This window comes from Inquilinus sp. NPDC058860, from assembly GCF_042743185.1.
In the GTDB taxonomy this organism is placed as follows: Bacteria; Pseudomonadota; Alphaproteobacteria; order DSM-16000; family Inquilinaceae; genus Inquilinus.
This window is the reverse complement of record NZ_JBHYMS010000004.1, coordinates 1-55,089: the sequence shown is the minus strand read 5'-3', so window position 1 is coordinate 55,089 and position 55,089 is coordinate 1. Positions and strand designations below refer to the sequence as shown.

Here is a 55,089-nt window from a genome sequence, read left to right as displayed (position 1 = left end):
TCCAGCTGGCTCTCCAGCTCGGCCAGGCCGGGCTTGAGATGCGCCACGTCCTGGCTGATGTCCAGGCCGCGGCCCTGCTGGCGCAGGATCCAGGCGACGCTGCGCTCGATCAGCCGCCGCGTCGCCAGCATGGCGCGGATCTGCGCCTGGGCCTGGGCCTTGTTGTCCAGCGCCTCGACCGCCGCCCAGATGTCGCGCAGGCTGAAGCCGTCGCGGACGATCAGATAGGCGCGGGCGATGTCGGCCACGCCCATGCCGGTCTTGTCCGCCAGCTCGGAGACGAAGGTGGCGCCGACCCGGTTCACCATGCTGTTGGTGACGTGGGTGGCCACGATCTCGCGCCGCAGCCGGTGCTGCGCGATGGCGTCCCTGAAGCGCTCGCGCAGCGCCGTCGGGAAGTACAGCGCCAAGTCGTCGACCAGGGCCGGGTCGTCCGGCAGGTCGCTGGCCAGGAGGGCGTCGTAGATGTTGATCTTGGCATAGGCCAGGATCACCGCCTGTTCCGGCCGGGTCAGCCCTTCGCGGTTGCCGGAGCGCTGGGTCAGCTCCTCGTCGGTCGGCAGCATCTCGATCACGCGGTCGAGCCTGCCGGCCTTCTCCAGCCCGCGCATGAAGCGGGCCTGCTGGTCCAGCACCTCGAAGCCCTCGCCGACCGCGAGCGACAGCGCCTGGCTCTGCAGGTAGTTGTCGCGCAGGACCAGCTGGCCGACCTCCTCGGTCATGCTCTCCAGCACCGTGTTGCGCTGCTTCAGCGTCAGGTCGCCGGCCTGGACCACGGCGCCCAGCAGGATCTTGATGTTGACCTCGTGGTCCGAGGTGTCGACGCCGGCCGAGTTGTCGATGAAGTCGGTGTTCAGCTTGCCGCCCGAACCGCCGGCGCCGATGCGGGCATATTCGATGCGGCCGAACTGGGTGACACCGAGATTGGCGCCCTCGCCGATCACCCGGGCTCGGACGTCGCGCCCGTTGATGCGCAGCGCGTCGTTCGCCTTGTCGCCGACATCGGCGTGGCTCTCGCGGCTGCTCTTCACATAGGTGCCGATGCCGCCGAACCACAGCAGGTCGACCTGGGCCTTCAGCATCGCCTGGATCAGCTCGTTCGGCGTCACCGTCTCGCGCTCGATGCCGAAGCGGGCCCGGACCTCCGGCGACAGCTTCACCGACTTGGCGCGGCGCTCGTAGACCGCGCCGCCGGGCGACAGCTTCGCCTGGTCGTACTGGTCCCAGGAGCCGCGGGCGAGGTCGAACAGCCGCTTGCGCTCGGCGAAGCTGCCGGCCGCGTCCGGGTCCGGATCGACGAAGATGTGCAGGTGGTTGAAGGCGCCGAAGAGGCGGGTGTGCTCGGACAGGATCATGCCGTTGCCGAACACGTCGCCCGACATGTCGCCGACGCCGACGCAGGTGAAGTCCTGGGACTGGATGTCGGTGCCCAGCTCGCGGAAATGCCGCTTCACCGATTCCCAGGCGCCGCGGGCGGTGATGCCCATCTTCTTGTGGTCGTAGCCGGCCGAGCCGCCGGAGGCGAAGGCGTCGTCCAGCCAGAAGCCGTAATCCTGGCTGACCCCGTTGGCGATGTCGGAGAAGGTGGCCGTGCCCTTGTCGGCGGCGACCACGAGGTAGGGATCGTCCTCGTCATGCCGGACGACGCGCTCCGGATGCGTGGTCTCGCCGCCGACGATGGTGTCGGTGATGTCGAGCATCCCGCGCATCAGGATCTTGTAGCATTCGACGCCTTCGGCCTGGAACGCCTCGCGCCCGGCCGATGGGGCCGGCGGCCGCTTCAGGACGAAGCCGCCCTTCGAGCCGACCGGCACGATGACGGTGTTCTTCACCATCTGCGCCTTCATCAGCCCGAGGATCTCGGTGCGGAAATCCTCGCGCCGGTCGGACCAGCGAATGCCGCCGCGGGCGACCTTGCCGCCGCGCAGGTGCACGCCCTCCATGCGCGGGCTGTAGACGAAGATCTCGCGCCAGGGCCGCGGCAGCGGCATCTCCTCGACCGACAGGCTGTCCAGCTTCAGCGACAGGTAGGATTTCGGCCGGCCCTCGTCATCGGTCTGGAAGTAGTTGGTGCGCAGGGTCGACCGCACCAGGTTCAGGAAGCGGCGGAGGATGCGGTCCTCGTCCAGGTTGGTCACGGCGTCGAGCATGTGCTCGATCTCGACCAGCATGCCGCGGATCGCCACCTCGCGGTCGCCGGTCAGGTCCGGGTCGAAGCGGGTGGCGAACATGCGGACGATGGCGCGCGTCGTCTCGGGATGCGCCACCAGCGTGTCCTCGATCGTCTCCTGGCTGAAGGCGAAGCGGGCCTGGCGCAGGAACCTGGCGTAGGCGCGCAGGAGCGTGATCGAGCGCCAGTCGAGCCCGCCGGCCAGCACCAGCCGGTTCAGCCGGTCGTCCTCCATGTCACCGGTCCAGATCCGCTCGAAGGCGGTCTGGAACACGGCCTTGAGGCGGTTCAGGTCGATCGCGTCGCCGCTGCGGCTGCGCATCTCGAAATCATGGATCCAGACCGGTCCCTGGGCCTGGCCGATCGCCTGGATGTTGACCTCGGTCGGGAGCTCCGACACCACCTTGAAGCCGAGATGCTCCAGCATCGGCAGCACGTCGGACAGCGGCACCGGCGTGCCGCGGTGGTACAGCTTGAAGCGCAGCTCGTTCGGCGCCGCCTCGATCGGGCGGAACAGGTGCAGCCCGATCTCGCCGGCCTCGTCGATCTCCTCGATCCGCTCGATGTCGACGATCGCCGCCGCCGGCGTGGTCTCCTCGCGGTAGCCGGCCGGGAAGGCGTCGGCATAGCGGCGCAGCAGGATCAGCCCCTGCTCCTCGCCCTTGGTCTCGACCAGCGCCGACTGCAGCAGGTCGGACCAGCTGCGCCCGGCCTCGACCAGCCGCTCCTCGATCACGTCGACCGGCTCGCCAGGATCGCTTCCAGGGGTGCCGGCGCCGGGCTCGGTCTTGATCAGGAAATGGACGCGGGCATGCGCCCCTTCGGTCATCTGCGTGGTGAAGGCCGTGACCGGGCCGCCATACGCCTTCTGCAGGATCTTCTGGATGCGGTGGCGCAGGTCGGTGTTGTAGCGGTCGCGCGGCACGTAGACGAGGCAGGAGACGAAGCGCCCGAACGGGTCGCGGCGCACGAACAGCGCCGTCCGCTGCCGCTCCTGCAGGTGCAGGACGCCCATGCCGATGTCGAGCAGCTGCTCCTCGGAGATCTGGAACAGCTCGTCGCGCGGATAGGTGTCGAGGATGTGGCCCAGCGCCTTGCCGTCATGGCTGCGCGGGTCCATCCCGGCGCGCGCCAGGGTGCGGCTGACCTTGGTCCGCAGATAGGGGATGTCGCGGGCGCTGCGGCTGTAGGCGACCGAGGTGAACAGGCCGACGAACATGTGGTCGCCCACCACCTCGCCGGCCTCGTCGAAGATCTTGACGGTGAAGACGTCGAGATGCACCGGCCGGTGCACCGTCGCCTTCAGGCTGGCCTTGGTGACGGTCAGCGGCGCGGTGCTGCGCAGCATCGACTGCGCCTCTTCCGACATCCGGTCGTAGCGGCGGGCGCCGTCGAACACCGAGACCTCGGCCTGGCGCAGGATGCCCAGGCCGCTGTCCGGCACGATCGCGATCTCCAGCCCGTCCTCGGTGCGGGCGAAGTCGTAGCGGCGATAGCCCAGGAACGTGAAATGGTCGTCCTCGAGCCATTCCAGGAAGGCGATGATCTCGCGCGTCTCGCCGGGGTCGACCGGCAGCGCCTCGTGGTCCAGCTCCTCGAGCACGGCGCGGATCCGCTGCCGCATCGCGCTCCAGTCCTCGACCGCGGCGCGGACATCGGCCAGCACGGCCCGCAGCGTCGCCGCGATCCGGTCGAGCGTCGCCTGGTCGGTGCGCTCGTCGATCTGGACATGCATGAAGCTTTCCGCAGGCGTGCCTTCCGGCGCCGCGGCCGGGTCCTGCACGTCGCTCAGACGGCCCTGGGCGTCGCGGCTGACGGCGACGATCGGATGCACCACCAGATGCACGGTCAGGCCGAGCTCGGACATGGCCGCGGTCACCGAATCGACCAGGAACGGCATGTCGTCGTTGATGATCTCGACCACGGTGTGCGGGCTGCGCCAGCCATAGTCGTCATAGACCGGGTTGAAGATCCGGATCTTGACCTCGCCCTTGCGGCGCTCGCCGCCGAACTGCAGCAGTCCGAGGGCGACGCTGTAGAGGGTGTCCGTGCCCTCGCGCAGCACGTCGTGCGGCGGCACGTTGCGGAAGTACAGGCGGGTGAACCGCTCGGCCATTCCTCCCTTCGCCGGGTCGAGCCGCTGCTTGGCCAGGGCGACGACGCCATCGACGATTTCGGCCTTGTGCTGGTCGGCCTTCGACATCCTGCAGACTCCAGAGAGCGTGCGGCCCGGCCCCTCTCGAAACCGTGTTGGGCCGCATCAGGGCCCCAAGGGCATACAATCAACCCGGGTAAAAGGAAACCGCCGAACCGTGACGGTTCGACGGCATTCTCGGGCGATTTCATCAGACAATTCCGGGGCTTAGGACATCCCGGATCACAAAGTCTCCGCAATCCGGTCTGAAATAACCCGACTTTGGTCCGGAACGTTCGCTTGTAACGCCGGCTGGACGGCGGCCCCGCTTCACCTGTATGGAAGAAACTGTATTGGAAGAAATGATTCCGCCGCCAGAACGAGAAAGAGAGCGCGTGTTGTCGACCCGTCATCGCCCCTCGCCGGCCCTCTTCATCGCATTCGCCGCGGCGACCCTGCTGGGCGCCTGCCAGACCTCCCAGCAGCAGGTGCAGATCCCGCCCTACGATTTCCCGCAAGTGTCGACCCAGTGGCATGACGGCATCAGCGTCGTCTACACCGGCACGCTCCAGGTCGGCCGGCCCTGCACCGTGCTGCGCCGCGACGACGGCAGCGAGGTGTCGATCCAGGGCAAGCCCGTCCCGGTCCGGATCGGCGATCGCGTCACCGTCTCCGGCCCGACCGCGAAATGGTCGCTGTGCCAGACGCTGGAGACGATCCGCGCCGACAAGGTCGACGTCATGACCAGCGCCTATCTGCCGGCGGCCGGCGGCACGGCCGTGACCGTGGCCCCCGGCGCCGTGGTGGTGCAGCCGACGCCCTGAGCACGGCCGGGCTGGCGGCGTAGAGATTTCCGGGCATACTCCCGCCCGGACACGGGAAGGGAGGCCCGGATGCTCTACGCCATTCTCTGCTACAACTCGGAAGAAGCCGTCGGCGCCTGGACCCAGGCGGAGGACGACGCCGTCATGGCCCGGCTCGACGTCGTCCACAAGCGCCTCGCCGCGGAAGGCAAGCTCGGCCCCGCCGCGCGGCTGGCCTTCACCGCCGACGCGACCACGCTGATGAAGGGCCAGCAGCAGCCCCTGGTGATCGACGGCCCCTATGCCGAGACCAAGGAGCAGATGCTCGGCTTCTACCTGGTCGACTGCGAATCGCGGGACGAGGCGGTGGCCATCGCCCGGGACCTGGCCCAGGCCAATCCGGGCGCCGGCGGCTACGAGATCCGGCCGATCCGGCTGTTCCTGCCTGGGATCCGCGGGGGCTGACCGGCCTCGGGGCCGGCAGCGCAGATCACCGCCATGTCCGAATCGGCGATCGCTTCCAGATCAAGCCGATGCGCGTCCGCGATGGCCGCGTCGTCGAGCCCTGGCCACGCGAAGGGAGTGTGAGGGAGGCCCGGACTCGCGCGGCTTGACTCTCCGGCGGCGTGGTGGATTCATATTAGAACAAATATGGAACATCGTGCCTTGCCATGTCCGCCCTCGCCGCCCTGCGCGAGCGCCTGAACCGATACGGATCCGCCGTCGAGGATCCGGGAGTCCTGCCGCTCGCTTTGCCTCCGATCGACGGCCGCCTGCCGCGCGGCGGGCTGCCGCTCGGCCGGCTGCACCGGGTCGCCGGCGCCGGCGGTGACCCCGCCGGGGCGCCGGCCACCGGCTTCGCCGCGCGCATCCTGGCCCGGCTGCAGCGGCGCGGGCCGGTGCTGTGGTGCGCCGTGGCCGACGATTTGTACCCGCCGGCCCTGGCCGCGCTGGGGCTGGATCCCGACCGGCTGGTCCTGGTCCGGCCGCGCGACGAGACAGGGGTGCTGGCGGTGGCGGAGGAGGCTTTGCGCACCCGCGGATTCGGCGCCGTGCTGGCCGAGGCGACGCGGGCCGAGCTGCTGGCCGAGCGCCGGCTGCAGCTGGCCTGTGAGGCGCACGGCACCACCGCCTTCCTGCTGCAGCGCCGCCCGGTCGCGCCGCGGGCCGGGCGGGACGGCATCGTCCGGGCGAGCGCTAGCGCCGCGGTGACGCGCTGGGCCGTGGCCCCGGCGCCGAGCGGCGGCACCGCCGCCTGGGTCGGGCCGGCGCGCTGGGAGCTGGCCCTGACCCACAGCCGCGGCGGCCGGCCCGGCCGCTGGATCGTGGAGACCGAGGATGGGACGGATCGTCTCGCTGTGGTTGCCGAACTGGCCGATCACGCGGCTGCGGCTGACCACGCCCCCCGACGCCTGGCCGGCTGAGCCGGTCGCGATCGTCGAGACCGTCGAGCAGCGGCGCCAGGTGGTGGCGGTGGACGACCGCGGCTGGGCCGCCGGCATCAGGCCCGGGCAGAAGGCGACCGATGCCCGCGCCGTGCTGCCGGCGCTGGCCCTGGTCCCGGCCGACCATGCCGCCGATGCCCGGGCGCTGGCCCGGCTGGTGCGCTGGGCCGGCCGCTACAGCCCCGCCGCGGCCCCCTGCCCGCCCGACGGGCTGTGGCTCGACATCACCGGCTGCGCCCATCTCTGGGGCGGCGAGGATGGGCTGGTGGCCGACCTCGCCGGGCGGCTGCAGCACCGGGGCCTGCCGGCACGCATCGCCGTCGCCGGCAGCTTCGGCGCCGCCTGGGCGCTGGCGCATCACGACAAGGCCGAGCGGCGGATCCTGCCGGACGGGGCCGAGCGCGAGGCCCTGGCCCCGCTGCCCATGGCGGCACTGCGGCTGGACGAGGACGAGGTCGCGGCGCTGCGGCGGATCGGCCTGACCCGGATCGGCGAGCTCTTGGCGGCGCCGCGCGCCGGCCTGGCCCGCCGCTTCGGCGCCGGGCCGCTGCTGCGGCTGGACCAGGCGCTGGCCCGGGCGGAGGAGACGGTCGGCTTCCGCCGGCCGCCGACACCCTGGTTCGCCCGCCTGGCCTTCGCCGAGCCGATCGGCACGCCGGAGGACCTGCAGCGCGCCCTGGCCGCCCTGGCCGCCGATCTCTGCGCCCGGCTGGAGGCGCGGATGATGGGCGCGGCGCAGTTCACGGCCGCCTTCCACCGGGTCGACGGCCGCTGCCAGACCGTCGCCATCCGCACCGCGCTGCCGGTGCGCGACCCGGCCCGGGTCGGGCGCCTTCTGGCCGACCGGCTGGACCGGGTCGATCCCGGCTTCGGTGTCGAGGTGGCGACCTTGCGCGCCGACCGCGTCGCGCCGGTGGCCGGCCGCCAGTCGGGCTTGAGCACGCTGGAAGGCGAAAGCGCCGGGATCGACGATCTGGCCGGCTTCGTCGACATCGTCGGCAACCGCATCGGCTTCGACCGGATCTGGCGCCCGGCCGCGGTCGAGAGCCACCTGCCCGAGCGCTGCGTCGCCCCCCGCCCGCCGCTGGCGCCGGACCAGGGCAGGCCGGGGCGGCCCGCCGGGCCCTGGCCGCCCGGCTGGGTGCGGCCCTTGCGCCTGCTGCGCCGGCCGGAGCCGATCGAGGCCATCGCCCAGGTGCCGGACGACCCGCCGAGCAGCTTCCGCTGGGCCGGCGCCACGCACCGCGTGCGCCGCGCCGACGGGCCGGAGCGCATCGCCTATGAATGGTGGCGCCAGGCCCGGCCGCAGGACCGGACCGAGCCGGACATGATCCGTGATTACTACCGGGTGGAGGACGAGACCGGCCGCCGCTTCTGGGTCTACCGCGCCGGCCCCTACCTGCCGGGCCGCCCGCCGCGCTGGTTCCTGCACGGGATGTTCGACTGATGGCGACGGTTTCGTCCCGTTCCTTTGTTGTCATGCCCGGGCTTGACCCGGGCATCCAGGGCGGCAGGAGCCGCTCTGGGTGGCCCCTGGATCGCCGGGTCAAGCCCGGCGATGACAGAAGAGAGCGGTGGGTTGCGCTGCCGGCGGCCCCATGACCGCCTATGCCGAGCTGCAGGTCACCACCAACTTCTCCTTCCTGCGCGGCGGGTCGCATCCGGAGGAGCTGGTGGAGACGGCGATCCTGCTGGGCCTGTCCGCCATCGCCGTGACCGACCGCAACACCCTGGCCGGGATCGTCCGCGGCCATGTCATCGCCAACCGCGACGAGGACCGGCAGAAGGCCTGCCGCATCCCCTACATCGTCGGCTGCCGGCTGGACCTGGCCGACGCGCCGAGCCTGTTGTGCTATCCGACCGACCGTGCGGCCTACGGCCGGCTGTGCCGGCTGCTGACCATCGGCAACCGGCGGGCGAAGAAGGGGCAGTGCGACCTTGCCTCCGCCGACCTGCCGCCCTGGCTGGACGGGCAGATCCTGGTGGCATTGCCGCCGGACCGGATCGACGACGCCTTCGCCGACCATCTGGCCCGGCTGCGGGCCGAGACACCGAAGCGCCTGTTCCTCGCCGCCAGCCACCGCTACCGCGGCGACGATGCCCGCCGCCTGGCCGATCTGGCCGAGCTGGCGCGGCGGGTGCGGGTGCCGCTGGTCGCCACCAACGACGTGCTGTACCACGTGCCGGAGCGGCGGCGGCTGCAGGACGTGGTCACCTGCATCCGCGAGCACTGCACCATCGACGACGCCGGCTGGCGGCTGGAGGCCAATGCCGAGCGGCACCTGAAGTCGCCCGGCGAGATGGCGCGGCTGTTCCGCGACCACCCCGAGGCGCTGGAGCGGACGGTCGAGATCGCCGAACGCTGCCGCTTCAGCCTGGACGAGCTGGGCTACGAGTATCCCGAGGAGATCGCCCCGGACGGCGTCTCGGCGCAGGAGCGGCTGGAGCAGCTGACCCGGGAGGGCGCGGCGCGGCGCTATCCCGGCGGCGTGCCCGAGAAGGTCCAGGCCCAGATCGACCGCGAGCTCGACCTGATCGGCCGGCGCGACTATGCCCCCTTCTTCCTGACCGTGGCCGACATCGTCGCCTTCGCCAGCCAGGAGAAGATCGGCATCCTGAACCAGGGCCGCGGCTCGGCGGCCAACAGCGTCGTCTGCTACTGCCTCGGCATCACCGCCATCGACCCGGTGCGGATGGACCTGCTGTTCGAACGCTTCGTCAGCGAGGAACGCCACGAGCCGCCCGACATCGACGTCGATTTCGAGCACGAGCGGCGCGAGGAGGTGATCCAGCACATCTACGAGAAGTTCGGCCGCCACCGCACCGCCCTGACCGCGACCGTGATCTGCTACCGCACCCGCGGCGCGGTGCGCGACGTCGGCAAGGCGATGGGCCTGTCGGAGGACATGATCGGCGCTCTGTCCGGCTCCGTCTGGGGCTGGAGCATGACCGGGCTGGACGAGGGCCAGGTGCGCGAGGCCGGGCTGGACCCGGCCGATCCCCGGCTGCGCCTGGCGCTGGAGCTCGCGGTCGAGCTGATGGGCTTTCCCCGCCATCTCAGCCAGCACACCGGCGGCTTCGTCTTCGCCCGACGGCGGCTGGACGAGATGGTGCCGATCGAGAACGCGGCGATGGACGACCGCACCGTCATCTGCTGGGACAAGGACGACCTCGACGCCGTCGGCATGCTGAAGGTCGATGTGCTGGCGCTGGGCATGCTCACCGCCCTGAAGCGCGGCTTCGACCTGATGAACAAGCATTATCCGGAGCGGTACCCGGAGCCGCTGACCCTCGGCATGACGCCGCGCGAGGATCCCGAGGTCTACGAGATGCTGAGCCGCGCCGATTCGATCGGCGTGTTCCAGGTCGAATCCCGGGCCCAGCAGTCGATGCTGCCGCGGCTGAAGCCGAAGACATTCTACGATCTGGTGATCGAGGTCGCGATCGTCCGGCCGGGGCCGATCCAGGGCGACATGGTGCACCCTTATCTGCGGCGCCGCGACGGGATCGAGCCGGTGACCTACCCCAAGCCGGAGATCCGCGGCGTCCTGGAGAAGACGCTGGGCGTGCCGCTGTTCCAGGAGCAGGGCATGAAGCTGGCCAGCGTCGCGGCGGGGTTCACGCCCGGCGAATCCGACCGGCTGCGCCGGGCCATGGCCACCTTCCGCAACGAGGGCACGATCCACCAGTACGAGCGGCGCTTCATCGACGGCATGATCGCCAACGGCTACGAGCGCGACTTCGCCGAGCGCTGCTTCAACCAGATCAAGGGCTTCGGCAGCTACGGCTTCCCCGAGGCGCATGCCGCCTCCTTCGCGCTGCTGGTCTATGAGAGCGCCTGGGTGAAGCACCACCACCCCGAGGTGTTCTGCTGCGCCCTGATCAACTCGCAGCCCATGGGCTTCTACGCCCCGGCCCAGCTGGTGCGCGACGCGCGCGAGCACGGCGTCGAGATCCGTCCGGTCGACGTCAACCGCAGCGACTGGGACTGCACCCTGGAACCCACCGGCGGCCGCGACCATGCCGTACGCCTGGGCCTGCGCCTGGTGAAGGGGCTGAACGAGGAGGAGGGCAAGAGGGTCATGGAACGGCGCGGCGCCGGCTACGCCTCGCCGGCCGACCTCGCCCGCCGCGCCGGCGTCTCCGCCCGCGCCCTGAACCGGCTGGCCGAGGCCGCCGCCTTCGGCTCGATGGGCCTCGACCGGCAGCAGGGGCTGTGGGCGGTCTCCGGGGTGGCGGGCGAGGCCCTGCCGCTGTTCGCCGCCCGGCCGGCCCAGCTGGCGCTGTTCGAGGAGCCGGAGGCCGAGCTGCCGCCCCTGCCGCCGGGGCTGGAGGTGCTGGAGGACTACGCCACCACCGGCCTGTCGCTGACCCGCCATCCCCTGGCGCTGCTGCGCCCGGCGCTCCAGCGGCTCGGCATCGTCCCGGCCCGCTTCCTGCGCGACGACGAGACCCGCGACGGCGCCCGCATCCGCATCGCCGGCATCGTGCTGTTCCGGCAGCGGCCGCAGACCGCCAAGGACACCATCTTCGTCACCATCGAGGACGAGAGCGGCGCCGCCAACATCGTGGTCTGGTCGCATGTGTCGGAGCAGTACCGCCGCGCCGTCTATGCCGGGCGCCTGCTGGCCTGCGAGGGCCGGGTGCAGAAGGTGGGCGAGGGCGAGCACATGGTGATCCATGTGGTCGCCGAGCGCTTCGTCGACTGGACCGACCAGCTGCCGGTCCTGGCCCGCGGCACCGACCAGGTGGTGCTCGACCCCGGCCACCAGTCCCGCCCCCGCGCCGACCCTGCCCGCGGCCACCGGGTGACGCTGAAGAGCCGGGATTTCAAATGAGGCGGGACGAGGCGCGACGCGCCTTCACCGCATATCATCGTAGGTTGGGTTCGCGGCAGCGAACCCAACAGGTTCATCGAATGGCGGGATGTTGGGTTCGCTCACGCGAACCCAATCTACGATGCCTGCCGGTAGAGCCCTACTTCCTGGGCCGCAGGGTCGGGAACAGGATGACGTCGCGGATCGAGGCGGAGTTGGTGACCAGCATCACCAGCCGGTCGATGCCGATGCCCATGCCGCCGGTCGGCGGCAGGCCGTATTCCAGCGCCGTGACGTAGTCGCGGTCCATCATCTGGGCCTCGTCGTCGCCGGCGTCGCGGGCCGCGACCTGGGCGGCGAAGCGCTCATACTGGTCCTGCGGGTCGCTGAGCTCGGAGAAGGCGTTGGCCAGCTCCCAGCCATTGGCATAGGTCTCGAACCGCTCGGTCAGGCGCGGGTCGCTGCGATGCGCCTTGGCCAGCGGCGAGATCTCCTTCGGCATGTCGGTGACATGGGTCGGCTGGATCAGCGTGTGCTCGACCGTCTCACCGAACACCAGCTCCACCACCTGGCCCCAGTTCTCCTTGCCCGAGACCTTGAGCTGCAGGCCCCGCGCGGCGGCCCTGGCCGCCTCGGCGTCCTCGATCTGCAGGAAGTCGACGCCGGTCGCCTCGCGCACCAGCTCGGTCATCGGGGCGCGGCGGAACTGGCCGCCGAACTCGATCCGGTGCTCGCCGAAGGTCACCGCGGTGCCGCCGGTCGCCGCCCTGGCCGCGGCGGCGAAGATGTCCTCGGCCAGCGCCATCATGTCGGTGTAGTCGGCATAGGCCTGGTACAGCTCGAGCATCGTGAACTCCGGATTGTGCCGGGTCGAGATGCCCTCGTTGCGGAAGTTGCGGTTGATCTCGAACACCCGCTCCGACACGCCGCCGACGATCAGGCGCTTCAGGTACAGCTCCGGCGCGATGCGCAGGTACAGGTCCATGTCGAGCGTGTTGTGATGCGTCACGAACGGCCGGGCCGAGGCCCCGCCCAGGATCGGGTGCAGCATCGGCGTCTCGACCTCGAGGAAGCCGCGCTCCTGCATCAGCCGGCGGATGTCGGCGACGATCCGGCTGCGGGCGCGGAAGGTCTCGCGGCTCTCCTCGCTCATGATCAGGTCGAGATAGCGCTGGCGGTAGCGCGCCTCGACATCGGTCAGGCCGTGGTACTTCTCCGGCAGCGGCAGCAGCGTCTTGGCCAAGAGGTCGACATGCTGGGCGTTGATGGTCAGCTCGCCGCGCTTGGTGCGGCGGATGAAGCCCTCGACCCCGATCAGGTCGCCGATGTCGAGCAGCCCGACCAGTTCCTGCGTCGCCGGGTCGGCATAGTCCTTGTGGCAGAACACCTGGATCTTGCCGCCGGCATCGTGCAGGTCGATGAACATGCCGCTGTTGCGGTAGGCGCGGATGCGGCCGGCGATGCGGACCACGTCTTCCGGCTTCTCCGCCTCGGCCGGCAGTTCGGCGTAGCGCGCCTGCAGCCCGGCGGCGTCGGCCGTCTTCTCGTAATGGTAGGGGTAGGGGTCGATCCCCTTCGCCCGCAGCGCCCGCAGTTTCTCCAGCCGCGGCGTCTTCAGCGGGTTGTCGGCATCGTCGTGCGGGGCGCGGACGCTCTCGACGCTGTCGGACATGATCGGGACTCCAGGGGCAGGGAACGACAAGGCGGACGAACGGGGATCGCGTCCTCTACCCGCCGCACCCCGGGGGTGCAAGCCGGTTCCGCGCATGGCCCCCTTCTTCTTCCCGGAACGGCAAGCATTTTCGATATCCGAATGTTTCACGACTGTTTATGAGAAACGGAGCATACTTGCGTATTGAAGCCGGCGTCGTACCGACCGGCGGTCGCGAGCAGTGAGGGCGTTGGCGATGAGAGACCGTATTTCCCGAATGGCCGTGGCGGTCACCCTGGCCGCGACCGGCCTGACCGCCTGCTCCGATCTCACCGACATCACGCCCTGGGCCTATCCGACCGAACCCGAGACCGCGCAGCAGGCCGCGCAGGTCGAGCCGCAGCCGGCGGCCGTGCCGCCGGCCTACACCGCGCCGCGGGTGATCGCGGCCGCGCCGGCCCCGGTGTCGCCCCCGCCGCCCACCGTGACCTATGCGCCGCCGCGCACCGCCCCGGCCGCCGTGGTCGCGGCCCCGCCGCGCGTGGTTGCCGCCGCGCCGCCGGTGGCGGTCGCCGCCGCTGCCCCGCGAGTGGTCCGGCCGGCGCCGCCGGCGCGGGTGACGCCGCCACCGTCGCCGCCCGTCGTGATCTCGGCACCCGCCGCGACCACCGTCTATGTCCCGGCCCAGCCGATGCTGACCGAGAAGAGCGGCCTGATCGACTTCGTGCTGTCCGACGCCTCTGGCCGGCCCGACGGCGTGATCCTGAAGGACAAGACCGTGATCCGCTTCTCTCCGGCCTTTGCCCTGGCCATGGACCCCGACCGCAGCCGCCTGGCCCCCGGCCGGCCGCTCGTGGTGCGCGGCACCGTCTCCGGCGGCCGCAGGGCCCCGGTGCTGAACGCGGTCGAGATGGGCAGCGACATCTACTCGATGGTGACGCTCGGCTATTAGCCTTGGAGCGGGCGTTGCACCTGGTGCAGGAATAGGCCTCCCGAGGCCCAGTCCGGAGCGCCGTGACCCTGTCCCTGCCCCCTCTCCCGATCGATGCGTCACTGCCGCAGTTGCGCACGGCGCTGGCCGAGCGCGGCCGCGCCGTGCTGCAGGCGCCGCCCGGCGCCGGCAAGACCACGCGGGTGCCGCTGGCGCTGCTGGGCGAGCCCTGGCTGGACGGCAAGATCGTGATGCTGGAACCCCGGCGGATCGCGGCCCGCGCCGCCGCCGGCCACATGGCGACGCTGCTGGGCGAGAAGCCCGGCGATACCGTCGGCTACCGCATCCGCATGGACCGCAGGGTCGGGCCGGACACCCGGATCGAGGTGGTGACCGAGGGCATCCTGACCCGGATGCTGCAGGACGACCCGGCACTGGAGGGCGTCGGCGCCGTGATCTTCGACGAGTTCCACGAGCGCAGCCTGAACGCCGATCTCGGCCTGGCCCTGGCGCTGGAGACGGCCGAGCTGCGCGACGACCTGCGCCTGCTGGTGATGTCGGCGACGCTGGACGGCGGGCCGGTGGCGCGCCTGCTGGGCGACGCGCCGGTCGTCACCTCCGAGGGCCGGGCTTTCCCGGTGGAGACGCAGCATCGCCCGCCCCGCGCCGGCGAGGCGATCGAGGACGCGGTCGCCCGGGCCGTGCGCGACGCGCTGGCGGAGGAGACGGGCAGCCTGCTGGTGTTCCTGCCCGGCGCCCGCGAGATCCGGCGGGTGCAGGCGAAGCTGGCCGGGCTGGGCGACGGCGTGGCCGTGGCGCCGCTCTACGGCGACCTGCCGGCGGCGGCACAGGACCAGGCGATCCGCCCGGCGCCGGCCGGGACACGCAAGGTGGTGCTGGCGACCAACATCGCCGAGACCAGCCTGACCATCGAAGGCGTGCGGGTGGTGATCGACAGCGGCCTGGCCCGGGCACCGCGCTTCGACCCGCGCACCGGCATGAGCCGGCTGGAGACGGTGACCATCGCCCGCGCCGCCGCCGACCAGCGCCGCGGCCGCGCCGGGCGGACGGAACCGGGCGTGTGCTGGCGCCTGTGGGCCAAGGCCGGCGAGGGCGCCATGGCGCCGTTCGATCCGCCCGAGATCCTGGTCGCCGACCTGGCGCCGCTGGCGCTGGAGCTGGCCCTATGGGGTGTGGGCGGGGGCGGCGGCGACCTGGCCTGGCTGGACCCGCCGCCGGCCGCGGCCCTGGCCCAGGCCCGGGCGCTGCTGGCCGATCTCGGCGCCATCGACGCGGCCGAGGGCCCCCAGATTCGGCCGACCGCGCATGGCAAGGCGATGGCGAGGCTGCCGCTGCATCCGCGTCTCGCTCACATGGTGCTGCGGGCCAAGGCCGATGGAATCGGCGGCACGGCGGCGGAGCTGGCGGCGATCCTGGAAGGCCGCCGCCCGTCATCGGAGACCGATCTGCGGGCCTCGCTCGAGGTCCTGCATCGCGATCGCGGCGACCCGGCCGTCGCCCGGCTGCGCGAGGCGGCGCGCGACATCGCCCGCCGCTTCGACCTGAAGGGCGGCGGCAGGCCCGAGGACGCGGGAGCCCTGCTGGCGCTGGCCTATCCCGACCGCGTGGCCAAGCGCCGGCCGGGCGGTCGCGGCAGCGTCCTCCTGGCCAATGGCCGGGGCGCGACGCTGCGGGAGGGCGATCCGCTGGCCGGCGCCGACTATCTCGCGGTCGCCGAGACCGACGATGCCGGGCGCGAGGCCCGCATCCTGGCGGCGGCACCGCTGGACGAGGCGACGCTGGAGGCGGTGCTGGGCGACCGCATCGCCTGGGTCGAGACAGTCGCCTGGGATGCCGCCGAGCAGGTCGTGGCCGCCCGCCGCCAGCGCCGGCTGGGCGCGCTGGTGCTGGCCGATGCGGCTCTGCCGAACCCGGATCCCGCTTCCGTCGCCGCGGCGCTGCTGGAGGGGGTGCGGCGGCTCGGCCTCGACGCCCTGCCCTGGCGCGACGGCGCGGTGGCGCTGCGCCGGCGCGTCGGCTTCGCCCGGGCGCTGGAGGGCGAGGCCTGGCCCGACTGGTCGGATGCGGCGCTGACCGAGACGCTGGAGGAGTGGCTGGGGCCGCATCTCGGCGGGATGCGGCGGCGCAGCGATCTCGACCGGCTGGACTTGGCGCAGATCCTCGCGACGTCGCTGGGCTGGGAACGGCAGCGCGCGCTCGACGCCCTGGCGCCGGGCACGATCCCGATTCCCAGCGGTCGCCGCGCTGCGCTGGACTATGCCGATCCGGCCCAGCCGGTGCTGGCGGTGAAGCTGCAGGAGATGTTCGGCCAGGCCGAGACACCGCGCGTCGGGGGCGGCCGGGTGCCGGTCGCGATCCATCTGCTGTCCCCGGCCGGGCGGCCGCTGCAGGTGACCCGCGACCTCGCCGGCTTCTGGGCCGGCAGCTATGCCGAGGTGCGCAAGGACATGCGCGGCCGCTATCCCCGGCACCCCTGGCCCGACGACCCGCTGGCCGCCCCGGCCACGGCCCGGGCCAAGCCGCGGGGAACCTGAAGCCATGGCCGCCGCGGACCCGTCGCTCGATGCCGCCGTCGCCGCCAGCCCTGCCGCCGGCATCTCGGGTCGCGACCGGCGGACCATCGCCCGGATCCTGCGCGTCAACCATGCCGGAGAATACGGCGCGATCCGGATCTACGGCGCGCAGATCGCCGTCGCCCGCCGGCTGTGGCCGGATCTAGTGACGCGCCTGGAGGCGATGCGGGCCGACGAGATCCGGCATTGCCGCCTGTTCCGCGGCGCCATGCCGACCCGCGGCTCCCGCCCCTGCCGGGTGATGCGGCTGTGGAGCCTGGGCGGCATCGTCCTGGGCTTCGCCACCGCGCTGGCCGGGCGGCGGACGATCTGGATCTGCACCGCCGCGGTCGAGGCCGCGGTGCACCGCCATCTCGGCGACCAGCTGCACTTCCTGGCGGGCAAGGATGACGGCGTCGGCGCCATCATCCGCGACATCAATGTCGAGGAGATCGCTCATCTGCGCACGGCCGAGGCGCAGCTGGGGCCCGGCCATGCCCGGGGGCGGCTCTATGCGCTGATCGCCGTGATCACCGACCTGCTGATCTGGCTGTCGACCTGGGGTGATTCCGCCCGCATGGCCCGGGCTATATTCGCCCCATCAGCACCAGGATCAGCAGGACGATGACGATCACCCCGAGGATCCCGCTCGGCCCGTAGCCCCAGCCGCTGCTGTACGGCCAGGACGGGAAGGCGCCGATCAGGAGGATGATCAGGATGACCAGCAGAATGGTTCCGATGCCCATGACGGCACCTCGCGTTGTTCGCGCTGATTCTCTCAATAGGAGCTGGGAAATGTGAGTTCCTGCCGGCCGGGCCGATCAGTCGCGCTTGGACCGCATCGCCACCGCGCCGATCGCCGCCGCCAGGACCAGCCCGGCGACGAAGCCGATGCCCATGCCCCAGAGACCGATGCTGCCGCTGCCGAGGAGGTGCCCGGCCACGGCGCCGGCCAGCGCCAGGATGAAGGGCAGGAAGCAGCCGATCAGGACCATCGCGTCACCTTCGTCTTTCGCCCCCGATCCGGTTAGAGCGGAGTTGCGACCATTCGTCGAGCCCTCGTCCCCTTGCGCCGCCCGCCGGGGTCGGCCACAAGGGCTGAACCTCCCGACACGGCGGCGACCATGGCCACGCCCCAGGCCGAAGACGCGACAATCTCCCCGCCCCAGCGCCCTTTCCTGCGCCGGCAGCTGCTGCGCCTGCATCTGTGGACCCGGCTGCGCAGCGCCGTGCGCGCCAACGACATCGCCCTGCCGCTGCTGGCGGTGGCGATCGGCGTGGTCGTCGGCCTCGCCGTGGTCGCCCTGCGCTGGGGGCTGCAGCTCGTGCACGAGCTGCTGTTCGGCCTGCCGAGCGGCCAGCGCCTGAGCGCCAGCATCGACACCAGCCCGATGCTGACCGTGCTGGTGCCGGTGCTGGGCGGCCTGGCCTTCGGCGCCGCGATGTGGGCGATCAGCCGCTGGCGCCCCCGCCCGCCGGTCGACCCGATCGAGGCCAATGCCCTCTATGGCGGCCGGATGTCGCTGCGCGACGGCTTCGTCGTCGCCGGCGCCACGCTGATGTCCAGCGGCGTTGGCGCCTCGGTCGGCATGGAGGCCGGCTACACCCAGATCGGCGGCGGCTTCGCCTCGCGCATCGGCCAGATCTTCCGGCTGCGCCGGGCCGATCTGCGCACCATCGTCGGCTGCGGCACCGCCGCCGCCATCGCGGCTGCTTTCGACGCGCCGCTGGCCGGCACCTTCTACGCCTTCGAGCTGATCATGGGCGCCTACACCGCGGCGACGCTGGCGCCGGTGGTTGCGGCGGCGCTGGCGGCCACGGCGGTGGAGCGGGTGCTGCTGGACGAGGGCCCGTTCCTGACGGTGACCTGGACCACCGGCCTGCACGCCGGCGACTACGCGATCTTCGTCCTGATCGGCCTGGCCTGCGCCGGCCTGGGCATCCTGATGATGCAGGGCGTCACCTGGACCGAGCGGGCGATGCGCCGGCTGGCCCTGCCGCAGATCCTGCGCCCCGCCGTGGGCGGGCTGATCGTCGGGCTGATGGCGCTGCGCTTCCCGGAGGTGCTGAGCTCCGGCCACGGCGCGCTCTATGCCGACCTGACCCTGGCGCCGCCCCTGACCGCCCTGGCCCTGCTGCTGGTCGCCAAGACGGCGGCGGCGGCGATCTCGCTCGGCGCCGGCTTCCGCGGCGGCCTGTTCTTCACCTCTCTCCTGACTGGCGCGCTGTTCGGCGGCATCCTGGCCCAGCTGACGGCGCTGGCCCTGCCCGGCCATCCGGTCGAGCACCTGGCCTATTCCCTGGTCGGCATGGCCTCGATGGCGGCCGCGGTGATCGGCGGGCCCCTGACCATGACCTTCCTGGCGCTGGAGCTGAGCGGCGATTTCTCCGTCACCATCGGCGTGATGGTCGGGGTGGTGGTCGCGGCCGCGGTGGTGCGGCACCTGTTCGGCTATTCCTTCGCCACCTGGCGCTTCCACCTGCGCGGCGAGGCGATCCGCGGCGCCCAGGATGTGGGCTGGATCCGCGACCTGACCGTCGCCCGGCTGATGCGCCGCGACGCCCGCAGCGTGCCGGAGACGACGACGGTGGCCGATTTCCGCAAGCAGTTCCCGGTCGGGTCGACCCAGCGCGTCTTCGTCACCGATGCCGCCGGCCGCGCCGCCGGCGTGGTGCAGGTGTCGGATGCGCACAATTCCGACCACGACGCCGAGGCGGAGACCGCCGAGATCGGCACGCTGCGCCACGCCGCCGCCTATATCCTGCTGCCCGGCCAGACCATCCGCACGGCGCTGGAGCTGTTCCAGGCGGCGGAGACCGAGACCCTGCCGGTGGTCAGCGACGCGCAGGAGCGGCGGATCATCGGCTATGTCAGCGAGGCCTACGCCCTGCGCCGCTACAGCGAGGAGCTGGAGCGCCGCCGGGCCGAGGATGTCGGCGAGCGCTGGTTCCGGTCGACGGAATGAAGGCTCACGGCAGTTCCTTCACCGAATGCGGATCGATCGAATAGGGGAAGGTCTCGGCCAGGAAGCGCGGCTGCGACCGGACCCGGTCGATCCAGGCCGTCACATGCGGGAAGTCGGCCAGCGGCAACTCTGCCTCTTCCGCCCGATGGACATAGGCGAAGACGGCGATGTCGGCGACGCAGTAGGCCGGCCCGGCCAGCCAGGCGCGCTGCGCCAGCTCGCGGTCCAGGATCGCCAGCGTCTTCAGCGAGCCGTCGCGCTTGGCCTCGACCAGCGCGGCCGGGCGGCGCGCGATCTTGCCGGTCATGGTCCAGTGCCGCAGCGTCGCGATGGTGGACTGCACGTAATCGCCCTCGAAAGACAGCCATTGCAGCACCTTGGCCCGGGCGAAGCGGTCGTCCGACAGGTAGGCCGTGCCCTCGGCCAGGAAGACCAGGATGGCGGCGGATTCGGCGATCACCCGTCCGTCGTCCAGCTTGATCGCCGGCACCGCGCCGGTCGGATTGACCGCCAGGTATTCCGGCTGCTGGCCTTCGCCCTCGAAGATGCCGATGATCTCGGTGCGCCAGGGCCGCTGCAGATGCGACAGCAGCAGCCGGACCTTGTAGGCGTTCTGCGACGGCAGGTAGTCGTAGAGGGTGATCATGGGCATCCTCGGGCGGGTGAGGCCTGGAGGATCGCACCACGCCGCGGCCGCGCCACCCCGCTTCTTGCGCCGAATTCGGCCGCAAGGGACGGATCGGCCGCCGCGGCAGGACGAGAGAGGATGGCGCCATCGCATGACGGGAGCCGGAGCATGACGGCGGATCTGTTCGACAGCCTTCCCGGATCGGGGCCGGAGGAGGAGCCGTTGGCCGAAGGCGCGGTGCTGCTGCGCGGCTTCGCCCGCGACCGGGCCGAGGCGCTGGTCGCGGCGGTGCGGGCGGTGGAGGCTGTGGCTCCGTTCCGCCACCTGGTCACGCCCGGCGGCTACCGCATGTCGGTGGCGATGACCAATTGCGGCCGGGTCGGCTGGGTCAGCGACCGCAGCGGCTATCGCTACGACCCCGACGACCCGATCGCCGGCCGCCCCTGGCCGGAGATGCCACCGGTCTTCGCCGAGCTGGCCGACGCCGCCTCGGTCAAGGCCGGCTTCGGCCCCTTCGCGCCCGACGCCTGCCTGATCAACAGGTACGAGCCCGGATCGCGCCTGTCGCTGCACCAGGATCGGGACGAGCGCGACACCGGCGCGCCGATCGTCTCGGTCTCGCTGGGCCTGCCCGCGACCTTCCTGTTCGGCGGGCTGCAGCGCAGCGACCCGACGCGCCGGGTGCGGGTGGAGCATGGCGACGTGGCGGTCTGGGGCGGGCCGGCGCGGCTGGCCTTCCACGGTGTCGCCCCGCTGCCGGACGGCAGCCATGCGATTCTGGGCCGCCAGCGGATCAACCTGACCTTTCGGAAGGCCCTCTGATGCCGGTATGAAAGCCGGGTCGATCGGGACGGGAGCACGCTGCAGGATGCTTCAGGGCAAGGTCATTCTGGTCACCGGATCGTCTTCCGGCATCGGCCTGGCGATCGCCCGCGCGGCGCGGGACGAGGGCGCCACCGTGGTGGTGCACGGCATCGAGGCGGAGGCGCTGGCCCAGGCCGCGGCGGAGCTCGGTGCCGCCTCGGTGCTGGCCGACCTGACCGCGCCGGACGTGGCGGCGACCGTCATCGAGACGGTCCTGCGCGCCCATGGCCGGATCGACGGGCTGGTGAACAACGCCGCGTCCCTGGCCCGCACGACGCTGGAGCAGGCCGACGACGACGCCTTCGACGCCATCTTCGCGGTCAACGCCCGCGCGCCCCTGCTGCTGTGCCGCGAGGCGGTGCGCGCCTTCCGCGCCCAGGGCAGCGGCGGCGCCATCGTCAACATCGGCTCGGTCAACGCCCTGTGCGGCCAGGACAACCTGCTGGTCTATTCCATGTCCAAGGCGGCGCTGATGACCATGACGCGCAACCTGGGCGACGGGCTGTCGGCCGAGCGCATCCGGGTGAACCAGCTGAATGTCGGCTGGACCCTGACCGAGACCGAGCGCGCGATCCAGCGCCGCGAGGGCCGGCCCGACGACTGGGCCGAGCACATCCCGCCGGCCTTGGCCCCCACGGGGCGCATCCTGCGGCCGGAGGAGGTGGCGCAGCATGCGGTGTTCTGGCTGTCCGACCGGTCGGCGCCGGTCACCGGCCAGGTGTACGAGGTCGAGCAGTACCCGCTGATCGGCCGCAACAAGATCAACACGCGATGAGGGGCTGGAGACGATGAAGGAGACCTGGCGCTGGTTCGGCCCGAACGACCCGGTGACGCTGGACCATGTCAAGCAGGCGGGGGCCAGCGGCATCGTCACCGCCCTGCACCACCGGCAGGACGGCAGCGTCTGGCCGGCCGGGGAGATCGCCGAGCGCAAGACGGTGATCGAGGCCGCGGGCCTGGCGTGGTCGGTGGTCGAGAGCATCCCGCTGCCCGACGCGGTCAAGACCGGCGGCGCCGGCGCGGCCGAGGCGATCGCCGTCTTCGCCCAGTCGCTGCGCAACGTCGCCGCGGCCGGGGTGACGACCGTCTGCTACAACTTCATGCCGGTGGTCGACTGGACCCGCACCAACCTGATGTGGCGGCTGCCGACCACAGGCTACGCCCTGCGCTTCGACGCGGTCGACATGGCCGCCTATGACGCCTTCATCCTGAAGCGCCGCGGCGCCGAGGCCGACCACCGGCCCGAGGTGCTGGCCCGCGCCCGCGACCGCGTGGCGGCGATGAGCGAGAGCGAGCAGGCGGAGCTGGAGAAGACCATCATCGCCGGCCTGCCGGGCGTGGCCGGCGCGGTCAACGACCGGGCCGGGTTCGAGCGCCGTTTGGCCGCCTATGCCGGGATCACCGCCGACGACTTCCGGGCGAACTACAAGGCCTTCCTGGCCGCCGTCGTGCCGGTGGCGGAGGAGGTGGGCGCCCGCCTGGCGGTGCATCCGGACGACCCGCCCTTCCCGCTGTTCGGCCTGCCGCGCATCGTCTCCACCCCCGCCGACGCCCGCGCCATCCTGGCCATGGTCGACCGGCCGGCGAACGGGCTGACGCTGTGCGTCGGCTCCTACGGCTCGCGGCCGGACAACGACCTGGCGGCGATGGCGCGGGAGTTCGCGCCGCGCATCCACTTCGCCCATCTGCGCAACGTCACGGTCGAGCCCGACGGCTCCTTCTTCGAGGACGAGCACCTGGAAGGCGGCGCCGACATGGTGGCGGTGATCGACGCGCTGATGGCGGAGGAGCGGGCGCGCCAGGCGGTCGGCCGGGCGGATTGGGAGATCCCGATGCGGCCCGACCACGGCCATCTCCTGGCCGACGACGTGCACAAGAAGACCAATCCCGGCTATTCGCTGATCGGCCGGCTGAAGGGGCTGGCCGAGCTGCGCGGCGTCGCGCGGGCCATCGGCCAGCTGCGCGGCGCGGCATGACCGACACGGTCGATGCGGTGGTGGTCGGCGCCGGGGTGGTCGGCCTGGCCGTCGCCCGGGCGCTGGCCCGGGCCGGGCAGGAGGTGATCATCCTGGAGGCGGCGGACGCCTTCGGCACCGAGACCTCGGCCCGCAACAGCGAGGTGATCCATGCCGGCATCTACTACCCGCAGGGCAGCCTGAAGGCCCGGCACTGCGTCGCCGGCCGCCGGGCGCTGTACCGCTATTGCGAGGAGCACGGCGTCACCGCCAGGCGCTGCGGCAAGCTGATCGTCGCCACCGACGAGCAGGAGGCCGCGACGCTGGTCCGGATCGAGGCGGCCGCCCGGGCCAACGGCCTGACCGGCGAGGACGACGCGCTGCGGCCGCTGACCGCGGACGAGGCGCATGCGCTGGAGCCGGAGATCGCCTGCACCGCGGCGCTGTTCTCGCCCTCCACCGGCATCGTCGACAGCCACGGGCTGATGCTGGCGCTGCTGGGCGACGCCGAGGCGCGGGGGGCGATGATCGCCTATCACAGCCGGCTGGAATCGGCGGCCGTCACGCCCGGGGGGCTGCATCTGGAGATCGCGACCGAGGATGGCGGCATGGCGCTGCTGGCCCGCCGCGTGGTGAACTCGGCCGGCCTGTCGGCCCCGGCCGTCGCCCGCCGCATCGCCGGGGTGCCCGAGGCATCGGTGCCGCAGCCCTATCTGGCCAAGGGCAACTATTTCGGCCTGTCCGGCCGGCCGCCCTTCCGCCACCTGATCTACCCGGTGCCGGTGCCCGGTGGGCTCGGCACCCATGCCACGATCGACCTGGGCGGCCGGGTGCGCTTCGGCCCCGACGTCGAATGGGTCGACACGCTGGACTACCGGGTCGATCCGGCGCGGGCGGAGAGCTTCTACGCCGCGATCCGCCGCTACTGGCCGGCGCTGCCGGACGGGGCGTTGCTGCCGGACTATTCCGGCATCCGCCCGAAGATCACCCCGCCCGGCGCCGCCGCGGCGGATTTCGTGATCCAGGGGCCGGAGGGGCATGGCGTGCCCGGCCTGGTCAACCTGTTCGGCATCGAGAGCCCGGGCCTGACCTCGAGCCTGTCGATCGCCGACGAGGTGGTGCAGCGGCTGGGGCTATCGGCGTAGGTTGGGCTCGCCGCAGGCGAACCCGACAGCATCCAAGCCATCGGCCGGATGTTGGGTTCGCGCCGCGAACCCAACCTACGAGCGGGTCAGGCCGCCCGCGCTGCCTTCTGGAACCGCGCCGGGGTGACGCCGTACGCGCCCTTGAAACGGCGCGTCAGATGGGCCTGGTCGGTGAAGCCGGTGGCCGCCGCCACCTGGGCCGGGGCCTCGCCCGCCGCCAGCATCCGCTTCGCCCGCTCCAGCCGGATCCAGCGCAGATAGGTCGCCGGCGCCGCGCCGTAGCGCCGGGTGAAGGCGCGGGACATGTGGAAGCGGCTGAGCCCCGCCACGGCGGCGAGATCGTCGGCGGTGATGTCGTCGCCCAAATGGGCGTGCAGATGGTCGCGCACCCGCGCCAGCGCCGCATCGGCGGGGCGGGACAGGCCGGGCGCCGGCGCCCCGGCCTGGCGATGGGCCAGCCCCACCACCATCGCCGCCAGCGCCTCGGACCGCGCCAGCGTCGCCCCCGGCTCGGCGAAAGCGTCGACGGCGCGGGCGATCAGCGCCGCGAGAACGGGGTCCTCGGACAGGATGTTGGGGAAGGCCAGGGCCCAGGGCGGGCGGATGCCGGCATCGTCGAGCACCGCCGCCACCGTCTCCGGCGCGATGTAGAGCATCCGGTACAGGAAGCCCTCGGCGTTGGTCGCGTGGCCGTCATGGATCTCGGCCGGGTTGAAGGTGATCACCGATCCCGGCCGGGTGCGGTGCGTGCCGCCGCGGCAGAAGAAGCTCTGCGACCCCGCCTCGGTCAGGCCGATGGCATAGGTCTCGTGCGCGTGCCGCTCGTAGCAATGGGCGGTGAAATGGGCGCGGAACCGCTCGACGCCGAAGCGCCGGTCCAGCCCGACCGTGACCCATTCGCCGCTGTCCATGGCCGCATGTTAGGCCGCTCGGAGCACCACCGCCACAGCACGATCGTACAAGCCGGGCGGCGGCCCCGCCCGTAGGGTCCTGCCAATCACCAGGAGGACATATGCGGTTCGACACCAAGATCGCCGTCGCCCTGCGCGAGGACCTGCCGGTGTGGCAGAAGCTGAACGTCACCGCCTTCACCGTCAGCGGCCTCGCCGCCACCCGGCCGGAGCTGGTCGGCGCACCCTATGAGGACGGGTCGGGCAACCTGTACCTGCCGATGTTCCGCCAGCCGGTGCTGGTCTTCGCCGGCACGGCCGAGGCGCTGAAGGCGGCGCATGCCAGGGCGCTGGCCCGCAACCTGCGGATCGCGATCTACACCGCCGAGCTGTTCGCCACCGGCTATGACGAGGCCAACCGCGCCGCGGTGAAGACGGTGCCGGGCGAGGCGCTGGACCTGGTCGGCTTCGCCATGCATGAGGACCGCAAGGATGTCGACCGCGTGCTGAAAGGCCTGTCGCTGCACCCGTGACGGGCGTCAGTCCTCCCCGGCCGCGTCCGGCGGGGTGCCGAGGCTGGAGACGCGGGCGTCGAGCCTGCGCAGCAGGCGCCGCAGCACCTCGCGCTCGCCCGGCTCGAAGGCGGCCATCAGCTCGGCCTCGATCTCCTGCGCCAGCGGCACGATGGCGTCGTAGACCCGGCGGCCGGCGGCGGTGAAGTCGAGCTGGATCAGCCGCTGGTCGGCCGGATGGGTGCCGCGGCTGAGATGGCCCGCCGCGATCAGCCGGCTGACCGCCCGGCTGACCTTGGCCTTGTCCATCGCCGTGCGCTCGCAGATCTGGTTCGAGGACAGGGGCGCATAACGGCCGACCATCGCCATCACCCGCCATTCCGGGATGCTGAGCCCGAAGGCGTCGGCATAGCGCCGGGCGAAGGTGCGGCTGACCCGGTTGCTGACCACCGACAGCTCATAAGGCAGGAATGCCTCGAGATCGAACTCCGCCCGCATCGCCTGGTCCCGCATCGCCGGCCTCCCCGCCCGCTTGACATTCGTTTCATATGAAACGAGATTGGCTTCCATTCAAGGCAGCCCGCTCACCGCGTGGAAGCGCGCGGCCGGCGGAATGTCCGACCATACGCGAGGGCGCGGCCGCGGCAAGCCCGGCGCTCCGCGGATGGCCGGACCAAGCGACCAAAAGGACGAGGGGAGGATCCATGACGACCTCGATCGCGGAGCGGGTGCGCCTGCTGTTCGCCAGCGCCGTCGGCACCATCATCGAATGGTACGACTTCTTCATCTTCGCCTTCTGCGCCGTGCTGGTGTTCGACAAGGCGTTCTTCCCGGGCGAGGACCGGCTGGCGGGAACGATGGCGGTGCTGGGCACCTTCGCCATCGGCTTCCTGGCCCGGCCGCTGGGCGGCATCCTGTTCGGCGCGCTGGGCGACCGGATCGGCCGCAAGAACGCGCTGGTGGTCAGCCTGCTGATGATGGGCGCCGCCACCTTCGCCATGGGCCTGCTGCCGACCTATGCCACGGCCGGGGCGCTGGCGCCGATCCTGCTGGTCACTTTGCGCGTGCTGCAGGGCATCGCCGTCGGCGGCGAGGCCACCGGGGCGCTGCTGATCGTCGCCGAATCCATGCCGGGCAAGCGGCGCGGCTTCTGGACCAGCTTCCCGATGATCGGCGGCCCGGCCGCCAATGTCCTGGCCGCCGCCACCATCGGCGCCCTGACCGCGCATTACGGCGAGGCCGGCTTCGCCGAATGGGCCTGGCGCCTGCCCTTCCTGTTCTCGATCGTGCTGGTGCTGCTGGGCCTCTGGGTGCGGCGGCGGGTCGAGGAATCGCCGGTCTTCGCTGAGCTGGCGGCAAAGCGCCGCGAGCTGCCGGCGGCGCCGCTGGCCGAGGCCCTGCGCAGCCACTGGCGGCCGATGGGCCAGGTGTTCCTGGTGAAGGCGGCGGAGAACACGCTGTTCTACCTGTTCACCACCTTCTTCCTGGTGCTGGTGGTGCAGTTTCTGGGTCTCGCTCGCGGCGTCGGGTCGGACGCGCTGTTCTGGGGCTCGATCCTGGAGGTCGCGGTGATCATGGCCGCCGCCTGGGTCTCCGACGTGATCGGCCGGCGGCCGGTGATGCTGCTGGGCCTGATCGCCGGCATCGGCGCCGGCGCCCTCCTGTTCACCCTGCCGCCGGGGACGCCGCCGGAGACGGTGCTGCAGGTGACGCTGCTGACCCTGACCTGCCACGGCATCATCGTCGGCAGCATGTCGGCCTGGTTCACCGAGCTGTTCCCGACCCGGGTGCGCTACACCGCCATGTCGGTCAGCTACCAGGTCGCCTCGGTGGTCGGCGGGTCGGTGGCGCCCTTGATCGGCACGGCGCTGCTGGGCTGGACCGGCACGCCGCAATCCGTCGCGATCTACGCCGCGCTGATGGCGGTGCCGGGCATCCTGTGCGTGCTGCTGTCGCGCGAGACCCGCGGCGCCGACCTGGCGGCGGTGGAGGCCGATGGCGACAGAGCCACGGCAGCCACCAGCCGCGCCAGCCCGTAGGTTGGGTTCGCGAACGCGAACCCAACAATCTGCCGCCGTCCAGGTGTTGGGTTCGCCGAGGGGCGAACCCAACCTACGCAGCAGGGAATCCGCCCATCACAGCCCCCGCGCCCGGTCGCGCAGCACGAATTTCTGGATCTTGCCGGTCGAGGTCTTGGGCAGATCGCCGAACACCACCGTCTTCGGGCATTTGAACCCCGCCAGGTGCTGGCGGCTGAAGGCGATGATCTCCTCCGCCGTCGCCTCGGCGCCCGGCCGCAGGGTGACGAAGGCGCAGGGGGTCTCGCCCCATTTCTCGTCCGGCCGCGCCACCACCGCCGCCTCCAGCACCGCCGGGTGGCGGTACAGCACGCCCTCGACCTCGATGGTCGAGATGTTCTCGCCGCCGGAGATGATGATGTCCTTCGACCGGTCCTTCAGCTCGATATAGCCGTCGGGGTGCATGACGCCAAGGTCGCCGGTGTGGAACCAGCCGCCGGCGAAGGCCTTCGCCGTGGCCGACGGGTTCTTGAGGTATCCCTTCATGGTGATGTTGCCGCGCATGAACACCTCGCCCAGCGTCTCGCCGTCGGCCGGCACCGGGGCCAGGGTCTCGGGGTCGGCCACCATCAGCCCTTCCTGCACCACATAGGGCAGGCCCTGGCGCGACTGCAGCCGCGCCTGCTCCCCGGCCGGCAGGGCGTCCCATTCCGGCTTCCAGTCGCAGACCACGGCCGGGCCGTAAACCTCGGTCAGGCCGTAGACATGGGTGACCTTGATGCCGAGCCGGGCCATGCCCTCCAGCACCGCCGCCGGCGGGGGCGAGGCCGCGGTCATCATCTGCACCGCCTGCGGAAAGTCGCGCCGCTCCCCGGCCGGGGCGTTCAGCAGCATGCTCATGACGATCGGCGCGCCGCAGAGATGGGTGACGCCGTGGTCGGCGATGGCCGCGTAGATCTCGCGCGCCGCCACCCGGCGCAGGCAGACATGGGTGCCGGCCATCGCCGTGATCGTCCAGGGGAAGCACCAGCCGTTGCAGTGGAACATCGGCAGGGTCCAGAGATAGACCGGGTGGTGCGGCATCCCCCAGGTGACGACGTTGCCGAGCGCGTTGAGATAGGCGCCGCGGTGATGGGTGACCACGCCCTTCGGATCGCCGGTGGTGCCGGAGGTGTAGCCGAGCGCGATCGCATCCCATTCGTCGCCCGGCCTCACGCCCGGCCAGGCCGGATCGCCTTCGGCCAGCAGATCCTCGTAGGTGAGATCGCCGACCGGCTCGCCCGCCACCGACGGGTCGACGATGTCGACCACCAGCGGCGGCGCGTCGAGCTGCGCCAGCGCCGCCCGCATCACGGGGGCGTATTCGCGGTCGGCCAGCAGCACCCGGGTCTCGGAATGGCGCAGCTGGAAGGCGATGGCGGCGGCGTCGAGCCGGACGTTGAGGGCGCACAGCACGGCGCCGGCCATCGGCACGCCGAAGGTCGCCTCGAACGCCTCCGGGATGTTCGGCGCCATCACCGCCACCGTGTCGTTCCTGCCGATGCCGCGGCGGGACAGGGCCGAGGCCAGGCGGCGGCAGCGCTCCGCGGTCTCGCGCCAGCTTCGCTTCACCTCGCCATAGACCACCGCCGTCCGGTCCGGATGGGCCAGCGCGGTGCGGCCGAGGAAGGAGATCGGCGTCAGCGGCACGTGATTGGCCGGGTTGCGGTCGAGATCGGTGTCGTAGGCGTGCGGCATCGGCGGGTCTCCCTGTCCCGGCCCATTCTGGCACCGCCCCGGCCCGGGCGGAAAGCAGGACGGCCCCTCGCGTCGGCGCCGCGGCGGCGCTAGGCTTCGCAAAACACGGGAGGACGCCATGGGAGCCTATGCCGAGGCCTATCGCCGGTCGCTCGACGATCCCGAGGGATTCTGGGGCGAGGCCGCCGCCGCGATCGACTGGGACCGGCGCTGGGACCGGGTGCTGGACGACGGCAACGCGCCCTTCTTCCGCTGGTTCGCCGGCGGCCGGCTCAACACCTGTTTCAACGCGCTCGACCGCCATGTCGCCGCCGGCCATGGCGACCGGCTGGCGCTGATCTACGACAGCCCGGTCACCGGCACGGTGCGGCGCTTCACCTATGCCGAGCTGACCGACCGGGTCGCCCGTTTCGCCGGGGCGATGCGGGCCCTGGGCGTCGGCCCTGGCGACCGGGTGGTGATCTACATGCCGATGGTGCCGGAGGCGGCGATCGCCATGCTGGCCTGCGCCCGGCTGGGCGCCGTGCATTCCGTGGTGTTCGGCGGCTTCGCGGCGCCGGAGCTGGCGGCGCGGATCGACGATTGCGAGCCGAAGCTGGTCATCTCCGCCTCCTGCGGCATCGAGGGGACGCGGGTCGTCGCCTACAAGCCGCTGCTCGACGCCGCTCTCGGCCTCGCCAGGCACAAGGTGCCGGCGACGGTGGTGCTGCAGCGGCCGCAATGCGAGGCGGCGATGACGCCGGGACGCGACCACGACTGGGCCGGGCTGGAGGCCGCGGCCGAGCCGGCCGGCTGCGTGCCGGTGGCGGCGACCGACCCGCTCTACATCCTCTACACCTCCGGCACCACCGGCCAGCCCAAGGGCATCGTCCGCGACAATGGCGGCCATGCCGTGGCCCTGGCCTGGAGCATCCCCGCGATCTACGGGCTCAGGCCCGGCGAGGTGATGTGGACCGCCTCGGATGTCGGCTGGGTGGTCGGCCATTCCTACATCGTCTACGGCCCGCTGCTGGCCGGCTGCACCAGCGTGATGTACGAGGGCAAGCCGGTCGGCACGCCCGATGCCGGGGCCTATTGGCGGGTGGCCGAGCAGCACGGCGTCTCGGTGCTGTTCACCGCGCCGACCGCCTTCCGCGCCATCAAGCGCGAGGATCCGGAGGGCCGCCTGCTGGCCGGCCGCGACCTGTCGACCTTCCGTGCCCTGTTCCTGGCCGGGGAGCGCTGCGACCCCGACACGCTGGGCTGGGCCGAGCGGCTGCTGCAGGTGCCGGTGATCGACCATTGGTGGCAGACCGAGACCGGCTGGCCGATCTGCGCCAACCCGCTGGGGCTGGAGGCGATGCCGGTCAAGCCGGGCTCGCCGACGAAGCCGATGCCGGGCTGGGATGTGCGGGTGCTGGGGGCCGACGGGCGGGAGATGCCGCGCGGCGAGATCGGGGCGCTGGCCTGCAAGCTGCCGATGCCGCCCGGCGCCGCGCCGACGCTGTGGCGGGCCGATGCGCGCTTCCGCAGCGCCTATCTCGAGGACCATCCGGGCTTCTACAAGACCGGCGATGCCGGGCTGGTCGACGAGGATGGCTACGTCTTCGTCATGAGCCGGGTGGACGACGTCATCAACGTCGCCGGCCACCGCCTGTCGACCGGGCAGATCGAGGAGGTGCTGGCCGGCCATCCCGACGTCGCGGAATGCGCGGTGATCGGGGCGGCGGACGACCTCAAGGGCCAGGTGCCGCTGGGCTTCCTGGTGCTGAAGGCGGGGGTGACGCGGCCGCACGAGGCCATCCTGGCCGAGGCGGTGCAGCGGGTGCGCGACGGCATCGGCCCGGTCGCGGCGTTCAAGACGGCGATGATCGTCGACCGCCTGCCGAAGACCCGGTCGGGCAAGATCCTGCGCGGCACGATGGCCCGAATCGCCGATTCGGTCCCCTTCGCCGTGCCGGCGACGATCGACGATCCGACGATTCTCGATGAAATTCGTGTGACCTTACGGCGATCGGGCTATAATTGCGGGTAACGTTCCCGTTTCCATCCGGTCTAAGCCCTGATCGGCAAGTCCCCAGAAATATTACATTTTTAATATCATTTAGCGCTCTTGTGATTCAGCCGATGCCGCCGAAAGCCGGCGAACAGCTGAAAACCCTTCAAAACAAAGGGTTTTTCTGACCCAAACGAGTGCTTGACGCAGCGGCAAAATGACTCTTATCGTCGCGCAATGCTCGAGTTGAGCAGGCGAGGCTTCAAAAAACGAGGGCCGCGGGAAGCGGCCCTCTTTTTTGTCTCTGCGGCTCGGGAGACGGGGCGCCGCCGCTGCGGCGGCGCCCCCGTTCCGGCCGTCAGGCGGCGATCTGCTTCGGCGCCTCGGCCTGGCCGACCGCGATCTTCACGGTGCGGGGCTTCTGCGCCTCCGGCACCTCGCGGACCAGGTCGATGTTGAGCAGGCCGTTCACCAGCGACGCGCCGCCGACCTTGATGTAGTCGGCGAGCTGGAAGCGCCGCTCGAAGGCCCGGCCGGCAATGCCGCGATGCAGGAAGACCCGGTTCTTCTCCTCCTCGTCCACGGCCGCCTTGGCGCGGACGGTCAGGGTGTTCTCGGAGGTCACGACCTCGAGGTCGTCCTCGCCGAAGCCCGCCACCGCCATGGTGATGCGGTAGGCATCCTCGCCGGTCTTCTCGATGTTGTAGGGCGGGTAGGACGGCGCCGCGGTGTCGAACTGCAGCGCGGAATCGAGCAGCCGCGACATGCGGTCGATGCCGATGGTCGAGCGGAACAGCGGGGAGAGATCAAGAGTACGCATGGATATCCTCCAGTGAGCGATACCTGTGCGGCGCACCGATGGTCGCGCCGCGGGGTTTGCGACGTGGCGGCCCCGGCTGGGCACCGCCACGACCATCGATCTGGGGTGGATGAATTCCGGGTTCAAGGGGGCGATGATCGTCCCCGCCCCCGGGAAACGACCGGCTATTGCGCGGTCCAGCCGCCGTCGACCGACACGCTCGTGCCGGTGATCTGCTCCGCCGCGTCCGAGCACAGGAAGGCGACCGTGCCGCCCAGCTGCTCCGGCGTCACGAAGGTCATCGAGGGCTGCTTCTCGCCCAGGAGCTGCCGCGCCGCCTCGTCCTGGCTGATGCCCTTCTCCGCCGCGATGGCGCTGATCTGCTTCTCGACCAGGGGCGTCCGGACCCAGCCGGGGCAGACCGCGTTGCAGGTGACGCCGGTCCCGGCCGCCTCCAGCCCCACCACCTTGGTCAGGCCGACGAGGCCGTGCTTGGCCGCGACATAGGCCGCCTTGTGCGCCGAGGCGACGAGGCCGTGGGCCGAGGCGATGTTGACGATCCGGCCCCAGCCCTGCTGCTTCATCACGGGCACCGCCGCGGCGATGCCGTGGAACGCCGCCGACAGGTTGATCGCCAGGATCGCGTCCCACTTGTCGGCCGGGAACTCCTCCACCGGCGCGGTGAACTGGATGCCGGCGTTGTTCACCAGGATGTCGACCCGGCCGAGCCGCTCGACCGTCGCCGCCACCAGGCCGCGCACCGCATCGCCCTTCGACATGTCGGCACCGTCATAGACCGCGCGCACCCCGTGCTCGCGCTCGATGCCGCTGCGGATCGCCTCGATCTCGCCGGCGTCGCCGAAGCCGTTCAGCACGATGTCGGCACCCTGGCCGGTCAGCACCCGGGCGATGCCGAGCCCGATGCCGCTGGTCGATCCGGTGACGATCGCAACCTTGCCCTTCAACATGGGTCCGTTCCTTACGATGACGGGATTGGGTTTTCGAGGGCGCCTCAGCGCTTGAACAGCGCATCCGCTGCGCTCTTGTGGCTCTGCTTGCCGGCGATGACGCCGCGGGCGCGGGCGATCTCGGCCTCGAGCTCGGCGACATACTCTTCGAGCTCGGCGACCGACATGCCGTCGAGCGGCTTCGGTGGTGCCTTTCGTTTGCGCGGTTCGAGATCTTCCGGATCCATCGGCCATCTCCTTCGGCAGCGGATGGACAATCCTCGCGGGCGGCGCGAGGATCGGCAAGCCCGGAGCGCAAGCGTGCCGGAGCGCCTTCACTGTCGACGGGCGACCTTAGGCCGCTCCATCCGACGCCCGGATGACGGCCGGATGACATTTCGGCCATCATCCGCCCCCTCCCGAAAACAGGGCGAGAGCCGATGACCAGCATCCTTCCCGAGACCATGAACGCGATCGTGATCGAGGCCCCCGGCGGGCCCGAGGTGCTGAAGCCGGCGACCCTGCCGGTGCCGTCGCCCGGGACCGGCGAGATCCTGATCCGGGTGGCCGCGGCCGGGGTGAACCGGCCCGACGTGCTGCAGCGCCGCGGCATGTACAACCCGCCGCCGGGCGCCAGCCCGCTGCCGGGGCTGGAGGTCGCCGGCACCGTCGCCGCCCTCGGCCCGGATGTCGCGGGCTGGAGCGCCGGCGACCCGGTCTGCGCCCTCGTCGCCGGCGGCGGCTATGCCGAGTATTGCGTCGCCCCGGCGCCGCAATGCCTGCCGATCCCGAAAGGCCTGTCCCCGGCCGAGGCGGCGGGCCTGCCCGAGACCCTGTTCACCGTCTGGACCAATGTGGTCGAGCGCGGCCGCCTGCAGGCCGGCGAGCGCTTCCTGGTGCATGGCGGGTCGAGCGGCATCGGCACCACGGCGATCCAGCTGGCCAAGGCCCGGGGCGCCACCGTCTTCGCCACCGCCGGCAGCGCCGAGAAGGCCCAAGCCTGCCTCGACCTGGGCGCCGATGTCGCCATCGACTATCGCGAGCAGGACTTCGCCGCGGTGATCAAGGAGAAGACCGGCGGCCGCGGCGTGGACGTGATCCTCGACATGGTCGGCGGCGACTATGTCGCCCGCAACATCGACGCGCTGGCGGTGGACGGCCGGCAGGTCAGCATCGCCTTCCTCAAGGGCTCGAAGGTCGAGGTCGACCTGCAGAAGGTGATGGCCAAGCGGCTGACCCTGACCGGGTCGACCCTGCGGCCGCGCAGCGTCGCCGAGAAGGGCGCCATCGCCGCGGCGCTCGAGGCCGAGGTCTGGCCGCTGATCGAGGCCGGGCGGATCCGGCCGGTGATCCACGCCACCTTCCCGCTGGCGCAGGCGGCGGAGGCGCATGCGCTGATGGAATCGAGCGCCCATGTCGGGAAAATCATACTCCTCGCTTGACTCGGGCGCGTGACATCCCTAGGTCGAGCACCGTGGGCGGCGCCGCGCCGACCCCGCTCCCCTCCCTTAAATGCGAGTGCGAGAGGACAGGTCGGCCGCCCCGGCCGGTCGCGGCGGGATCGCTTTGCGCAGAGGAGTACGCGAAGAATGAACAAACAGCCCCTGATGCCGAAGGCGACCGCCGTCTGGCTCGTCGAGAACACGTCGCTGAGCTTCGACCAGATCGCCGCCTTCTGCGGCCTGCATGAGCTGGAGATCCGGGCCATCGCCGACGGAGAAGTCGCGATCGGCATGGTCGGGCTGGACCCGATCGTCAACGGCCAGCTGACCCAGGCCGAGATCGAGCGCTGCCAGGCCGACCCGAACGCCCGGCTGCGCATGGCGGTGTCGGACATGCCGCAGCCGGTCGCCCGCTCCAAGGGCCCGCGCTACACGCCGGTGACCAAGCGCGGCGACAAGCCGGACGCCATCGCCTATCTGCTGAAGGAGCATCCGGAGCTGTCGGATGCCCAGATCTGCAAGCTGATCGGCACCACCAAGCCGACCATCCAGGCGATCCGCGACAAGAGCCATTGGAACTCGCCGAACCTGAAGCCGCGCAGCCCGGTGATGCTGGGTCTTTGTTCCTACATGGAGCTGGATGCGGCCCTGACCAAGGCCCGCGCCAACCTGCCGCCGGGTGCGATCCCGACCCCGACCGTCAGCTTCGACGAGGATGCCGAGGAAACCCAGGAGGACTGAGAGCCACAACGCGGCCTCCTGAAACGACAAGGGCGGCGCCCCCCGGCACCGCCCTTAGAATTCGGAGATCCGTGATCTCTCCGTCAGGCGTGATCCAATCGCGCCATCTCGTCCTTCAGTCTCAGCTTTTCCTTTTTCAGCCGTACGATCTCGAGCTCGTCGGGTAGGGGGCGGTGGACCGCTTCTTCCAATGTGCGATCCAGGGCGGCGTGCTTGGTCCGAAGCGCTTCAATACGCTCTGCGACGGCCATCTCTCGCTCCTCTGTTGAAAGCTGGACAGTGGTTCAGCCCCTCCTTTTTCCCATATGTTACGCCCCGATAGCGGTTGCAAGTCAACGTGGCATCTATTCCTATACAGAAGCAGGACAATCGGTCGCCCCGCCCCGTTCGGCCGCATCGCGCACGTGAAATTTCCTTAACACGACGGTTTCCGACTCCTCCCGCCGCTTCGCTCGGCTAGTCTTGTGCAGCGCACAACAGCGAGGATGCAGCGCGATGGATCGCGAGACCGTGCGGCGGACCGCCTTCGCCATGCCGCTGACCAGCCCGGCCTTCCCGCCGGGCCCGTACCGCTTCGTCGACCGCCAGTACTTCATCATCCGCTACCGCACCGATCCGGAGGCGCTGCGCCGGGTGGTGCCGGAGCCGCTGGAGATCGTCGAGCCGGTGGTGAGCTACGAGTTCATCCGCATGCCGGATTCGACCGGCTTCGGCGACTACACCGAGAGCGGCCAGGTGATCCCGGTGCGCTGGCAAGGCCAGACCGGCGGCTACACCCACCAGATGTTCCTGAACGACCATCCGCCGATCGCCGGCGGGCGCGAGCTGTGGGGCTTCCCGAAGAAGCTGGCGCAGCCGACGCTGGCGGTCGAGACCGACACGCTGGTCGGCACGCTGAACTACGGCTCGATCCGCATCGCCACCGGCACCATGGGCTACAAGCACCGCACCCTGGACATGGCCGCCGAGGCCAGGGGGCTGGGCGCGCCGAACTTCCTCTTGAAGATCATCCCGCATGTCGACGGCAGCCCGCGGATCTGCGAGCTGGTGCGCTACTATCTCGAGGACGTGACCGTGAAGGGCGCCTGGACCGGCCCGGCGGCGCTGGACCTGTACCCGCACGCTTTGGCGCCGGTCGCCGAGTTGCCGGTGCTGGAGGTGCTGTCGGCCAAGCATCTGGTCGCCGACCTGACGCTCGGCCTCGGCACCGTCGTGCACGACTATCTCGCCTGACGCAGCGGAGGAGTGGACCGAATGCGTGGCGTGAAACGGAAGCAGGCGCGCAGCGCCCCGGGGCACATCGAGGTGCCGCCCTACGATGTCGTCGCCCTGGTGCTGCAGGGCGGCGGTGCGCTCGGCGCCTATCAGGCCGGGGTCTATGAGGGGCTGCACGAGGCCGGGATCCGCCCGACCTGGCTGGCCGGAATCTCGATCGGCGCGCTCAACACCGCCGTGATCGCCGGCTCGCCCGAAGCGCAGCGGGTCGACCGGCTGCGCGAGTTCTGGGAGACGATCTGCGCCACCCCGGTCGAGTGGCCGGCGAGCGAGGGGCTGGCGGAGGCGCTGCCCTTCGCCTTCGACGCGCGCTCGGTGCACAACGCCGCCGCGGCGATGCGGGCGCTGTTCCAGGGCCAGCCCGGCTTCTTCAAGCCGCGCTTCCCGCCGCCCTACCTGTCGCCCTTCGCCGGCGATGCCGCCACCAGCTTCTACGACACCGGCCCATTGCGCGACACGCTGCTGCGGCTGGTCGATTTCGACCGGCTGAACTCCGGCGACATCCGGGTCAGCGTCGGCGCGGTCAATGTCCGCAGCGGCAACTTCGTCTATTTCGACACGGCCGACCGGAAGCTGGGGCCAGAGCACTTCATGGCCTCCGGCGCCCTGCCGCCCGGCTTCCCGGCGGTCGAGATCGACGGCGAGTTCTACTGGGACGGCGGCGTGGTCTCGAACACGCCCCTGTCCTACGTGCTGTCGACCGAGCCGCGGCGCGACACGCTGACCTTCCAGGTCGATCTGTGGTCGGCCAAGGGGCGGCTGCCGGACGACCTGATGGAGGTGACCAGCCGGCAGAAGGACATCCAGTATTCCAGCCGGACCCGCGCCATCACCACCTATATGATGCAGATGCAGCGGATGCGCCAGGCGCTGCAGACGGTGATGGACCGGTTGCCGGAGGAGGCGAGGCAGGACCCGGAGATGCAGGCGATCGCCGAGCTGGCCTGCCACCACGCCTACAACATCGTCCATCTGATCTATCAATCGAAGGCTTATGAGGGCCACTCCAAGGACTACGAGTTCGGCCTGGACGCGATGCGCGAGCACTGGCAGAGCGGGCTCGACGACATCCGCCGCACCCTGGCCGATCCCCGCCGGCTGGACCGGCCGGCGCCCGAGGTCGGCGTCGTCACCCACGACGTGCACCGGCAGGACCGGTAGCGGTCCACCCCCGTATTCGCGATAATGCCGGCGGACGGCAGGGGGTTTTGCGATGGACGGACGGGTCGCGGCGCTGTGGCGCTATCCGGTCAGCTCGCTCGGCGGCGAGCGGCTGGAAGCTTGCGTCGTCGATGCGGCCGGCCTGGCCGGCGACCGGGCCTGGGGCCTGGCCGACCGGGACAGCGGCGAGACCGCCTTTCCGGAGAGCAAGCGCCGCTGGCGCCCGGCACCGCAGATCCGGGCCCGCAGCGCCGAAGACGGGCTGAAGCTCGACTTCCCGGACGGCAGCAGCCTGCCGGCCGAGGCCGCCGGCGACGCCCTGGCCGCCCATTTCGGCTTCGCGGTGGCGCTGCGCCCGCACGCCGCCGACGCGGCCGAGACCGCGACGGACGGGCCGCTGAAGCCGCGCTACGAGCGCCATCCGATCCATCTGGTCACCACCGCATCGCTCGAGGCATTGCGGGCGATCCTGCCGGGCAGCGCCATCGACGAGCGCCGGTTCCGGCCGAACCTGATGCTCGACCTGCCGGGGGCGGAGGGCTTCGTCGAGACCGGCTGGATCGGCCGTGCGGTGTCGGTCGGCGACGTGCGGATCCGCATCGTCGAGCCCTGCGTGCGCTGCGCCTTCACCACCATCGCCCAGGGCGGCCTGCCGCTCGACCCCGCGGTGCTGATGGCCGTGACCAAGCGCAACGCCACCCATTTCGGCGTGCTGTGCACGGTCGAGGCGCCTGGCGAGATCCGGGTCGGCAACGCGGTGCGGGTGCTGGATTAGATTTACAACCGCCCCAGCGGGGATCGCGGTCTCGCCTCAATCCCCCAGGCAGATCCCCAGCGCCCGGGCGGTCCTGAGCAGCGGGTCGTCGTGCTTGATGTCCTGGTATTCGGCAATCGCCTCCTGCAGCGGCACATCGATCACCCGGCGGTCGGACCAGGCGACCAGCCGGTCGAACTTGCCTTCGGCGATCAGGTCGACGGCGTGGGCGCCGAAGGCCGAGGCGATCAGCCGGTCGCGCCAGCTGGGCATCGAGCCGCGCTGGACATGGCCCAGCACCGTCACTCGTGCGTCTGCCCCGGTGGTGCTGGCGATCTTGGAGGCGATATAGTCGCCGATGCCGCCGAGGCGCTTCTCGCCGCCGTGATATTCCTTGTGCACCGTCGTCCCCTCCGCCGTCTTCACCGCCTCGGAGACCACCACCAGCGCGAAGTTGCGGCCGGTCTTGCGCACCTCGCGGATCTTGTGGGCGACGGAGTCGATCGAGAACGGGATCTCCGGGATCAGGATCACGTCGGCGCCGCCGGCGATGCCGGCCGCCAGCGCGATGTGGCCGGCGTCGCGGCCCATCACCTCCAGCACCATCACCCGGGCGTGGCTGGCCGCCGTCGGCTGCAGCCGGTCCAGCGCCTCGGTCGCCACCGCGACCGCGGTGTCGAAGCCGACCGAGACCTCGGTCAGCCCGACATCGTTGTCGATCGTCTTCGGGATGCCGACATAGTTGAACCCACCCTGCTGCGCCAGGCGCCGCAGGATGGTGTGGCTGCCGTCGCCGCCGACGCCGATCAGCGCGTCGAGGCCGAGCTCGTGGTAGCCGCCGACGATCTCGACCGACCGGTCCTTCAGCGTGCCGTCGGACATCGGGAAGGCGAAGGGGTCGCCCTTGTTGGTGGTGCCGAGGATGGTGCCACCCTGGCGCATCACCGCGGTCGTCATCTTGTCCGGCGTCAGCACCTCGTAGCGCAGCGGCCGGGACAGCAGGCCGGAGGTGCCCTCCTTGATCCCGATCACGGTCCAGCCAAGGCCGTCGGCCCGGCACACCGCCGCGCGGATCACCGCGTTGAGCCCGGCGCAGTCGCCGCCGCTGGTCAGGATGCCGATGCGCTTCTCACCCGCCATGCCGTGCTTTGTTTCCCTGTCGGTTGCGGTTCCCTCTTGTACCGGGAAGCGGCCGGTGCTGTAAGAGCCGGATGCGCCCCACCCCCGCGTCAAACGCGTTCCGGTCGGGCCGCTCCCTTTGCTATGATCGGGCGCCGTTGAACCCGGGACCCGCAGGAAAGGCCGTTTGAGGGAATGATCGACATCGAGTCGATGCAGGAGAGGCTGGCCGCATTGCGGGTCGAGCACCGCGACCTCGACGAGATCATCGACCGGCTGACCGCGGATGGTCCCGTCAACCAGCTTCAGATCCAGCGCCTGAAGAAGCGCAAGCTGCTGCTCAAGGATCAGATCACGATGATCGAGAGCAGGCTGCTGCCCGACATCATCGCCTGACGCGCGTGCCCGCAACCCCGAGGATTTCCCGACCGATGGCCGAACCCGCCGCCGCGCCGCCCGTGGCAATCATCATGGGCAGCCAGTCCGACTGGGAGACCATGCGCCACGCCGCCGAGACGCTGTCGTTGCTGGGCATCGGCCATGATGCACGCATCATCTCCGCCCACCGGACGCCGGAGCGGCTCTATGATTTCGCCCGCGAGGCGCGCGGCCGCGGCGTCAAGGTGATCATCGCCGGCGCCGGCGGCGCCGCGCATCTGCCGGGCATGGCGGCGGCGATGACGCCGCTGCCGGTGCTGGGCGTTCCGGTCGAGAGCAAGGCACTGAAGGGCATGGACAGCCTGCTGTCGATCGTGCAGATGCCGGGCGGCGTCCCGGTCGGCACGTTGGCGATCGGCCGGGCCGGGGCGATCAACGCGGCGCTGCTGGCGGCCGCGATCCTGGCGCTGAGCGACCCCGTCGTCGCCGATGCGCTGGACGCCTGGCGCGAGCGCCAGACCGAGGCCGTGGCCGAGCACCCGAAGGACGAATGAGCAGCACCGTTTCTCCCCTCCCTCCCGGGAGCGTCATCGGCATGCTCGGCGGCGGCCAGCTGGGCCGCATGACCGCCCTGGCCGCCGCCCGTCTCGGCTACCGCACCCATGTGCTGTGCCCGGACCCGGACAGCCCCTGCGCCCAGGTGACCGACCGGTCGACCCTGTCCTCCTACACCGACCACGCGGCGCTGGACGCCTTCGCCGCCCAGGTCGACGTCGTCACCTACGAGTTCGAGAACATCCCCTACGAGACCGTGCTGCACCTGGCCGCCCGCGTGCCGGTCCGGCCGGGACCGGACGGGCTCGCGGTGTGCCAGGACCGGGTGGCGGAGAAGGATTTCTGCAACCGCCACGGCATCGGCACCGCGCCCTGGCGCGCCGTGGGCTCGGCCGGGGAGCTGGCGGCAGCCGTCGCGGCGATCGGCGCGCCGTCCGTGCTGAAGACCCGGCGCGAGGGCTATGACGGCAAGGGCCAGGCGGTGATCCGCGACCCCGCGGACGCCGCCGCGGCCTGGGACAAGCTCGGCGGCCGGCCGGCGATCCTCGAAGGCTTCGTCGACTTCGCCCGCGAGCTGTCGGTGATCGCCGCCCGCGGCGTCGACGGGTCGGTGGCCTGCTACCCCGCGGTCGAGAACCGGCATCGCGACCATATCCTGTCGGAGACGATCGCGCCCGCCCCCGACTTGGCGCCGCAGCGCGCGGCGGAAGCGGAAGAGATCGCCCGGACGCTGATCACGGCGCTGGACATGGTCGGCCTGCTGGCGGTGGAGCTGTTCGAGGCACGCGACGGCGGCCTGCTGGTCAACGAGCTGGCGCCGCGGCCGCACAATTCCGGCCACTGGACCCAGGACGCCTGCGCCTGCGATCAGTTCGAGCAGCTGGTCCGTGCCGTCTGCGGCCTGACGCTGGGGTCGACCGAGCGCCATTCCGATGCGGTGATGCAGAACCTGATCGGCGACGACGTGCTGCGCTGGCCGGAGTTCCTGGCCGAGCCCGGCGCCAAGCTGCATCTCTACGGCAAGGGCGCCCCGCGCCCCGGCCGCAAGATGGGTCATGTCAACCGGCTGCTGCCGAAGGACTGAGGCCGGAGCCGGCCGGTCACGATCAGGCCGATCGAGTTCTTTCAGCGCCGTCTCACAGACTGAGTCACGCTGCGGACAGCGCGCGTTCGACCGCCTCCGGCTCCTTCTCGATCACCTTGAGGAAGGCGCGGGTCGCCGGCTCCGGCACTTTCCGATGCTGTTCCCAGTCGCGGACGGCCGAGACCGAGAAGCCGAACTTGGTGGCAAAGGCGGACTGGGACAGGCCCAGCCGCTTGCGGATCGCCGAGACATCGACATCGGCAAGAGCGATCGTCCGGGCGGCTTCGGCGTGCCCTTCGGCAATTGCCAGCGCTTCCCTGGCGCTCTCGATCAATTCCCGTCCGAATTTCGACATTACGGGTTCCTCATCTTCGCGACATTGGCCAGCCTGCTGGCCCGATAAGCTTCGGCGATCCGCGGCAAGATCTTCGCTAGCTCGTTCCGTTCCGCCTTTGACAAATTGGCCCGCTCCGACTTGTCGACCAGGGCCAGCAGGAACAGCGGCACATCGTCTCCAGCATAGTAATGAATCGTCCGGAAGCCTCCGCTTTTGCCCTTGCCTTGGCGGGCAAACCGGACCTTGCGCGCGCCCCCGGTTCCTGCCATCAGCGAGCCGCCGGTCGGGTGACGGGCGAGCCATGTGGCGATCCGGAGAATATCCTCCTCGGACAGACCTGCTGCCATCGCCTGGCGCTCGAAAGTCGGGGTGGCCAGAACGCCATGCATGACCCAAAATATACGGCCAGGCAGTAGTTCGTCGACTCAAATCATACCGGCCATGGAGTCGGAGACCGAGGCCGCCACCGCCAGCTCGATGAAGGCGCGGATCGCCGGGAAGCGGCGGCGGTCGCGCTGGCACAGCACATATTCGTCGGTGTGCCAGGCGCAGTCGGCGAGCGGCCGGATGGCGACGCGCGGATCCGGCCGGATCTCGCCTGCGGAGATGAAGCCGAGGCCGAGGCCCAGCGCCACCGCCTCCTGCACCGCCTCGCGGCCGGTCACTTCGAACACGGCCCCGGGCGCGATCTCCGCCTCGGCCAGGCCGCGCTCGACCGTGCGCCGGGTCATCGACCCGGTCTCGCGCATCACCAGCCGCTGACCGGCCAGCGCCGCGACCGGCACCGAATCTCCCGCTGCCAGCGGGTGGCCGGCCGGCAGCATCAGCCGCACCGGGTCGCGGTACAGCGGCACGATGTGGAAGCGCGGATCGACCGGCGGGTTCGACAGCAACGCCACGTCCAGCCGCGCCTCCGACAGGTCCTCCAGCACCGCCCCGGCATTGCCGATCGACAGCCGGATCTCGACCTGCGGGTGGCGGCGGTCGAACTCGGCGATCAACGGCATGACGTAATACGGGCTGTCGGCGCCGAGCTGCAGCAGGCCGCGGGCCAGCTGGGCCGACCCCTCCAGCAGCGCCGCCGCCTCCTGCTCGGTGTCGAACAGCCGGGTGGTCAGCTGGAACAGCCGCCGCCCCATCTCGGTCGGCTGCACCCGGCGCGAGCTGCGCTCGAACAGCAGCACGCCGTAGCGCTCCTCCAGCGCCTTCACCGATTGCGACAGGGTCGGCTGGGTCAGCCCCAGCGTCCGCGCCGCCAGGGTGAAGCTGGCCTGGGTCGCCACCGCGTGGAAGGCGCGCAGCTGCATCAGGTTTATTCGCATGGCCTATGGATAGCATGGAAAGCCCGTATTGGACTTATGCATGCGGGCGGCGCAGCGTCGGCCCCAGCCACCCCATGCGAGGCCGCCATGCCCATCGCCGCCGCCTGTCCGATCACCACCGACGACATCGGGATCGCGACGCTGCGCCATACGCCGGACCGCCTGACCATCCGCTGGTCGGACGGCCGCGAGAGCCCCTACCCCGCAATCTGGCTGGCCGACAACCGGCCCGACCGCCGCGACCGGCCGGACGGCCAGCGGCTGTTCGACGCCATCGACCTGCCGGACGGCATCGCCATCGAAAGCGTGGCCCTAGGCATCGACGGGGCGGTTGAGATCCACCTGACCGGCTTCGACACGCCGACGCGCTTCGAAGCCGCCTGGCTGCGGGCGCACGCGCTGGACCCGGCCTCCCGCGCCGAGCGCCGGCGCCGGCCGGTGCTGTGGGATTCGGCCTTGGCGCTGCCGGCCGGCGACTATGCCGCGGTCGCCGGCGACGATAGCGCCCGCGCCGCCTGGCTGCGCCGGGCCTATGACCACGGCTTCGCCCTGCTGCGCGGCGTGCCGGCCGAGCCGGGCATGGTGTGCAGGGTGGTCGAGCTGTTCGGTTTCGTGCGCGAGACCAATTACGGCCGGCTGTTCGACGTGGTGGCGGTGGACAAGCCGCAGAACCTGGCCTTCACCGCCCTGTCGCTGGGCAACCACACCGACAACCCCTATCGCGATCCGGTGCCGCAGCTGCAATTGCTGCACTGCCTGGAGGCGGCGACGGAGGGCGGCGAGTCGGTGGTGGTCGACGGCTTCGCCGCGGCCGCAAGGCTGCGGCGCGAGGCGCCGGACGCCTTCGCCCTGCTGACCCGACGGGCCGTGCCCTTCCGCTATGTCGAGCCCGGCAAAGTGGATTTGCGCAGCAAGGCACCGCTGATCGAGCTGGACGCCGAGGGCGAGGTGGCGGCGGTGCGCTACAACAACCGCTCGATCGCCCCCTTCGATCTGGATCCGGAGGAGGTCGAACCCTTCTACGACGCCTATCGCCGCTTCGGCCGGCTGCTGCACGACCCGGATCTCACGGTCGGCTTCCGCCTGGCGCCGGGCGATCTGTTCCTGGTCGACAACCAGCGCGTGCTGCACGGCCGCCGCGGCTTCTCCGCCGGGCGCCGCTGGCTGCAGGGGTGCTACGCCGACAAGGACGGCCTGACCAGCACCTTGTTCAACCTGGAGACGGCCCGATGAGCGAGTCCCTGCATCCCCTGCTGGCCGAGATCGAAGGCCTGTTCGCCGCCCATGGGCACAATACCTATGGCGAGGGCGTGACCATGCAGGCGCACGGACTGCAGGCAGCCGCCTTGGCCGAGCACGAGGGCGCGTCCGACGTGCTGGTGGTGGCCGCGCTGCTGCACGATATCGGCCATTTCCTGGAACTGGCCGACGACGCCTATGGCTACCACAAGCATGACGGCGCCGGCGGCGACTGGCTGGCCGCCCGCTTCGGCCCGGAGGTGAGCGAGCCGGTGCGGCTGCACGTCGCCGCCAAGCGCTATCTCTGCGCCGTCGAGCCCGGCTATCTGGACGTGCTGTCCGCCGCCTCGGTCCATTCGCTCGGCAAGCAGGGCGGGCCGATGAGCGCCGAGGAGGCGGCCGAGTTCGCCCGCCACCCCCATGCCGAGGCCGCGGTGCGGCTGCGGCGCTGGGACGACGGCGGCAAGGTCGACGGGCTGAAGGTCAGCACCGTCGCCGACTACCGCGGCCGCATCCTCAAGGTGGCGAAGGCGGGATAGCGACACCGTAGGTTGGGTTCGCAACGCGAACCCAACACCGGCCCCGACCTCGACATGTTGGGTTCGCCACCGCGAACCCAACCTACGCGCGGGCTCTTGTACTAACGAGCCGCGACCGCCTGGATCTCGACCAGCAGGCTGGGCACCGCGAGGCCGGCGACCACCACCAGGGTCGAGGCCGTGGCGTGTCCGGCCAGGCGCCGCTCGCGCACCGTGCGGTACAGCGGCACCAGGTCCGGCCGGGTAATGAAGCCATCGACCTTGACCAGGTCGGTCACGGTCATGCCGGCATCCGCCAGCACGGCGAGGAGATTGTCCCAGGCCAGCTCCATCTGGCGCTCCGCATCGTCGGGGACGCTGCCCTCGGGCGTGGCGCCGACCTGGCCGGAGATGTGCAGCCAGCGGGCGCCGGCCGGGGCCGAGGCGCCATGGCTGTAGCGGGAGAACGGCGCGGCAACGCCGGCCGGGTTGTGCAGCTGGATGGTCATGGGGTTTCCTCGCCTAGAATGTAGGTTGGGTTCGCGGATGCGAACCCAACACCGGTCCCGGCGTCGACATGTTGGGTTCGCATTCGCGAACCCAACCTACGCGTGGGACAGCGGGTCGTTCTCCAGCAGGATCGGCGCGCCGTGCGGCGTCGCCCGGGCGGCGCGGTCCCAGGCGTCCTTGCGCCGGCCCAGCGCCTCCGCATCGGCGACGCCCTTGGCCAGGACCAGCCGCTCCAGCGCCGCCAGCCAGTGCTCGTAGTAGCGGCTGCCGTCGTCGGGCTCGCCCGCCCCCCGGGCGCGGGCGATCTCCGCCGCCAGCGCCGCCGCCCATTCCGGCCAGGTGAAGACGCCGCGCTGGTGCAGCGCCACCGCCATGGCGAAGGCCTGGGCCTGCCACGGCTCGGCGAAGACCGGCCCGTCGGCATCGCGCGGCGGCAGCGGTGCTGTGCCGTCCAGCGCCGCGATCACCGCCTCATGCCGGCTCAAGATAGCCCTCCCAGGCGTCGATCGAGACGGTCAGGGTCGGGTCGGCGGCCTCGCCCCACAGCTCGCGCCCGTCGAAGCGCACGGTGTAGAGCCATTGCGGGCTCTCGCCGCGGCCATGGGCGTTGCTGTCCGGCAGCACGAAGACGCCGTGCACGCGCTCGACCGTGCCGACCTTGCCGCGGGCATAGCGCGGCAGCCGGGTGTGGCCGGTGGGATGCTCGTTGCGGGTGAGCACCACGTCGTCGACGGCGAAGCGAGCCCGGGCCGCCGCCGGCCGTTGGTAATTGCTGCCGCGCGCCAGCACCGCGGCGACCTGGTCCGCCCGCAGCACCTTCTGGCCGGGGACCGGCGGGTCGATCGCGCGGCCGGCCTTCAGCTCGGCCGCCGAGACCAGGCCCGCCCCCTGCAGCAGCTTCTCCAGCCCCTTGGTCCAGATCTCGTAGTAGCTGGAGGACAGGTAGTCCGCCGGGTGCAGCGTCTCGCGCGCATGCCGGCTGGCGTCGATGGTCCAGTGCCCCAGGGCGCCCGCCGCAAGGGTGACGGCCAGGGCCCGCTTCTCCCACTCCGCATGGAAGCGGACATCCTCCGGCTCCGGCACCACCGGGCCGAATCCCATCATGCCGCCGAGGTCCTGGGCGCCGTTCATGATGCTGCTCCCGGCTCACGGGCTAGCCCGGCGCCGATCATGCTGTCGCGGGTGACGAGGTCCGCCAGCGCCTCCTCGTCCCAGCCCTCGGTGCCGGCGGGACGCATCGGGATCACCAGATAGCGGGTCTCGGCGGTCGAATCCCAGACCCGGATCCTCGTCCCGGCCGACAGGGCGACGCCGAAATCGGCCAGCACGCCGCGCGGGTCGATCACCGCGCGCGAGCGGTAGGGCGCCGATTTGTACCAGACCGGCGGCAGGCCCAGCACCGGCCAGGGGTAGCAGGAGCACAGGGTGCAGACGACCAGGTTGTGGGTGTCGGGCGTGTTCTCGACCGCGATCATGTGCTCGCCCTGGCGGCCGATGAAGCCGAACTCGGCGATCGCGGCGCCGGCATCGGCCCTGAGGCGCTCGCGATAGGCCGGGTCGGCCCAGGCCTTCGCCACCACCCGGGCGCCGTTGCGGGGGCCGATCCTGGTCTCGTAGGTCTCGATCAGCACGTCGAGCGCCGCGGGGTCGACATAGCCCTTCTCGACCAGGATCGATTCCAGCGCCTTCACCCGCAGCGCGATCTCCGGCAGCGCGCTGCCCTCGTCGTGGTCGTGATCATGGTGGGCGGACATGGACCTTCTCCGCGCATCGGACGCCGTAAGGGACAACCCAGCCTACCGCCCCGGGCACTTTCATGCTAGCAAGCCGGCCAGCCGAAAACTGACAGCAACCGGAGCCGTCCGATGGCCGCCGAAACCGCATTCCGCACCGAGACCGACAGCCTGGGCGCCGTCGAGGTGCCGGCCGACCGCTACTGGGGCGCGCAGACCCAGCGCAGCCTGCAGAACTTCAAGATCGGCGGCGAGCGCATGCCGGCCCCGCTGGTGCGGGCGCTGGGCATCCAGAAGAAGGCCTCGGCCCTGGCCAATGTCGCGCTCGGCGAGCTCGACCCGACCGTCGGCAACGCCATCGTCGCCGCCGCCGAGGAGGTGATCGACGGCACCCTGGCCGACCATTTCCCGCTGGTGGTGTGGCAGACCGGGTCCGGCACCCAGACCAACATGAACGCCAACGAGGTGATCTCGAACCGCGCCATCGAGATCCTGGGCGGCGAGATCGGCTCGAAGAAGCCGGTGCATCCGAACGACCACGTCAATCGCGGCCAGTCCTCGAACGACAGCTTTCCGACGGTGATGCACATCGCCGCGGTCGAGCAGATCGGCCACGAGCTGCTGCCGAGCCTGGAGCACCTGCACCGCGCTTTGGCCGCCAAGTCGGCGGAGTTCAAGGACATCGTCAAGATCGGCCGCACCCATCTGCAGGATGCGACGCCGCTGACCCTGGGCCAGGAATTCTCCGGCTACGCCCGCCAGATCGAGCTGGGCGTCGCCCGGGTGAAGGGCTGCCTGCCGCACCTGCTGGACCTCGCCCAGGGCGGCACCGCCGTCGGCAGCGGGCTGAACGCCAAGGAGGGCTTCGCCGAGGCCTTTGCGGCGCATGTCGCCGGCATCACCGGCTTCCCGTTCAAGACCGCGCCGAACAAGTTCGAGGCGCTGGCCGCGCATGATGCCTGCGTCGAGGCGTCGGGCGTGATGAACACCCTGGCCGTGTCGCTGATGAAGATCGCCAACGACATCCGCATGCTCGGCTCCGGCCCGCGCTGCGGCATCGGCGAGATCCACCTGCCGGAGAACGAGCCCGGCTCCTCGATCATGCCGGGCAAGGTCAACCCGACCCAGTCCGAGGCGATGACCATGGTCTGCACCCAGGTCATGGGCAACCACGTCACCGTCACCATCGCCGGCTCCAACGGGCATTTCGAGCTGAACGTGTTCAAGCCGGTGATCATCTACAACCTGCTGCAGTCGATCCGCCTGCTGGCCGATTCCTGCCGCAGCTTCACCGACAACTGCGTCGTCGGCATCGAGGCCCGCACCGACCGGATCGGGCAGCTGCTGCACGAATCGCTGATGCTGGTGACCGCGCTGAACCCGCATATCGGCTACGACAACGCCGGCAAGGTGGCGAAGAAGGCGCATGCCGAGAACACCACGCTGAAGCAGGCGGCGATCGCGCTCGGCCTCCTGACCGCCGAGCAGTTCGACCAGTGGGTGCGGCCCGAGACCATGGTCGGCCCGTCGGCCTGACCCGACGATCGTGAGCGGCGTCCGCAAACGGTCGGTCAGCATCGCCGGCCACGCCACCAGCGTGTCGCTGGAGCCGGCCTTCTGGGACGCCCTCACCCGCCTGGCCGCGGCGCGCGGCCAGGCGGTCAACCGCCTGGTCGAGGCGGTCGACGCCGCCCGCGACCCGGAGGGCAACCTGTCCAGCGCGCTCAGGACCGCGGTCCTCCAGGCGGCGCTGGCGCGGGAGATCTGACGGAAAAAGCCCCGGCTGTCCGAGACGGCCGGGGCTTTTCGTCATCGGGCTCCGGGGATCAGCCGCCGCACTGCGCGGTGTAGGACTGGTCGCCGGTGGTCACCTGCTGGTCGACCTGCTCGATCTGCGCGTCGGTCAGGCTCAGCTCGGACTTGCAGGTCTTGTAGATGGCGACGAGCTTCTTGGTCTCGTCCATCAGGTCCTTGCTGGCCGAGCATTGCTCGTCCTTCGAGGCCCCGGCCTGCATCTTGGTCATCGTGGCCTGGGTCAGGGTCTGGATCTTCTGGGCCTGGGCCTGGGCGTCTTCGGTGCAGCCGGCAAAGGCCGGCGACGCCGCGAGGGTGGCAATGGCGGCGGCGAAAAGAATGCGCTTCACGAAAAACTCCTTGGGCTTCCTGGATGGGCCGCACCGGAGCGAGCCGAGGCGGCGTCCGGGAAACCCGTGGCTGCGGACCGGGTTCCCAGCAATTGTGAAGAATTGCGCCGATCCGCGCCGGCGATAGGGCGCCGCTACTTATCGTTCGACCACCAGGCTTCCAGCACCGTGCCATAGGTCGGGTTGACGCTGGTGACCCGGCCGAGATTGCCCCAATAGGCGACGTAGTCGCGGTCGAGATAGTAGAGCGGCACCACGTAGTTGCCCCACAGCAGCACCCGGTCGAGGGCGTGCACGGCCGCCTGGAGGTCTTCCTGGCTCCGGGCGTCGATCACAGCCTTGATCAGGGCGTCGACCACCGGGCTCTTCACCCCCGGATAGTTCCTGGCGCCAGACAGGTCGGCCATGTCGCTGCGCCAGTAGCGCTGCTGCTCGACGCCGGGCGAGAGCGTCGAGATCCAGGTGTTGAGCATCACGTCGAAATCATAGGTCGCGACACGGTTGGTGTATTGGGCACTCTCAACCAGCCGGACCGAGGCCTGGATGCCGAGCCGGCGCAGCTGGTCGGCATAGGCCAGGGCAATGCGCTGGACACCCTTGTTCTGCAGCAGGATCTCGAAGCGGAACGGGGCGCCGCTGCCGTCCACCAGCACATTGTCCCTGATCGTCCAGCCGGCTTCGGCCAGCAGGGCCTGCGCCGCCCGCAGGTTCTCGCGGTTGCGGCCGCTGCCGTCGCTCGGCGGCAGGACGTAGGGCTCGGTGAAGAGCTGCGGCGGCAGCTGGTCGCGGAACGGTTCCAGCAGCCGCAGCTCCGCCTCCTTCGGCGTGTCGGTCGCGGCCAGGGCCGAATTGGCGAAATAGCTGTCGTCGCGCTTGTACTGGCCGCCCAGCAGGGTCTTGTTCACCCATTCGAAATCGAAGGCCAGGATCATGGCCCGGCGCACCCGCGGATCGGCGAATATCGGCCGGCGCGTGTTCATGGCGAAGCCCATCATCCCGACCGGCCGGTAGTGCGGCAGGGTCAGCATGGTGACGCGGCCGTCCTGGGCCGCCGGGAAGTCGTAGGCGCCGCCGACCCATTTCTCGGCGTCGCGTTCGCGCCGCAGGTTGTAGGCGCCGGCCTTGAACGCCTCCAGCGCCGTGTCGGCGTCGAGGTAGAAGTCGAACCGCAGCGTATCGAAGTTGTAGAGCCCGCGCAGCGCCGGCAGGTCCGCCGCCCACCAGTCCTTGACCCGCGCCAGCGTGATGCTGCGCCCCGGATCGACGGCGCCGATCCTGTAGGGACCGGCCCCCAGCGGCGGGTCGAGGCTCGGCTGGTCGAACGGGTGGCTGGTGTACCAGGCCTTGCTCAGGATCGGCTGCATCGCGACGACGAGCGGGTTCTCGCGCGCCGCCTCCGGCTTGAAGCGGAAGCGCACCGTGCGGTCGTCGACGCGGTCGATCCCGTCCATCGTTCCATAGATCGCGCGGGTGTTGGGCAGGCCCTTGGTGCCCTGGACCTGCCAGGTGAAGATCACGTCATCCGCGGTGATCGGCGTGCCGTCGTGGAACACAGCCTTGGGATTGAGGTGGAAGGTGATCTGGCGCCGGTCGTCCGACATCTCCGCCCGGTCGGCCACGTAGGGGTAGAGCGTGAACGGCTCGTCCCAGCCCCGCGTCATCAGGCTGGCGAAGACGTAGGGCGGCACGATCAGCCGGACCTGGTCGGTCTGCCCGCCGATGATGAAGGGGTTCAGCGTGTCGAAGCTGCCGACCACCGCCTGGCGCAGCTCGCCCCCCTTCGGCGCGGCCAGATCGGCATAGGCGAAATGGTCGAAGTCCGCCGGGTATTTCGGCCCGCCATACATGGCGATGCCACCCCCTGCAGCCGCCGGCGCCTCGCCCTGCGTCTGCGCGGCCACCGGCAGGGCGCCGATCAGCAGAGCGGCCAAGGCAAGACGGAGCAGAAGGCGGGCGGTGCGCATGCGGCTTGTCCGGATGGGGAATCGGTCGGGCGCAGTCTTCCCGCCGAAGGGCCGTGGCGCAAGACCGATGCACCCGGATGGCTTCCTTGACAATCCTTGCGCAATCATCGCACGATTTCGCCTGACATAATGAATGCGAATTGCGTTCAGCGCGGGTCCACGGATCGAAGCTGACCGGACACTGTCCGGCGATGTCACAGGGGGAGGAAACCATGGCCATCAGCAGGGCTCTGCTGCTGTCGACGGTGCTGGTCGTCCTGGGCGGCGCGGCCGCGGCACAGGACACGCCGCATGTCACCTGGCACGACGACGGCACGGTGACGCTCAGATCCGATCCCGAATACGGGATGGAGATCAAGACGACGAAGGAGGAGCTGGGCTCCCTCTTCGGTCCCGGCCAGAAGCCCTTCGAGGGCGAGACGGTCACCATCCTCAGCCTCGATTCCGGCCCGAAGGGCGGCATCTCCGGCCCGGTCTACATGTTCCGCCCGATCTGGGAGGAGCTGACCGGCGCCAAGCTGAACATCGCGCTGACCCCGATCTCCGAGCTCTACACCAAGACCTTCCTCGACCTGCGCAACGGCACGGGCGAGTACGACGCCATCATCGTCGGGGCCTTCTTCTACGGCGACCTGATCGCCGGCAACTACATCCTGCCGGTCGACGAGTGGAAGAAGAGCGGCGAGTACCCGAAATGGGACTACGACGTGATGCCGCCGGCGCTGCGGAACATCTACACCTGGGACAATGTCGGCTACGGCGTGCTCAGCGATGCCGACGGCCAGATCCTGTACTACCGCCGCGACCTGCTGACCGACCCGACGCACCAGGCGGCGTTCAAGACGGAATACGGCTATGACATGCCGGCGCCGCCGAAGACGCTGCAGCAGCTGCGCGACATCGCCAAGTACTTCAACGGCAAGAACTTCGACAGCAACGATGCGGAGCCGGACAGCGGCGCGGTGCTGCACCTCAAGGTCCGCGAGCAGGGGCTGTACCACTTCACCACGCTGGCCACCTCCTTCGCCATGACCCCGGGCGACACGCTGGACCGGACCCATAACGTCTACTGGTTCGATCCGGTCGACATGAAGCCGCTGATCAACAGCCCGGGCCACGTCAAGGCGCTGGAGTTCCTGAAGGAGCTCGCCGCCTTCGGCCCGCCGGCGCAGGTGAGCTGGAGCCTGGGCGAGGCCTGGGACTTCTTCCTGCGCGGCAAGGCGGTGTTCAACTTCTCCTACGGCGACGTCGGCGCGCTGGCGCAGGACCTGGAGCGGTCGAAGATCCGCGGCAAGCTCGGCTCCTCCGCCCTGCCGGCGTCGGACACCTATTGGGACATGGAGCAGAAGACCTTCGTCACGGTGAAGGAGCCGCGGCAGGTCGGCAACGTCACCGGCGGGTCGTGGCACGGCGTGGTCTCGTCGCTCGGCCAGCATCCCGAGGCGGCCTACAGCCTGCTGTCGCTGATGGCGATCAAGCCGTCGCAGAAGTTCCTGGCCACGATCGGCTGGGACGGCGTCGACCCCGGCTACTCTTACCAGTGGCTGGAGCCGACCGGCGAGGCGAAGCTGGCCGACTACACCGAATCCGCCCTGAAATGGGACGCCCAGGACGTGAAGGAGTACCTGGACGCCTATCACAGCAACTACAATGCCAAGACCATGCTGCCGTATATGCGGATCACCGGCACGCAGGAGTATTATGACGCGCTGGACAGCAACCTGTCGGCGGCGATGAGCGGGTCGAAGACGCCGCAGCAGGCGCTGGACGACACCGCGGCGGCCTGGGACCAGATCACCGACCGCCTCGGCCGCGACCAGCAGCTGAAGAACTACCAGGCGGCGATCGGCTGGAAGGGCGAATAGCGGCACGGTCCGTGCCCGACGCGTAACGGGAAGGGGGACGAGACGGCACGATGCGCTGGACCGGACGAATCCGCCTGCTGTTCCTGACCCCGGCGGTGGCCTGGGTGCTGGCCTTCACCATCTTCCCGACGCTCTACACCGTCTACGCCGCCTTCCATACGGTGAAGACCGAGACCGTGACCACGCGGGCGGAGGTGCCGCGGCTGGATGCCAGCGGCAACCCGGTGCTGAAGCCGGACGGCACGCCGCGCACCCGGACCGAGGTGCAGCGCCAGACCGTCAACACCTGGGACTTCGTCGGCCTGGGCAATTTCGGCCGCATCTTCACCGATCCCCAGGTGCGCGAGGCGGCGCGGGTGACGGCGATCTTCGTGGTCGTCTCGGTCGGCGTCGAGATGGGGCTCGGCCTGCTGCTGGCCTTCCTGTTCAACCGCAGCATCCCCGGCCGCGGCATCCTGCGCACGATCATGATCCTGCCGATCTTCGCCACCCCGGTGGCGGCCGGGTACCTGTTCTTCACCATCTTCTACGAGGCCGGCGGGCCCCTGGGCTGGACCGGCATCCCCTGGCTGTCGAACCCGGGCTGGGCCCTGGTGTCGATCATGATCGTCGACATCTGGCAGTGGACGCCGTTCTGCTTCCTGGTGCTGCTGGCCGGGCTGCAGGGCGTCCCCGACGACCTGATCGAGGCGGCGCGGCTGGAGACCAAGTCCAGCTTCCGGATCTGGACCGGGGTGGTGCTGCCGCTGATGACGCCGGTGATCGTGATCGTGCTGCTGCTGCGCCTGGCCGAGGCGATGAAGGTGTTCGACGTCGTCGCCTCGCTGACCGTGGGCGGGCCCGGCAACGCCACCCAGTCGGTCTCCTACCTCGCCTTCCGCACGGGCCTGCGCTTCTTCGACGTCGGCTACGCCTCGGCCCTGGCGCTGACGCTCCTGGCCGTGGTGATGGCGATCGTCACCCTGTTCTTCAAGCGGGTGCGAAATGTCTACGCCTGACGCCGCCGCGCCGATCCATGAGGTTCCCGCCGACCGGGTGAAGCCGCTGGGCCGGCGCAGCAGCATGGCCGATTCGCTGTGGTCGCTGGTGGCGATCGCCGCCGCGATCCTGTTCTTCTTCCCGCTGTACTGGGCGATCTCGACCGCGCTGCGCAACCCGGCCGACACCTTCACCGTGGCCGGGCTCGGCATCCCCTGGCTCGACTTCCAGCCAACGCTGAAGAACTTCGCGCTGGAGCTGAGCACGCCGGAGGGCTGGCGCGCACTGCAGACCAGCCTGATCGTCTCGCTCAGCGCCGTCGCCCTGGCCCTCGCCCTCGGCCTGCCGGCGGCCTATGCCCTGGCCCGCTTCCGGTTCTGGAGCAACAGCGACATCACCATCTGGTTCCTGTCGCAGCGCGTGCTGCCGCCGGTGGCGACGCTGCTGCCCTTCTACATCGTGTTCCGGTCGCTCGACATGCTGGACAGCAAGACCGCGCTGATCCTGTGCAACGCCACCTTCATCCTGCCCTTCGTCGTCGTCATCCTGCGCCAGACCTTCCTCGACCTGCCGGTGGAGCTGGAGGAGGCCGCGCTGGTCGACGGCGCGTCGCACTGGGGCGCCTTCCTGCGCGTGGCCCTGCCCCTGGCGGCGCCGGCGGTGGCGGCGACCGCCATGATCATCTTCGCCTTCGCCTGGAACGAGTTCCTGTTCTCGTCCTCGCTCGGCATCACCGAGACCAAGATGATGCCCGCGCACATGGCCGGCGCGGTCGACACCCGCGGCGTGCAGTTCTGGTTCATGGCGACCCGGGCGCTGATCGCGATGATCCCGCCGGTGCTGCTGGCGCTGCTGGCCCAGCGCTACATCGTGCGCGGCCTGACGCTGGGGGCGGTGAAGGGCTGAGGATGCGGCCGTTCGCGTAGGTTGGGTTCGCGACCGCGAACCCAACACCGTCCCGATGTCGACATTTTGTCTCTTATAAACATATCCGAGCCCACGAGACAATC

53 protein-coding genes (1 of these 53 only partly in view) are annotated in these 55,089 nt (G+C 70.7%); 31 read left to right on the top strand and 22 right to left on the bottom strand.

The window, feature by feature from the left end:
- On the bottom strand, positions 1-4,373 hold the 5' portion of the coding sequence (locus ACFW16_RS04070) for an NAD-glutamate dehydrogenase (RefSeq protein ID WP_380302125.1). The gene continues 508 nt to the left of window position 1, outside the view; 4,373 of the gene's 4,881 nt are visible here — the first part of the coding sequence; it begins with the start codon at positions 4,371-4,373; its stop codon lies beyond the left edge, outside the window.
- Positions 4,374-4,702: 329 nt separating this feature from the next.
- Here ACFW16_RS04070 and ACFW16_RS04065 point away from each other — a divergent pair, with 329 nt between their 5' ends.
- The 5 genes from ACFW16_RS04065 (at position 4,703) to ACFW16_RS04045 (ending at position 11,390) form a co-directional block, all read left to right on the top strand.
- A complete protein-coding gene (locus ACFW16_RS04065) occupies positions 4,703-5,128 on the top strand; it encodes a DUF5818 domain-containing protein (RefSeq protein WP_380302123.1) in 426 nt (141 codons plus the stop codon).
- Positions 5,129-5,197: 69 nt separating this feature from the next.
- Positions 5,198-5,572 carry a YciI family protein gene (locus tag ACFW16_RS04060; protein ID WP_380302121.1) on the top strand — a complete coding sequence of 125 codons (375 nt, stop codon included), beginning with the start codon at positions 5,198-5,200 and terminating at the stop codon, positions 5,570-5,572.
- Between the two features lie 206 nt (positions 5,573-5,778).
- Positions 5,779-6,531: an ImuA family protein gene (locus ACFW16_RS04055; RefSeq protein WP_380302119.1), complete on the top strand. Its 753-nt coding sequence runs from the start codon at positions 5,779-5,781 to the stop codon at positions 6,529-6,531.
- A complete protein-coding gene (locus ACFW16_RS04050; protein WP_380302117.1) occupies positions 6,446-7,999 on the top strand; it encodes a DNA polymerase Y family protein in 1,554 nt (517 codons plus the stop codon). Before ACFW16_RS04055 ends, ACFW16_RS04050 begins: the two co-directional genes overlap by 86 nt.
- Before the next feature lie 151 nt (positions 8,000-8,150).
- Positions 8,151-11,390: an error-prone DNA polymerase gene (locus ACFW16_RS04045; protein WP_380302116.1), complete on the top strand. Its 3,240-nt coding sequence runs from the start codon at positions 8,151-8,153 to the stop codon at positions 11,388-11,390.
- Between the two features lie 139 nt (positions 11,391-11,529).
- On the opposite strand, the gene lysS is transcribed toward ACFW16_RS04045, so the two are convergent.
- Positions 11,530-13,041 (bottom strand): lysine--tRNA ligase, encoded by a 1,512-nt coding sequence (gene lysS, locus ACFW16_RS04040; RefSeq protein ID WP_380302114.1) that lies wholly within the window; start codon positions 13,039-13,041, stop codon positions 11,530-11,532.
- 256 nt (positions 13,042-13,297) lie between these two features.
- On the opposite strand from lysS, the gene ACFW16_RS04035 reads away from it, so the two are divergent.
- The 3 genes from ACFW16_RS04035 to ACFW16_RS04025 all read left to right on the top strand — a co-directional run bounded on the left by ACFW16_RS04035 (position 13,298) and on the right by ACFW16_RS04025 (position 17,152).
- Positions 13,298-13,972, top strand: coding sequence for a hypothetical protein (locus ACFW16_RS04035; RefSeq protein ID WP_380302112.1), 675 nt, complete (start codon positions 13,298-13,300; stop codon positions 13,970-13,972).
- A 62-nt stretch (positions 13,973-14,034) separates the two neighbouring features.
- Positions 14,035-16,506: an ATP-dependent helicase HrpB gene (gene hrpB / locus ACFW16_RS04030; protein WP_380302110.1), complete on the top strand. Its 2,472-nt coding sequence runs from the start codon at positions 14,035-14,037 to the stop codon at positions 16,504-16,506.
- 4 nt (positions 16,507-16,510) lie between these two features.
- The gene (locus ACFW16_RS04025; protein ID WP_380302108.1) at positions 16,511-17,152 is read left to right on the top strand and encodes a demethoxyubiquinone hydroxylase family protein; all 642 of its coding nucleotides are present in this window, start codon (positions 16,511-16,513) and stop codon (positions 17,150-17,152) included.
- On the opposite strand, the gene ACFW16_RS04020 is transcribed toward ACFW16_RS04025, so the two are convergent.
- Positions 17,112-17,264, bottom strand: a complete 153-nt coding sequence (locus ACFW16_RS04020; RefSeq protein WP_380302405.1) for a DUF3309 family protein — start codon at positions 17,262-17,264, stop codon at positions 17,112-17,114. The genes ACFW16_RS04025 and ACFW16_RS04020 overlap by 41 nt on opposite strands.
- 81 nt (positions 17,265-17,345) lie before the next feature.
- Complete coding sequence (locus ACFW16_RS04015) at positions 17,346-17,519, bottom strand: hypothetical protein (RefSeq protein WP_380302106.1); 174 nt, start codon at positions 17,517-17,519, stop codon at positions 17,346-17,348.
- Between the two features lie 129 nt (positions 17,520-17,648).
- Between ACFW16_RS04015 and ACFW16_RS04010 the strand changes: the two genes are divergently transcribed.
- On the top strand, positions 17,649-19,490 hold the full coding sequence (locus ACFW16_RS04010) for a chloride channel protein (protein ID WP_380302105.1): 1,842 nt from the start codon (positions 17,649-17,651) through the stop codon (positions 19,488-19,490).
- A gap of 4 nt (positions 19,491-19,494) precedes the next feature.
- Here the strand turns inward: ACFW16_RS04010 and ACFW16_RS04005 are convergent, their stop codons facing one another.
- On the bottom strand, positions 19,495-20,136 hold the full coding sequence (locus ACFW16_RS04005) for a glutathione S-transferase family protein (protein ID WP_380302103.1): 642 nt from the start codon (positions 20,134-20,136) through the stop codon (positions 19,495-19,497).
- A 150-nt stretch (positions 20,137-20,286) separates the two neighbouring features.
- On the opposite strand from ACFW16_RS04005, the gene alkB reads away from it, so the two are divergent.
- Genes alkB through ACFW16_RS03985 form a run of 4 tightly spaced genes read left to right on the top strand, consistent with a single transcriptional unit; the run spans position 20,287 to position 24,082 of the window.
- Positions 20,287-20,940 (top strand): DNA oxidative demethylase AlkB, encoded by a 654-nt coding sequence (alkB, locus tag ACFW16_RS04000; protein WP_380302101.1) that lies wholly within the window; start codon positions 20,287-20,289, stop codon positions 20,938-20,940.
- A 46-nt stretch (positions 20,941-20,986) separates the two neighbouring features.
- Entirely contained in the window at positions 20,987-21,757 is a 771-nt protein-coding gene (locus ACFW16_RS03995; protein WP_380302099.1) for an SDR family oxidoreductase, read from the top strand.
- A 13-nt stretch (positions 21,758-21,770) separates the two neighbouring features.
- Complete coding sequence (gene uxuA / locus ACFW16_RS03990; protein WP_380302097.1) at positions 21,771-22,958, top strand: mannonate dehydratase; 1,188 nt, start codon at positions 21,771-21,773, stop codon at positions 22,956-22,958.
- On the top strand, positions 22,955-24,082 hold the full coding sequence (locus ACFW16_RS03985; RefSeq protein ID WP_380302095.1) for an NAD(P)/FAD-dependent oxidoreductase: 1,128 nt from the start codon (positions 22,955-22,957) through the stop codon (positions 24,080-24,082). The genes uxuA and ACFW16_RS03985 overlap by 4 nt, the downstream gene beginning before the upstream one ends.
- 86 nt (positions 24,083-24,168) lie before the next feature.
- On the opposite strand, the gene ACFW16_RS03980 is transcribed toward ACFW16_RS03985, so the two are convergent.
- Positions 24,169-24,993: an AraC family ligand binding domain-containing protein gene (locus ACFW16_RS03980; protein WP_380302094.1), complete on the bottom strand. Its 825-nt coding sequence runs from the start codon at positions 24,991-24,993 to the stop codon at positions 24,169-24,171.
- Between the two features lie 101 nt (positions 24,994-25,094).
- Here ACFW16_RS03980 and ACFW16_RS03975 point away from each other — a divergent pair, with 101 nt between their 5' ends.
- Positions 25,095-25,505 carry a DUF2000 family protein gene (locus ACFW16_RS03975; protein ID WP_380302093.1) on the top strand — a complete coding sequence of 137 codons (411 nt, stop codon included), beginning with the start codon at positions 25,095-25,097 and terminating at the stop codon, positions 25,503-25,505.
- 6 nt (positions 25,506-25,511) lie between these two features.
- Here ACFW16_RS03975 and ACFW16_RS03970 read toward each other — a convergent pair whose 3' ends face one another.
- Positions 25,512-25,997, bottom strand: a complete 486-nt coding sequence (locus ACFW16_RS03970; RefSeq protein ID WP_380302091.1) for a MarR family winged helix-turn-helix transcriptional regulator — start codon at positions 25,995-25,997, stop codon at positions 25,512-25,514.
- A gap of 191 nt (positions 25,998-26,188) precedes the next feature.
- Here ACFW16_RS03970 and ACFW16_RS03965 point away from each other — a divergent pair, with 191 nt between their 5' ends.
- Complete coding sequence (locus ACFW16_RS03965) at positions 26,189-27,523, top strand: MFS transporter (RefSeq protein WP_380302089.1); 1,335 nt, start codon at positions 26,189-26,191, stop codon at positions 27,521-27,523.
- 96 nt (positions 27,524-27,619) lie between these two features.
- On the opposite strand, the gene ACFW16_RS03960 is transcribed toward ACFW16_RS03965, so the two are convergent.
- Complete coding sequence (locus ACFW16_RS03960; RefSeq protein WP_380302088.1) at positions 27,620-29,239, bottom strand: acyl-CoA synthetase; 1,620 nt, start codon at positions 29,237-29,239, stop codon at positions 27,620-27,622.
- Between the two features lie 118 nt (positions 29,240-29,357).
- Here ACFW16_RS03960 and ACFW16_RS03955 point away from each other — a divergent pair, with 118 nt between their 5' ends.
- On the top strand, positions 29,358-31,253 hold the full coding sequence (locus tag ACFW16_RS03955) for a propionyl-CoA synthetase (RefSeq protein WP_380302086.1): 1,896 nt from the start codon (positions 29,358-29,360) through the stop codon (positions 31,251-31,253).
- Between the two features lie 319 nt (positions 31,254-31,572).
- On the opposite strand, the gene ACFW16_RS03950 is transcribed toward ACFW16_RS03955, so the two are convergent.
- From ACFW16_RS03950 to ACFW16_RS03940, 3 genes are all read right to left on the bottom strand, one after another.
- Positions 31,573-32,034: an Hsp20 family protein gene (locus tag ACFW16_RS03950; protein ID WP_380302084.1), complete on the bottom strand. Its 462-nt coding sequence runs from the start codon at positions 32,032-32,034 to the stop codon at positions 31,573-31,575.
- Between the two features lie 164 nt (positions 32,035-32,198).
- A complete protein-coding gene (locus ACFW16_RS03945; RefSeq protein WP_380302082.1) occupies positions 32,199-32,981 on the bottom strand; it encodes a 3-hydroxybutyrate dehydrogenase in 783 nt (260 codons plus the stop codon).
- A gap of 44 nt (positions 32,982-33,025) precedes the next feature.
- Entirely contained in the window at positions 33,026-33,208 is a 183-nt protein-coding gene (locus ACFW16_RS03940) for a DUF1192 domain-containing protein (RefSeq protein WP_138888049.1), read from the bottom strand.
- Between the two features lie 192 nt (positions 33,209-33,400).
- On the opposite strand from ACFW16_RS03940, the gene ACFW16_RS03935 reads away from it, so the two are divergent.
- Positions 33,401-34,402, top strand: coding sequence for an NAD(P)H-quinone oxidoreductase (locus tag ACFW16_RS03935; protein ID WP_380302081.1), 1,002 nt, complete (start codon positions 33,401-33,403; stop codon positions 34,400-34,402).
- Between the two features lie 147 nt (positions 34,403-34,549).
- Positions 34,550-35,143 (top strand): DUF1013 domain-containing protein, encoded by a 594-nt coding sequence (locus ACFW16_RS03930; RefSeq protein ID WP_380302080.1) that lies wholly within the window; start codon positions 34,550-34,552, stop codon positions 35,141-35,143.
- An 83-nt stretch (positions 35,144-35,226) separates the two neighbouring features.
- Here ACFW16_RS03930 and ACFW16_RS03925 read toward each other — a convergent pair whose 3' ends face one another.
- A complete protein-coding gene (locus ACFW16_RS03925) occupies positions 35,227-35,394 on the bottom strand; it encodes a YdcH family protein (RefSeq protein WP_380302078.1) in 168 nt (55 codons plus the stop codon).
- 244 nt (positions 35,395-35,638) lie between these two features.
- Between ACFW16_RS03925 and ACFW16_RS03920 the strand changes: the two genes are divergently transcribed.
- The 3 genes from ACFW16_RS03920 to ACFW16_RS03910 are packed head-to-tail and all read left to right on the top strand — an operon-like array spanning position 35,639 to position 38,354.
- Positions 35,639-36,376, top strand: a complete 738-nt coding sequence (locus ACFW16_RS03920; RefSeq protein WP_380302076.1) for an acetoacetate decarboxylase — start codon at positions 35,639-35,641, stop codon at positions 36,374-36,376.
- 21 nt (positions 36,377-36,397) lie between these two features.
- Positions 36,398-37,579 carry a DUF3734 domain-containing protein gene (locus ACFW16_RS03915; RefSeq protein WP_380302075.1) on the top strand — a complete coding sequence of 394 codons (1,182 nt, stop codon included), beginning with the start codon at positions 36,398-36,400 and terminating at the stop codon, positions 37,577-37,579.
- 52 nt (positions 37,580-37,631) lie between these two features.
- On the top strand, positions 37,632-38,354 hold the full coding sequence (locus tag ACFW16_RS03910; protein WP_380302074.1) for an MOSC domain-containing protein: 723 nt from the start codon (positions 37,632-37,634) through the stop codon (positions 38,352-38,354).
- A gap of 36 nt (positions 38,355-38,390) precedes the next feature.
- Here the strand turns inward: ACFW16_RS03910 and ACFW16_RS03905 are convergent, their stop codons facing one another.
- The gene (locus ACFW16_RS03905) at positions 38,391-39,473 is read right to left on the bottom strand and encodes an ATP-dependent 6-phosphofructokinase (protein WP_380302073.1); all 1,083 of its coding nucleotides are present in this window, start codon (positions 39,471-39,473) and stop codon (positions 38,391-38,393) included.
- Positions 39,474-39,647: 174 nt separating this feature from the next.
- Here ACFW16_RS03905 and ACFW16_RS03900 point away from each other — a divergent pair, with 174 nt between their 5' ends.
- The 3 genes from ACFW16_RS03900 to ACFW16_RS03890 are packed head-to-tail and all read left to right on the top strand — an operon-like array spanning position 39,648 to position 41,469.
- A complete protein-coding gene (locus ACFW16_RS03900; RefSeq protein ID WP_380302071.1) occupies positions 39,648-39,848 on the top strand; it encodes a YdcH family protein in 201 nt (66 codons plus the stop codon).
- Positions 39,849-39,883: 35 nt separating this feature from the next.
- Positions 39,884-40,384 (top strand): 5-(carboxyamino)imidazole ribonucleotide mutase, encoded by a 501-nt coding sequence (purE, locus tag ACFW16_RS03895; RefSeq protein ID WP_380302068.1) that lies wholly within the window; start codon positions 39,884-39,886, stop codon positions 40,382-40,384.
- Entirely contained in the window at positions 40,381-41,469 is a 1,089-nt protein-coding gene (locus ACFW16_RS03890) for a 5-(carboxyamino)imidazole ribonucleotide synthase (protein WP_380302067.1), read from the top strand. Before purE ends, ACFW16_RS03890 begins: the two co-directional genes overlap by 4 nt.
- A 64-nt stretch (positions 41,470-41,533) precedes the next feature.
- On the opposite strand, the gene ACFW16_RS03885 is transcribed toward ACFW16_RS03890, so the two are convergent.
- From ACFW16_RS03885 to ACFW16_RS03875, 3 genes are read right to left on the bottom strand one after another with little or no spacing between them, the layout of a single operon-like run.
- On the bottom strand, positions 41,534-41,824 hold the full coding sequence (locus ACFW16_RS03885; RefSeq protein ID WP_380302066.1) for a helix-turn-helix domain-containing protein: 291 nt from the start codon (positions 41,822-41,824) through the stop codon (positions 41,534-41,536).
- Positions 41,824-42,195, bottom strand: a complete 372-nt coding sequence (locus tag ACFW16_RS03880) for a type II toxin-antitoxin system RelE/ParE family toxin (RefSeq protein WP_380302064.1) — start codon at positions 42,193-42,195, stop codon at positions 41,824-41,826. The genes ACFW16_RS03885 and ACFW16_RS03880 overlap by 1 nt, the downstream gene beginning before the upstream one ends.
- 36 nt (positions 42,196-42,231) lie before the next feature.
- The gene (locus ACFW16_RS03875; protein WP_380302062.1) at positions 42,232-43,113 is read right to left on the bottom strand and encodes a LysR substrate-binding domain-containing protein; all 882 of its coding nucleotides are present in this window, start codon (positions 43,111-43,113) and stop codon (positions 42,232-42,234) included.
- 102 nt (positions 43,114-43,215) lie between these two features.
- Between ACFW16_RS03875 and ACFW16_RS03870 the strand changes: the two genes are divergently transcribed.
- A complete protein-coding gene (locus ACFW16_RS03870) occupies positions 43,216-44,361 on the top strand; it encodes a TauD/TfdA family dioxygenase (RefSeq protein ID WP_380302060.1) in 1,146 nt (381 codons plus the stop codon).
- Positions 44,358-44,906, top strand: coding sequence for an HD domain-containing protein (locus tag ACFW16_RS03865; protein ID WP_380302058.1), 549 nt, complete (start codon positions 44,358-44,360; stop codon positions 44,904-44,906). The genes ACFW16_RS03870 and ACFW16_RS03865 overlap by 4 nt, the downstream gene beginning before the upstream one ends.
- A gap of 101 nt (positions 44,907-45,007) precedes the next feature.
- Here ACFW16_RS03865 and ACFW16_RS03860 read toward each other — a convergent pair whose 3' ends face one another.
- From ACFW16_RS03860 to nthA, 4 genes are all read right to left on the bottom strand, one after another.
- Positions 45,008-45,394: a RidA family protein gene (locus tag ACFW16_RS03860; protein WP_380302056.1), complete on the bottom strand. Its 387-nt coding sequence runs from the start codon at positions 45,392-45,394 to the stop codon at positions 45,008-45,010.
- Positions 45,395-45,490: 96 nt separating this feature from the next.
- Positions 45,491-45,880 carry a nitrile hydratase accessory protein gene (locus ACFW16_RS03855; RefSeq protein WP_380302054.1) on the bottom strand — a complete coding sequence of 130 codons (390 nt, stop codon included), beginning with the start codon at positions 45,878-45,880 and terminating at the stop codon, positions 45,491-45,493.
- Positions 45,867-46,526, bottom strand: a complete 660-nt coding sequence (nthB, locus tag ACFW16_RS03850; RefSeq protein WP_380302052.1) for a nitrile hydratase subunit beta — start codon at positions 46,524-46,526, stop codon at positions 45,867-45,869. Before nthB ends, ACFW16_RS03855 begins: the two co-directional genes overlap by 14 nt.
- Entirely contained in the window at positions 46,523-47,149 is a 627-nt protein-coding gene (nthA, locus tag ACFW16_RS03845) for a nitrile hydratase subunit alpha (RefSeq protein WP_380302050.1), read from the bottom strand. Before nthA ends, nthB begins: the two co-directional genes overlap by 4 nt.
- A 111-nt stretch (positions 47,150-47,260) precedes the next feature.
- Between nthA and fumC the strand changes: the two genes are divergently transcribed.
- The gene (fumC, locus tag ACFW16_RS03840; RefSeq protein WP_380302048.1) at positions 47,261-48,664 is read left to right on the top strand and encodes a class II fumarate hydratase; all 1,404 of its coding nucleotides are present in this window, start codon (positions 47,261-47,263) and stop codon (positions 48,662-48,664) included.
- 10 nt (positions 48,665-48,674) lie between these two features.
- On the top strand, positions 48,675-48,896 hold the full coding sequence (locus tag ACFW16_RS03835; protein ID WP_380302047.1) for a ribbon-helix-helix domain-containing protein: 222 nt from the start codon (positions 48,675-48,677) through the stop codon (positions 48,894-48,896).
- 58 nt (positions 48,897-48,954) lie between these two features.
- Here the strand turns inward: ACFW16_RS03835 and ACFW16_RS03830 are convergent, their stop codons facing one another.
- Both ACFW16_RS03830 and ACFW16_RS03825 read right to left on the bottom strand, forming a co-directional pair.
- Positions 48,955-49,272 (bottom strand): hypothetical protein, encoded by a 318-nt coding sequence (locus ACFW16_RS03830; protein ID WP_380302045.1) that lies wholly within the window; start codon positions 49,270-49,272, stop codon positions 48,955-48,957.
- 134 nt (positions 49,273-49,406) lie between these two features.
- Positions 49,407-51,236, bottom strand: a complete 1,830-nt coding sequence (locus ACFW16_RS03825) for an extracellular solute-binding protein (protein WP_380302044.1) — start codon at positions 51,234-51,236, stop codon at positions 49,407-49,409.
- A 212-nt stretch (positions 51,237-51,448) separates the two neighbouring features.
- Between ACFW16_RS03825 and ACFW16_RS03820 the strand changes: the two genes are divergently transcribed.
- Genes ACFW16_RS03820 through ACFW16_RS03810 form a run of 3 tightly spaced genes read left to right on the top strand, consistent with a single transcriptional unit; the run spans position 51,449 to position 54,985 of the window.
- Complete coding sequence (locus ACFW16_RS03820; RefSeq protein ID WP_380302042.1) at positions 51,449-53,101, top strand: extracellular solute-binding protein; 1,653 nt, start codon at positions 51,449-51,451, stop codon at positions 53,099-53,101.
- A gap of 50 nt (positions 53,102-53,151) precedes the next feature.
- Positions 53,152-54,099 carry a carbohydrate ABC transporter permease gene (locus ACFW16_RS03815; protein WP_380302040.1) on the top strand — a complete coding sequence of 316 codons (948 nt, stop codon included), beginning with the start codon at positions 53,152-53,154 and terminating at the stop codon, positions 54,097-54,099.
- Entirely contained in the window at positions 54,086-54,985 is a 900-nt protein-coding gene (locus ACFW16_RS03810; RefSeq protein ID WP_380302038.1) for a carbohydrate ABC transporter permease, read from the top strand. Before ACFW16_RS03815 ends, ACFW16_RS03810 begins: the two co-directional genes overlap by 14 nt.
- Positions 54,986-55,089 lie beyond the last annotated feature (104 nt).

Bases quoted from the DNA above. Each gene is read 5' to 3' on its own strand.
- ACFW16_RS04060 (WP_380302121.1), top strand. From the start codon at position 5,198: ATGCTCTACGCCATTCTCTGCTACAACTCGGAAGAAGCCGTCGGCGCC.
- ACFW16_RS04055 (WP_380302119.1), top strand. From the start codon at position 5,779: ATGTCCGCCCTCGCCGCCCTGCGCGAGCGCCTGAACCGATACGGATCC.
- ACFW16_RS04050 (WP_380302117.1), top strand. From the start codon at position 6,446: ATGGGACGGATCGTCTCGCTGTGGTTGCCGAACTGGCCGATCACGCGG.
- ACFW16_RS04045 (WP_380302116.1), top strand. From the start codon at position 8,151: ATGACCGCCTATGCCGAGCTGCAGGTCACCACCAACTTCTCCTTCCTG.
- lysS (WP_380302114.1), bottom strand. From the start codon at position 13,041: ATGTCCGACAGCGTCGAGAGCGTCCGCGCCCCGCACGACGATGCCGAC.
- ACFW16_RS04035 (WP_380302112.1), top strand. From the start codon at position 13,298: ATGGCCGTGGCGGTCACCCTGGCCGCGACCGGCCTGACCGCCTGCTCC.
- ACFW16_RS04025 (WP_380302108.1), top strand. From the start codon at position 16,511: ATGGCCGCCGCGGACCCGTCGCTCGATGCCGCCGTCGCCGCCAGCCCT.
- ACFW16_RS04015 (WP_380302106.1), bottom strand. From the start codon at position 17,519: ATGGTCCTGATCGGCTGCTTCCTGCCCTTCATCCTGGCGCTGGCCGGC.
- ACFW16_RS04010 (WP_380302105.1), top strand. From the start codon at position 17,649: ATGGCCACGCCCCAGGCCGAAGACGCGACAATCTCCCCGCCCCAGCGC.
- ACFW16_RS04005 (WP_380302103.1), bottom strand. From the start codon at position 20,136: ATGATCACCCTCTACGACTACCTGCCGTCGCAGAACGCCTACAAGGTC.
- alkB (WP_380302101.1), top strand. From the start codon at position 20,287: ATGACGGCGGATCTGTTCGACAGCCTTCCCGGATCGGGGCCGGAGGAG.
- ACFW16_RS03995 (WP_380302099.1), top strand. From the start codon at position 20,987: ATGCTTCAGGGCAAGGTCATTCTGGTCACCGGATCGTCTTCCGGCATC.
- uxuA (WP_380302097.1), top strand. From the start codon at position 21,771: ATGAAGGAGACCTGGCGCTGGTTCGGCCCGAACGACCCGGTGACGCTG.
- ACFW16_RS03985 (WP_380302095.1), top strand. From the start codon at position 22,955: ATGACCGACACGGTCGATGCGGTGGTGGTCGGCGCCGGGGTGGTCGGC.
- ACFW16_RS03980 (WP_380302094.1), bottom strand. From the start codon at position 24,993: ATGGACAGCGGCGAATGGGTCACGGTCGGGCTGGACCGGCGCTTCGGC.
- ACFW16_RS03975 (WP_380302093.1), top strand. From the start codon at position 25,095: ATGCGGTTCGACACCAAGATCGCCGTCGCCCTGCGCGAGGACCTGCCG.
- ACFW16_RS03970 (WP_380302091.1), bottom strand. From the start codon at position 25,997: ATGCGGGACCAGGCGATGCGGGCGGAGTTCGATCTCGAGGCATTCCTG.
- ACFW16_RS03965 (WP_380302089.1), top strand. From the start codon at position 26,189: ATGACGACCTCGATCGCGGAGCGGGTGCGCCTGCTGTTCGCCAGCGCC.
- ACFW16_RS03960 (WP_380302088.1), bottom strand. From the start codon at position 29,239: ATGCCGCACGCCTACGACACCGATCTCGACCGCAACCCGGCCAATCAC.
- ACFW16_RS03955 (WP_380302086.1), top strand. From the start codon at position 29,358: ATGGGAGCCTATGCCGAGGCCTATCGCCGGTCGCTCGACGATCCCGAG.
- ACFW16_RS03950 (WP_380302084.1), bottom strand. From the start codon at position 32,034: ATGCGTACTCTTGATCTCTCCCCGCTGTTCCGCTCGACCATCGGCATC.
- ACFW16_RS03945 (WP_380302082.1), bottom strand. From the start codon at position 32,981: ATGTTGAAGGGCAAGGTTGCGATCGTCACCGGATCGACCAGCGGCATC.
- ACFW16_RS03940 (WP_138888049.1), bottom strand. From the start codon at position 33,208: ATGGATCCGGAAGATCTCGAACCGCGCAAACGAAAGGCACCACCGAAG.
- ACFW16_RS03935 (WP_380302081.1), top strand. From the start codon at position 33,401: ATGACCAGCATCCTTCCCGAGACCATGAACGCGATCGTGATCGAGGCC.
- ACFW16_RS03930 (WP_380302080.1), top strand. From the start codon at position 34,550: ATGAACAAACAGCCCCTGATGCCGAAGGCGACCGCCGTCTGGCTCGTC.
- ACFW16_RS03925 (WP_380302078.1), bottom strand. From the start codon at position 35,394: ATGGCCGTCGCAGAGCGTATTGAAGCGCTTCGGACCAAGCACGCCGCC.
- ACFW16_RS03920 (WP_380302076.1), top strand. From the start codon at position 35,639: ATGGATCGCGAGACCGTGCGGCGGACCGCCTTCGCCATGCCGCTGACC.
- ACFW16_RS03915 (WP_380302075.1), top strand. From the start codon at position 36,398: ATGCGTGGCGTGAAACGGAAGCAGGCGCGCAGCGCCCCGGGGCACATC.
- ACFW16_RS03910 (WP_380302074.1), top strand. From the start codon at position 37,632: ATGGACGGACGGGTCGCGGCGCTGTGGCGCTATCCGGTCAGCTCGCTC.
- ACFW16_RS03905 (WP_380302073.1), bottom strand. From the start codon at position 39,473: ATGGCGGGTGAGAAGCGCATCGGCATCCTGACCAGCGGCGGCGACTGC.
- ACFW16_RS03900 (WP_380302071.1), top strand. From the start codon at position 39,648: ATGATCGACATCGAGTCGATGCAGGAGAGGCTGGCCGCATTGCGGGTC.
- purE (WP_380302068.1), top strand. From the start codon at position 39,884: ATGGCCGAACCCGCCGCCGCGCCGCCCGTGGCAATCATCATGGGCAGC.
- ACFW16_RS03890 (WP_380302067.1), top strand. From the start codon at position 40,381: ATGAGCAGCACCGTTTCTCCCCTCCCTCCCGGGAGCGTCATCGGCATG.
- ACFW16_RS03885 (WP_380302066.1), bottom strand. From the start codon at position 41,824: ATGTCGAAATTCGGACGGGAATTGATCGAGAGCGCCAGGGAAGCGCTG.
- ACFW16_RS03880 (WP_380302064.1), bottom strand. From the start codon at position 42,195: ATGCATGGCGTTCTGGCCACCCCGACTTTCGAGCGCCAGGCGATGGCA.
- ACFW16_RS03875 (WP_380302062.1), bottom strand. From the start codon at position 43,113: ATGCAGCTGCGCGCCTTCCACGCGGTGGCGACCCAGGCCAGCTTCACC.
- ACFW16_RS03870 (WP_380302060.1), top strand. From the start codon at position 43,216: ATGCCCATCGCCGCCGCCTGTCCGATCACCACCGACGACATCGGGATC.
- ACFW16_RS03865 (WP_380302058.1), top strand. From the start codon at position 44,358: ATGAGCGAGTCCCTGCATCCCCTGCTGGCCGAGATCGAAGGCCTGTTC.
- ACFW16_RS03860 (WP_380302056.1), bottom strand. From the start codon at position 45,394: ATGACCATCCAGCTGCACAACCCGGCCGGCGTTGCCGCGCCGTTCTCC.
- nthB (WP_380302052.1), bottom strand. From the start codon at position 46,526: ATGAACGGCGCCCAGGACCTCGGCGGCATGATGGGATTCGGCCCGGTG.
- nthA (WP_380302050.1), bottom strand. From the start codon at position 47,149: ATGTCCGCCCACCATGATCACGACCACGACGAGGGCAGCGCGCTGCCG.
- fumC (WP_380302048.1), top strand. From the start codon at position 47,261: ATGGCCGCCGAAACCGCATTCCGCACCGAGACCGACAGCCTGGGCGCC.
- ACFW16_RS03825 (WP_380302044.1), bottom strand. From the start codon at position 51,236: ATGCGCACCGCCCGCCTTCTGCTCCGTCTTGCCTTGGCCGCTCTGCTG.
- ACFW16_RS03820 (WP_380302042.1), top strand. From the start codon at position 51,449: ATGGCCATCAGCAGGGCTCTGCTGCTGTCGACGGTGCTGGTCGTCCTG.
- ACFW16_RS03815 (WP_380302040.1), top strand. From the start codon at position 53,152: ATGCGCTGGACCGGACGAATCCGCCTGCTGTTCCTGACCCCGGCGGTG.
- ACFW16_RS03810 (WP_380302038.1), top strand. From the start codon at position 54,086: ATGTCTACGCCTGACGCCGCCGCGCCGATCCATGAGGTTCCCGCCGAC.